We start from the raw sequence: 47,181 nt of genomic DNA on the forward strand, positions 1-47,181 counted from the left end.
GCCTGCGACGACTCCTCGTTCGTCACCGGCTCGGAGCTGGTGGTCGACGGCGGGCTCACCGCGCACTGAACAAACCCAGCCGTACGACGTCCACGTGGGCCTGCCGTGAACGCCGCGCCCCCGTGAGCGCGTCAACGGTTTCGCCCACCTGGCCCGTTCACCGCGCCATGCACAGCACTGCCCGCACCGGCGCCCGAATCCGCCGAGTTCGCCGGGAAGACCGCACTCGTCACCTACGCCGCGCGCGGCGTAGGCAGAGAGACCGTGGCGCTCCTCCACGCCCGCGGCGCCCGCGTCGTCGCCGTCGACCTACGCCCCGGCATCACGACTCTGCCGGGCGAGTTTCCCGGCGTACTCGCGATGCGCGGCGGCATCACGCAGGAAGAGACCGCCGTCCGCGCGGTGCGATCGGCCCTGGACACCTTTGAAGGGCTGGACATCCTGGTGAACCACGCCGGACGCACCCTGAACAAGCCCGTCACCGAAACCACCGCCGAGGACTGGGACGCCGTGAGGGCGGTCAACGCCCGCGGCGCCTTCTTCTGCACCCGCGAAGCCTTCCGGGCCATGAAGAACCGCGGCGGCGCCACCAGTACCGGCCGGTGAAGCTCCTCCCGGTTCAGTCAGTCCTCGGCGTGCACCACGTAGCGCGGATCAGCGTGCGTCCCCTGTCGTCGAAACGCTCAGCGGAGCCATCGACAGTTCGCCGCCGGTTTTCGCTTCGGCGACCCGGACGGCAGCGGCACCGTCACTCGAACCGTGTTCATCGCCATGATGAGAGGAGTCGGCTTCGACCTTCTGGACAGTCAAGCCCTCTTCGGTGCCTTCGGGCCCGATGAGGCCGATGAGGCCGGCCGGATCAGGGCCGATGTCCGGGAGGCCGAGATCAAGAACTCCTATGCCCCCGACAAGGGCGGCATCCCCGCAGACCTGCTGGCAGCTTCTGCGGTGGCTGGGCTCCTGGCCATGATTCGGTGCCGGGGCACCGCTTGTTCAGTCGCGGCTCGTGGCCTGTTTCCTGGACCAGGTGGTGGCGTCAGCTCCGTATCGGGCCAAGAGGCGTGCGAACTGGATCTGCTCCTCCGGCGACCAGGCGGCGGTGATCTCCAGGAATGCTTTTCGCTGTTCAGCGGCGAAGCGGTGGCGTTCGGCCTCGCCGTGCTCGGTGAGTTCGAGCACGGTGCGGCGTCCGTCGGACTGGGACGCTGTTCGGCGCAGCAGCCCGTCCTCCATGCAGGCGGCGACGGTCCGGCTGGCCACCGGCTGGGTCACGCCCATCTCGGCGGCGAGGCCGCCGACAGTCGTCTCGCCCGGCGCATCGGCGATCACATTGAGTACGAGGTTGCGGGAAAGGTCCTTACCCGACGCCGGTGCGCGTCGTCGCAGACGTGACAGCGCCGGGCCGATCTGGTCCAACGCCAGGTCGTCGGAAGGCTGCTCGGAGAAAGATGCGCTGCTCATGTGATCGAGTCTAGGCTCGGTCCGCACATTTGCATACCGGCAGGCATGTGCATAGCATCAGGTATGTAAATCTTTGACGAGCGAGGAAACGAGACGGACTGCTATGGCACTCACCGCGATCACAGGCGCGCAAATCTTCGACGGAGAGAAGACGGTGGGCGTGCGGACCGTGGTCATCGACGGCGGGAGGATCGCTCGTGTCGGTGGCGAGGCTCCCCGGGACAGCGAGATCGTCGACGGCAGCGGCGCCACGCTGCTGCCGGGGCTCATCGACGCCCATGTTCACTCCGCTCCGGGTTCCCTGGCGCTCGCCCTGCGGTTCGGGGTGACGACCGAACTGGAGATGCAAGGGATGAACACACGGGAGAACCGGGGGCTCATCACCGACGACGACACCCTGGCTGACGTGCGCTCTTCCGGCTTTGCCATCACACCGCCCGGTGGTCACCCGAGCGAGCTGATGCCGGAGGGCTTCCGGCCGAAGTGGGATCTGCCCCCGGTGATGCCCCTGATGCCGTTCTCCACCACTCCCGAGGAAGCGGCCGCCTTCGTGCCCCAGCTCCTCGCTCGGGGATCCGACTTCATCAAGTTCATGATCGACGACGGCAGCGTGGAGGGGCACCCTGGGCTGCCCTCGCTCGACCAGGCCACCGTGAACGCCGGTGTCGCCGAAGCCAAGAAGTACGGGGCCCTTACCGTGGCCCACGCGCTGACCGTGGAGGCCACCAGGATGGCAGCCGAAGCCGGCATCGACGGTGTGACCCACGTGTTCATGGACCAGCCGCACACCGCCGAGATCATCGATCTCATCAAGGATGCGGGCATGTTCGTCATTCCCTGCATCAGTCTCAACGCCTCGATGATGGGGATCACCGGCAGCGAACTCGCCGATGACCCCCGGGTCGCCGCACGCCTCGACAGCAAGTGGGACCAGACCCTGCGCTCCAGCTACAACCGTTACCCGCAGGGCAAGCTTGATGACGTGTACGACACCGTGCGCGCTCTGGACGCCGCCGGCGTCGACGTGCTGGCCGGCACCGACGTCTCCATGCCCGAGACGTTCTTCGGAGGCCTGGCACACGGAGCGAGCCTGCACCACGAACTGCAAAACCTCGTGGCTGCCGGCCTCACGCCCTCACGGGCCCTGCGCGCGGCCACAGCGACCACCGCCCGCCGCTTCCGTCTTGGTGACCGGGGCCGCATCGCCGAGGGACTCCGCGCCGACCTGCTGCTGGTCGACGGCGACCCGGTCAGCAACATCAGCGACACCCTCAACACCCGCGCCATCTGGCGCCGAGGTACCCGCCTGGCGGCATGAGCACAGTACTTCCCCTTGAGGAAAGGACTCGACTGTCCGGTTTCTTGCTCGCCTCGGTACAGCGTGAGTTCCCCTCGTAGCGTGGAGTTTCTGGCTGCATAGGAAGGACTCCACAGTTCGAGGGGATTGGCAGTGTCCGCTGACCCTGTGCCTGATGGCCTGTGGGAACGCGTAGCCCCGCTGCTGCCGGTGCGACCGCCTCGACGGCACCGGTATCCCGGGCGGCTGCCGGCCGATGACCGTGCTGCTCTGCGGGGCATCGTGTACGTGCTGCGCAAAAGCGTGAGCTGGCGGGAGGTTCCCGCAGAGCTGGTGGGCTGCAGCGGGGTGACGGCCTGGCGGCGCCTGCGGAACTGGACCGAGGCCGGAGTGTGGCCCCGTCTGCATGAGGTTCTCGTGGCGGAACCGCGTAAAGAGGGCCTGCTGGAGATGGACGACGCCGCGATCGACAGCTCGCCCGTCAGGGCCCTCGAAGGGGGGATCACGTCGGCCCTCGCCGGTGGACCGCGCCCGCCCTGGGTCCAAGCACCACCTGATGGTCGACCGGTACAGAACCCCGCTCGCCATCTCCCTCACCGGTGGCAACCGCCACGACGTCACACAGCTCCTGCCGCTGCTCGACGCGTCCCGCAGATCCGGGGGCTGCGAGGGCGACCTCGGCGCAGGCCGCGGTACTTGTGTGCCGACCGGGGCTGAGACTTCGACACGTACCGCCGCCTGCTGTGGAAGCGCGGCATCGCGCCGGTGATCGCCCGACGTGGCGTGGCCCCCGGCTCAGGGCTCGGCAAGGTCCGGTGGGTGGTAGAGCGGGCCTTTGCTTGGCTGCACCGGTCCAAACGGCTCCGGATCCGCTACGAACGACGCGCCGGCGGCCTCCCTCAGGGCCTGCTCGAACTGGCCTGCAGTCTTATCTGCCTCCGTCGCCTGCGCACCGTACGGTGAAACGAGTGGTCAGACGAGGATGATCGGATTGGTGAGTGCGGCGATGTCCCCGTTGAGGTGGCGGACCTCGACGCGGACGAACATTGACTCCTCCGCCGTCGTGTCCCACTGCACCACACCTGCCCCGTCGCCCGGGAGAGACGCCCGGTGAACCTTTCCTCCATCGGTGTGGAAGCTGACTGCCCCCACCGGCACACCTCGCACTGCTGCCTGCACTTCGACCTGCCCACCGGACGTTGTGAGCTCTTCTCCCGTCCCGGCAACGTGACCATCAGCGTTGGCAGTGAACGTCACGTCCACGTCCGCCGACTCGGCGATCCAAGTGCGGCCGGCGCGGATTCCCGCCAGGATCGCCTCAGTGCTCAGCTCCTCGGCAAAGACCACAGTGTGAGGGATGCCGAGCTGCCCCTCCAAGTGGGTGTCGCTGTTGCCCATCGCCGGCCGCCACGATCCTGCCTGAATGTCCGCTGCGAGGCTCCGCCCCCATTCCGCCAAGGCGGCCTCGTTGTCAGCGTTCCAAGGCCGGTCCGAAGTCCACAGCCCGTTCCAGACCTCCACCACGTCGAAGTCCCGGAAGGGGAACATGAAGTCGCCCGACGGATAGGGCGCATGCGGGTGTGCGGCCACGCACAGCCCTCCGACTCGATGGACCTGGTCCAGGCACTGATCGATCAATCCGTCCCCGACCTGGTGGTTCCAGTCGATGACCTCGCCGGGCTTGATGCCGAGCGCGAGCCAATGTCCGGTCTGCGTAGTCACTTCCTCACCGAGAATGATCAAAAAGTCATCGGCAGCCAGGTGACCCCACACACCGGATTCCGCAGCTGAGTTGTGCTCCGTCGTCGCCATGAAGTCGAGCCCGGCAGCGGGCGCACGAACGGCCAACTCTTCAGGAGTGAGTTCCCCGTCCGAGTGAACCGAGTGGACATGGCAGTCCCCGCGGTACCAGGCCGCCCCGCGTCCGACCGCCCGCGTCGGCGGGAAGCTCAGGTTCGACAAGGTTTTCCCCTCAGAGTCCTCTCGAGCCAACGCGCAACCAGACCTACCAGTTCCGTTGCACCACTGGGCGCCGTCTCAGCCGAGAAACGATCAGTAAGACGTTCGGCCTGGGTTCGTACGCGTCCCCTCACCGGCCTGATGAGGCCACGGGCCATCGACCTCGAACGCAGGAAATCACCGCCCCGCAGATCGAACGCCGATGTGACACTCCGCGACCGCTCCCCAAGATCTGTGCCGGAACCCAGAACTCATCGCGATTGATCATGCCGAGAGATGCCCGGTGACTCCGCGACACACCGCGAAGCGACTCCCGCTCAGACCTCCACAGCCACGGGGTGGATCATCAGATCCAGGTGGGCACGTGCCCCTCGGTGTAGCGGGCGCCGAAGCCGCCGTGAGGCAGGATCTCGTCGATGGCTTTGAGGTCGGTGCCGGTGAGGGTGAGGTCGGCGGCGCCGGCGTTTTCCTCGATGCGCTTCGGGCTGCGGGTGCCGGGGATGGGCACGATGTGCTCGCCCCGGGTCAGGAGCCAGGCCAGGGCCAGCTGGGTGACGGTGGCGTCCTTGGCCGCCGCGAGCTCGGCGAGCCGGTCGACGGCTTCGACGTTCTTCTCGAAGTTGCCCGGCTGCCAGCGCGGGTCGACGTTGCGCATGTCGGTGGCTTCGTACTGGCCGGCGGGCTTGGTGGTGCCGGTGATGAACCCGCGGCCGAGGGGGGAGTAGGCGACGAAGCCGATGCCGAGTTCGTCCAGGACGGGGAAGAGCTGCTCGACGTCCCGTTCGAACAGGGAGTACTCGGTCTGCAGGACGGAGACCGGCTGCACGGCGTGCGCCTTGCGGAGCGTCTCGGGTCCGGCCTCGCTGAGGCCGAAGTACTTCACCTTGCCCGCGTCGATCAGCTCCTTGACGGTGCCCGCGACCTCCTCGACGGGCACCTCGGGGTCGACGCGGTGCTGGTAGAAGACGTCGATGTGGTCCACGCCGAGGTAGTGCAGGCTGTTGTCGGCGACCTTGCGGATGTTGTCGGGCCGGCTGTTGAGGGCGCCGCCGATCTGCTCGGGAGGCACGGACATGTCGACACCGAACTTGGTGGCCAGAACCACGTCGTCGCGGAAGTCCCTGACCGCCTTGCCGACCAGGATCTCGTTGGATCCGGTGCCCCAGCCGTACATCTCGGCGGTGTCGAAGAAGGTGACGCCCAGGTCGTGGGCGCGGCGGAGGGCGGCGACGCCGGCCTCCTCGTCGGTGGGTCCGTAGGCCATCGTCAGGCCCATCGCGCCGTAGCCGATCGCCGAGACCTCAAGGCCCTGGCTTCCGAGTGTGCGGTGCTGCATGACTCACTCCTCTGAACGAAACTAGAAGGCAACTTCTGCCGGACCGTTGTGTCAGTGCGTTGCGGCGGTCAGTCCGGCGCGGTGGATACGGGTGTGCTCGGCGACGCGTCGGCCGAGGTGGCGTGCGGTGTTCAGGTCTGCGTCGTGGACGGCGGGGGTGTCGTTGAAGCTCTGTGCGCCGGCGCCGAGGTAGAAGCCGAGGCGGTTGTCGTCCTGGGGGCTGGATGTGGTGGTGTTCCAGCCCGGCAGGAGGTTCAGGCTCACCCAGAGCATTCCGTGCTGGGCCGCCAGGAGCGAGAGGTACTGCAGGGTGTGCAGCTTGTCGCCGCTCATGGAGCCGGAGTTGGTGAATCCCGCCGCGAGCTTGTCGCTCCAGGCGCGGGTCATCCACCGCTTGCTGCTGGCCTCGGCGAAGGCGTGGAACGCCCCCGAGGCGGTGCCCATGTAGGTGGGGGTGCCGAAGATGATGGCGTCCGCGGCGTCCATCAGTTCCCAGTCGGCGTCGCTGAGGGAGGCGACGTCCACACGGTGGACCTGCGTCCCGGCGACGGAGTGCGCGCCGTCCGCGACGGCCGTGGCGATCTGCGCGGTGTGGCCGTAGCCGGAATGCGACGCGATGACGATCGAGATGTCGGACACGGGTGTTCCTCTCCTGCCGCGAGATGGCGGCGTGTTCGGTGGTGATGCCGGCGGGCGACGAGCTGCCCGCTGCGGCGGTCGGCCGCACTGCCCCACGAGTGGGGGCTGGCGGCCCCGGCCGGGGTGCGGCGCATGCCCAGGTCTTGCGGGGCCGGCGCCGACCACCATCAGCATGGATCGTTGCTCCGCTTTAAACAGTAGCACTGATAAGGCGGCGATATGCAAACTGGGATATCGTTGTTCCATGAACGAGGGACGACGCGCCGCGCGGCGCCAGGTACTGCAGGTGGCCGCCAAGCTTTTGGAGGAGGGCGGCAGCGAAGCGGTCTCCACGCGCGCTGTCGCCGCAGCCGCGGGCATCACGGCCCCCGCGCTCTACCGGATGTTCGACGACAAGGACGGACTCCTGGCCGAGCTGGCCGCCTACGGGTTCGAGATGTACCTGGCCGAGAAACGGGAGGCGCTGGCGCTGACCCCCGACAACCCGGTGGCAGACCTCTACCGCGGCTGGGACCTGCACGTCGACTTCGGAGTACAGCACCCCGCGTTCTACATGCTCATGTACGGCACTGTGCAGCCCGGGCGGCGGCCCCCGGCCGCGGACGAGGCGCACGCCCTGCTGGTGAGACTGCTGGTCCGGGCCGCCGACGCCGGACGCCTTCGGGTTCCGGTGGAGCAGGCGACCCGCGTCATCCACGCAGCGACAACGGGTGCCACGCTGGCGCTGATCGGCGAAAAGTCCTCGGAGCGGGACCTGACCACTTCGGCGCGGCTGCGGGACACCGTCATCGCCTCGCTCACCACGGACCCGCCCGCCTCATCCGGGTCGGACCTGGCCTCGCGGGCACTCGCCCTCGACGCAGCACTTGAAACCGCGCTCACCACCGGGCCCCCGGCTGCGGGCGCCGGGGTACCTCTGCGAGACACGGAGACGGCTCTGCTGCGCGAATGGCTGCAGCAGCTGGCAGGCTGAACCGGCCGCCTGCTCGGCTGGAGCCGCCGGCCCCAGGACAGATCGCCCGGCCGGTGGGCAAGGCGGTCAGCACCTTCGAGGAGCGGTTCTGCGAGGCCACCGTGGGCCGGCTGTCGGCGGCGACCCGGTCCCGGCTGGACGACCTGATCGCCGCGGACGGCACGGACGCGGAGAGCGCGGGCGGCGGGGGCACCTTCTTCACCGAGCCGAAGGGCGGACCCGGGCGCACTTGGGACAGTTTGCCGGCGGAGATGAACAAGCTCCAGCGGGTGCGCGGGCTCCAACTGCCGCCGGAGCTGTTCGCGGACGTGTCGGAGAAGCTGGTGGCGGCCTGGCGGACGCGGGCGGCAAAGGAGTACCCCTCGGACCTGCGGGCGGCGGCCGGGCCGGGTGCGGTACACGCTGCTGTCGACGCTGTGGCACGTACGGGAGACGGAGATCACCGACTCGCTGGTGGAGCTGTTCATCCAGCTCGTGCAGAAGATCGACACGCGGGGCGGAGAAGAAGGTCGAGGGAGAGTTCAACAAGGAGCTCGAGCGGGTCCGCGGCAAGGCTGTGCTCGTCGTACTCCAACCACTGGCGGCGGATGCTCTCGCCGCTCTGAACGCGCTGGAGCTGAAGTGCAACAACACTGCTTACCGGCCGGTGACGGACGCCATCGACCTGCTCAAGCGGTATCTGGACCAGCCATCGCCAAGGAGGGTGCGTTCTTCGACGAGGCGGAGAAGATCCCGCTGGGCGGGGTGGTGCGCGAGGAGTGGCGCAAGGCGGTGGTGGATGAGCGCGGCCGGGTCGAGCGCATCCCGTACGAGCTGTGCGTGCTCGTCTCGCTGCGGCGGCGGGAGATATGGGTACCGGGCGCGAACCGGTGGCGGAACCCGGAGGACGATCTGCCGCCGGACTTCGAGGACAACCGCGATGTGCACTACGACGCGATCCGCCAGCCGCAGGACCCGGAGAAGTTCATCGAGGCCCATCAGAAGCGGCTGCGCGAGGCGCTGACCCGCTTCGACGCCGCGCTGGAGCCGGGCACCACGGGCGGGGTGGACATCGTCAGGAAGCACGCGAGCCGTGGATCAAGGTCTCGCCGCTGGGCAAGCAGGAGGAACCGGAGAACCTCGTCGCCCTGAAGGCGGAGATCGAACGCCGCTGGGGCACCATCGCAGCAGCTCTACGACGCCCGCGAAAAGACTGTTCGAGCCCAGCGCAAACAGCACCAGCAGCACCCGCGAAGCCCTGAAAGCGACCGGCGAGTCACCCGCTCCCTGGTGCCCGAGCGGACTACAGGGCCTGATGCCCATGATCTGATCGACATCTGTCGAGCGGGGCGGGTACGCGGTGGGGGGCGAGCGCCTCGATGAGGACGTGGCCGTACCGGATCTTGCGCCCCTTCTTCGTGCCGAGGAAGCGCCGCAACTGCTGCTGTGGTGCGCGGCCCTGCTGTGCGGGCTGGTTCAGGAAAGTCTGCAGGGGGCGCAGGTCCCCTTCCTCCCGGACGAGCTCCTTCACCCGAGTCACGCCGAGTGCGCGGATGAGCTCGTCCTCCAGATCCGCCGCGCAGATGAAGAAGCCCTGCTGCGCCGCGCCGGCTCGCTCCAGACCACGGACGAAGTAGCGCCATTCGTTCTCGTCGCACAGCCCCGTGAGGCCGGGGCCCAGGCCGGGCGGCCCGAGGAGGTGGCTGTAGCGTCCGATGTTCATCGCGCCGCCCATCGGCAGGACGCAGACCCCTTCGGCCGCCAGGTCCCGGCCGCGGCCAGGGCGTCGACCGCCGCGACGTCGCTCGGGCCTTCGAGCAGGACGCGGCTGTCCGGACGGACAGTCGCGCGGCCAGTTCGCGCGCGGGGGCACCGGGCCCACCGGCCGCCCACGCCGCGACCGCCTCCCGGAACGTACCCATGTTCAGACCCGGGACGAGTCTCCGCGCTTCCCGGCCGCCACGCCAGAGAATATCCGCGGCCCCCGGGGCGAGGCCCCCGCGGCCTGATGGCCCGTCCGGTCAGGAAACGCCGCGGGGAGCGGCGGCGGTGGACTCGCGCCACACGACGGACGTGATCCTCCCGGGTTCCAGCGGGGCGGGCTCGCCCCGCAAGGTGGGCAGCAGGTGCCGGATGGCCCGGTGGCCGAGCCCCTCGTGCTCGACCGAGCCTTCCGCGTCCCGGCCCGGCATTTCGGACAGCGGAGGTGCACGCACAAGATCCACACGTTGTTGTGATGCCTCAAATCCCTTTGTTTCGGGGCCAATTACCGACCAGTTGCACCCTTGTGGTGTACGTCACACGGCGAGACCATGGTTCGCGCAACCCCACGTCCTGGCACCATGCACGACCGTACTTGTCCGTAACACAGGTCAACGAAAGGTCAGGTGCACGGGATGAGTGTCACTGCCCGTCGCATGGGAGCGCTGATATCCGCGCTCGCCGTTGCGGCCGGTCTCCAGTTCGCCGTCTCTCCCACCGCGCAAGGCGCGATCATCGGCGATCTCCGTCTCGCCCCCTCCAAAACCGCTGTGCAGAACAGCTGGATCGTCGTGCTGAAGGACGGCACCACCGACGCCGCAGATCTCGGCGTCACACCCGGGCACACCTACCGCAACGTCCTCCAGGGCTTCTCCGCCTCCTTGTCGGAGGTGAAGGCCAAGGCGCTCGCCGCCGATCCCCGCGTGGCGTACGTCGAGCAGAACTCGATCGTGCGGCTCAACGACACCCAGAACAAAGCGACCTGGGGTCTCGACAGGGTCGACCAGCGGAGTCTGCCGCTCTCGACGACGTACACGCACAGCACGTCCGCTTCGAACGTGAACGCGTACGTCATCGACACCGGAATCCGCACCTCCCACAGCGAGTTCGGCGGCCGGGCGGCTATCGGCAAGGACCTGGTGGGCGACGGCCGCAACGGCCAGGACTGCCAAGGCCACGGAACCCATGTGGCAGGCACGATCGGCGGCAGGACGTACGGCGTCGCCAAGGGCGCCAAGCTGATCGCCGTACGCGTGCTGGACTGCGACGGGTCCGGCACCACCGCAGGCGTCATCGCGGGCGTCGACTGGGTGACGGCCCACGCCGGCAAGCCGGCCGTCGCCAACATGAGCCTCGGCGGAAGCGCCAGCGCCTCGCTCGACGACGCGGTGAAGAAGTCGATCGCCTCCGGCGTCAGCTACTCGATCGCCGCGGGCAACGGCCTCCCGATCCTGGGCATCCCCGCGAACGCGTGCAACTACTCGCCCGCCCGTGTCCCCGAGGCGATCACGGTCGGCGCGACGGACAAGGCGGACAGCCGCGCATCGTTCTCCAACTACGGAACGTGCTTGGACCTGTTCGCGCCGGGCGTGGACATCACGTCGGCGTGGAAGGACAGCGACACCGCCACGAACACCATCTCGGGCACGTCCATGGCCACCCCGCACACAGCAGGCGTGGCAGCGCTCTACCTCGCCACCCACCCGACCGCGACCCCGGCCCAGGTCCGGAACGCGCTGGTGAACAACGCGACGAGCGGCAAGGTCCAGAACCCTCTCACAGGATCGCCGAACAAGCTGCTGCACTCGCTGTTCTAGGCGGGCCGGGCAGAAGGTGCCCGAGGAGCTCCCACCCGGCAGGGTGCGGCCGCTCCTCGGGCAACATCCGTGCGGCACCAGCCGGATGCCTGGCATGCGAGCCCGTGAACCTCGCAGACTGCCCAGAACCAACAGGCGACATCCGGCACCTCCGATGGCAAGATCAGCGCACTCACTGACGAAGTGAGCTCGTTGGCCGACCGAACTTTGGAGATGTCGTGTCCGATCGTTCCGTGCTGCCCCTCCTAGCCACAGCGACCGCCACCGTCACCGCCGTTGCCGTCCTCACGGGCTGCACAAGCACCAAGCCCTCGGCTTCGGGCGGAACAGAACTGGAGTTGGTGAAGCCCGGCAAGCTCACGACCTGCACACACCTGCCGTACGAACCCTTCCAGATAAGAAAGGGCAACGCCATCGTCGGCTTCGACGTGGACCTCGTGGATCTGGTCGCCGAAAAACTCGAGGTCACCCAGGAGATCGTCGACACGCCCTTCGAGGGCATCCAGAGCGGTGAGGATCTCAACGCCCGCAAATGCGACCTGGCCGCGGCGGGCATGACGATCACGCCGGTGCGGGCGAAGAACCTGGACTTCTCCGCCCCCTACTTCGACGCCACACAGGCCCTGGTCGCCAAGAAGGGCTCCTCCTTCACCTCGCTGGCGAGTCTCAAGGGAAAGAAGCTCGGAGTCCAGCAGGGCACCACGGGGGAGACGTACGCGCAGAAGAACGCCCAGGGGGTGACGACCGTGCAGTTCGAGGACCTGGCTCTGCTGCTCACGGCCGTGAAGACCGGACAGGTCGACGCCGCGGTCAACGACAACGGCGTGCTCTTCGAATACGTGCGGAAGAACCCGGGCACCCAGGTCACCGCAGAGTTCGACACGGGCGAGCAGTACGGCATCGGGGTGCGTGCCGGAAACGACGCCTTGCGCAAGGAAATCGACAAGGTGATCAGTGAGGCCAAATCCGACGGCAGTTATGACCGCATCTACAAGAAGTGGTTCCCCGCCGCTCCCAAGAAGTGAGGAATCCACCACCGATGCCCATATCCCGCCGACAACGGACCCGCGCCATCCGGGGCGTTCAGTACGCTGTTCTCGCCGTCGTTCTGCTCGTGGTCGCCCTGGCCGCCGACTGGGGTGAGATCAGACGGGCGTTCTTCGATGTGGGCGTGGCCAAGGCGCAGTTCCCCGACATCATCACCACCGCCCTCGTCAACACCGTCGTCTACACCCTGCTCGGCTTCAGTTTCGGGCTGGCCACGGGGCTCCTCCTCGCGCTGATGAGGCTGTCGCGCGTGCCTCCGTACCGCTGGCTGGCCATTGCCTATATCGAGTTCTTCCGTGGCATCCCGGCCCTGCTGGTCTTCATCGCCCTCGGATTCGGCGTCCCGCTCGCCTTCCAGGTGGCACTCAACCAGTATGTGACGGTGATGCTGGCGCTGGGGCTCGTCGGCGCCGCCTACATGGCGGAGACGATACGGGCCGGCATCCAGGCGGTCCCCAAGGGGCAGATGGAAGCGGCGCGTTCGCTCGGGATGTCGCAGGCCAGGGCCATGGTGTCCATCATCATTCCGCAGGCTCTGCGCATCGTTCTGCCACCGCTCACCAACGAACTGATCCTGCTGACCAAGGACTCGTCCCTGGTGTATCTGCTGGGCCTGTCACTCGCCCAGTACGAGTTGGCCAAGTTCGGCCGGGACGCCCTGAACCAGAATCGCAGCCTGACCCCGATCCTCATCGCCGGACTCTGCTATCTGATCATCACCCTGCCGCTCGGCCATCTGGTCCGGCGGCTCGAAGCACGTACGGCGAAGGCGAGGTGAACGCGATGAAGGCGGTTTCTACGGCGGACGGCGCGGCGCCGGTGAACACAACGGCGATCGACGTGCGCAGCCTGCACAAGTCGTTCGGCACGCTGGAAGTGCTCGCGGGCATCGACTTCACGGTCGCCCGGGGCGAAGTCGTGTGCGTCATCGGCCCGTCCGGCTCGGGCAAGTCCACGCTGCTCCGCTGCGTGAACCTGCTGGAGGAGCCGACCTCCGGGACGGTCATGGTGGCGGGCACCGAAGTGACTGACCCCGATGTGGACATCGACAGGGTGCGCCGGCGGATCGGCATGGTGTTCCAGTCGTTCAACCTCTTCCCGCACCTCACCGTGCTGGAGAACCTGACGCTCCCGCAGCGACGGGTGCTCGGGCGCGACAAGGCCGAGGCGGCACGGATCGCCCGGGAACGGCTGGCCCGGGTGGGCCTGACCGACAAGGAGTCCGCCTACCCGGCGCAGTTGTCCGGCGGTCAGCAGCAGCGGGTGGCCATCGCGCGGGCGCTGGCCATGGACCCGGAACTGATGCTCTTCGACGAGCCCACCTCCGCCCTCGACCCGGAACTGGTGGGGGACGTCCTCGCCGTGATGCGCTCCCTGGCCGACGAGGGAATGACGATGCTCGTCGTCACGCATGAGATGAGTTTCGCCCAGGAGGTGGCCGACCGCGTCGTCTTCATGGACGGCGGGGTCATCGTCGAGGAAGGCACCCCGGCTCGGGTGATCGGCGCGCCGAGTCATGTCCGTACCCGGTCCTTCCTCGCACGCCTGCTGACCCCGGCCGCCGCCGGCCTGCGCGAGGACCCGGCCGCGGATGCCGACGCGCCGGGGAAACAGGCCGGCCCGCCTTACTGATCGTTTTCAGATTGCCGTCCTGCGGACACGCTGGAGCAATCCCTTCAGCCACGGACTCAGGGGGATGACGCCGTATGGAACGGGTTGGGGCGGCGCGAGACCTCGTGCTCGGTTACGTCCACGCTCTAAACGCGATTGACGAGTCTATGAGGTTGGCGATCCCCTCACTCGAGCGACTGGCAGATTTCCTCGGACTGGTAGTTCGATGGCGGGCTGGTCCGGTGCCGGGCTGGGGTGCGTGGCCCGGCGCCAGGGCGAGCCTCGTCGGAGTCGTCTTCGGGGAGTTCTTCGACCTCCTGGATGCGTCCCAGCTCCATACGGCTTCCAGTGGCGTGACTTCAAGCCCGGGCGGGGCGAGTACGGCGAAGGGCGAAAGCATCCACTCGATCGAGTCAAAGTTCGGTGCAACCCGCCCGTCCTTGCCAACCCATTGCCTAGCGTCGTGCCGGTAGCAACCAGGACAGCGGCACCCCGAGGGGTGCCGCTGTCGCTGCATCTGAGTGAAGGGACCGGACTGCGATGGCGACAGCACTGGACATGACAACCGCATCGGAACTGGCCGTGCTGCGAGCTCTAGAGCGCGCGGGAAACCACAAGGTCCCACGCTCCGAGCGAGGCGGGCTCAAAGACGTCCCGTCGTGGGAGATCTACACCCACCTGCCGCCGGTGGACCCCAGCAGTCTCGCCAAGATGCTCACCCATGCCTGGGATCTACCCGCAGCAGTGGGGTTCTCGGAAGAGCTCATTGCTGCCCTGGACTCCTACACTCGGACTCTGCTCGCCTCCGGCCACGCGTTCGACCGAAACGACCTGCAGCGAGTCCTGGCACGGCTCCGATAGTGCTGGACGGGCAGGTCGGGTATGTGCCCCTGAACCGGTTCGAGACGCTCTTGGCCGCGCTCAGCACATCCTTCTGACACCCGCGCGGTGCTGGCGCAGAGCGGCGACTTCCGGGACGAGCGTCTGGGAGAGCGCTGGTGCTAGTGCTCGTCTTCACACGGGTGGTCTCCCCAGTCCAAGGAACCACAGGAGCGGTCGACCACGAGCTCTCCATGATTGAGGGTGTACGGGGGTGCTGCCACCTCCGGATCGGCCATGATGATCACTTGGACCCGCCCCAAGACGTTCATGTCGATGGCCTCCTCGGCGCCGAGGAGCACTTGGTCGTGGTAGGCGGCGTAGTGCCGGGCCGCGCCCGGGCGCCGGTCCAGAGCGAAGCGGGCTGCACGGAGTTCTGCTTCGGTGAGTTCACCGGCTTCCCGGCGACGCCGGCAGCTGCGGCACAAGTGGATCAGATGCCAGGGGTCGGGGGCCTCCGGCCTCAGGCTGGTCTTACGGAGGAACGCCGGGGTCCTCCCCGCAGCGGGGTCCTCCAGGGCGACGATGTCGTGGGGCTGAGGGAGCTGCCGGGTCGGGTGGGACATAGAGCACTCCGAGCTGAGCGCGAATAGCAGCCTCCGAGTGGCGTCGGACATGCGAGGCGGCTCCCCCTGGACGGCAAGCGCCTCCTCCTCGCGCTTGGCCAGGTACCACAGCCGTTCCAACCGACGGAGGGCCTTCTCGATACCAGCCGCCTGGCTGATGCCCACCCCCCAGTCGCGGACCCGCAACGTCAGCCAGTCGACGAGCACCATCGTCAGACGCTGTTCGGGCACCTTCGCCAGCCGGAACGCATTGTGGACCCCACTGGGGCTCTTGCCGATCGCCTCGGCCAACTCCCGGACACTGGGCAGCCCAGCCCGGCGGTGCAACAGGTGAAGTTCCTGGTTGAGATCTCGGCGAGCACCGGGTGGCAAAACCGGCCGTTCGATAACTCCGAGGCGCCCCATATCGCCCCTTTCCCTTCTCTCGTGCGGATTCGTCGTGTCAGCGGGCTGCAGGGTCACGTCGAGTGCGAGCGGTGCGACGACGGCGCCATTCGAGCCGGCCCCACCCGACACCCCAGACAGCCAGTGCGACGAGGAGCCCAGACGCGACGTTCTCAACGATGTTCATGGCGAAACCCTCCCAACACCTGTAGGGCTAATGGACAGATCTGAACAGCGAACTCGCTACTCCCCCGATCGACACAAGAGGCCCTGGGAGATCACACCCAGGGCCCCTCTGCGCTCTTCGCTTGACCGCCCAGCTCAACGACCGACGGCAACCGGTGTCACGCCCACTGCATACCGAGCTCCCGCAGCGCCTCCAGCTGTTCGGTGTCGAGTCGGTCGCGTCTGGTTTTGGTGTTGGAGAGCCATACGCCCAGCTTCACGATCACCGGCTCCGCCTCGCCGTCGACCGTGATCGTCTCGCTGTGCCCGCGCGGCACCGGTCGGTCAGCGCCTTCCCGTCCCACCCACTGCGCGAGGGCTGCCAGGCCCCGTTGGAACGCCTGCTGCGCCTTGCTCGGGCCCCTTCGCCGTGCCCCTGGCTGCCGGGGCTGGAGACGGCGCCTGCACGGGCTTCACCCCCAGCTTCGAAAGCCGCTGCTGCTCGGTCGACAGCTGTGCCCAGGTGCTCGGCTGCTTCTGCCGCTGGAGCCATTTGCCCACGTCGTCGCCCTCGAAGACGACGCCGGGTGCGATGTAGAGCAGGACGCCGTCGGCGTCGACCAGGTCCGCCAGGACGCGGTAGTGCCGCTGCCAGTCCAGCGGCCACGGGCAGTCCCAGTCCGGGTCGCTCGCGGTCAGCTGCGCCGCGCGCTGGCGGGCCCGCTCCGCGTCCTTTCCGAGGCCGCCCTTCCGCCGGAGGTTGGCCATGTGCTGCCCGACCGGCACCATCGACTCGCCCTCGCCCCACACCGCGTCCTGACGCGGCGCGAGGTGGCCGGTCGCCCGGCGGTACGAGCGCAGCGCGGCGAGCTTGTTCTCCCACGCTTCCTCGCCCGGCTCCCAGACCATCCCGGCCTCCGGCGCGTCCAGCAGGGTCTTGCGCCGCTCCTCCAGCTCACCCGCCCGCAGTGCCTTCCGCTGCTGGTGCACCCAGCGGCCAAGCGGAAACGCCTTGGTCGCCCCGACTTCGACCTCGACGTCGTAGGGAACGGCGTGGACGCCGGTGATCTCGTTCTCCTTCCGCCACCGCAGCAGGACCTGGTAGCCCTCCAGCCACACCAGCGACTCCGGCCGGTACACCCGCGTCCGGAGGAACGCCGCGATCGTCGCCGCGTCACGGGGAGAGGAGAAGTGCAGCAGCGCGGCTTGGGTGTCGTCCTGCTCCTCCTGGTCCTCGCCCTCACCCTCGCCGCCGGCCCCGACGATCCGGCCGTCGTCGTCCCGCTTGACGTGGACCTTGCGCTTGCCGCTGGTGAGTGCGCGGGAGGCTAGCTGCTCAACGAGTCGTTCGTCATGTGCGATCTCTCGGTTCGGTGACAGTGGAGTGAGAGACCGGGGGGATGCTGGGTGTGGTGTGTTTCGGGGCTGTGGGGTCGCTGTACTGAAGGTGAGAGATCCGCAGAGCATTGCTGTCGTGGAGCGTTATCGCGTGAGGGGTGATGCTGTCTCAGTTCTGTGAGTTCTGACGCACACGAGAAGGCTCGCGGTCGCCAGGACACCGGCGAGCACCGGAGGGTTCAAGCAGGCGAAATGGCAGTTCCGTGGGCCGTGGCCGCTCTGCTGCCCCCGGGCGCCTATGCCGGTCGGTCTATGGGAGGAGACGGCGATCTAGCGTCTACTCGCGCTCTTGCCGGGTGCGGTTGGCTGGCTGGTCCGGATTGCGTTCGGGCGTGGGCGCCTGCGTCTCGTTGGCCGGGCCTCGCATGGTGCGCCAGCTGGTGCGCGGCGCGGTGACGGCGTGGACAAGGATGCCGTACTGGGGGAAGGCGTTCGGGGCGGGCGCGAGATCAGGGCGCTCGGTCCGGAAGGGACGGCACAGGCCGACAGGGCTTTCTTCCGTGCACAGCTGGGAGTTTGGCGAGAACTGTCGGTGGGCGCACCTAGTCTTTCACCAACGCCACAGCGCGGATCCGATCCTGGCGGCCTCATGCGCTGTGGCGTGTGCCGAGTGGTGGAAACATTCTGCGAAATGAGATCGAAGATGAGATCGATGGAGCCCTTCCGCGATGGAGCCCGCAGCCATGGCATACCGGAGGACGAGGTTGAGCGGTGGCTCAGTGGCACCGTCCGCACCTGTGCGATGCTGGGCCGCTCTGGTCAAACACCCCTCGACGGACCGGTGGCCGGACGGGTCGGCGGGCTGCCGCCGATGCCCGAGGACGAGCCCGTTCCGAATCTGTCGTTCCTCGCATCGGTCGACCTCGCGGCCATCCCACCGGGCGCGACGGAGCTCCCGCTCCCGAAGGACGGCACGCTGCTCTTCTTCGCGGACACGGAGGACCCGTGGGGCGACGACACCGATTGGTCCCGGCTCGTCTATGTCCCGGCCGGCATGCCCGTCTCCGAACGCGGTCCGGGCGGCGAGCGGCCGCCGCAGGTCCAACCGGCCCGGGACCTGTATCTGAGTATCGATCCCTCGCTGCCCAACCGTGCTGACGACACCGAGGAATTCCCTCACGGCGAGGCGCTGGGCGATGTGTGGTGGGAGACCGGCGACGAGATGCAGAGTGGCGGACCGGTGCAGATCGGCGGCTACCCCTGGGTCTGGAACAACGATCCCATCACCGAACCTGGTTTCGGCCCGGGCGACTGGGTGCTGCTCGCGGAGATCGCGGGCGGGGACCTGGTCGAAGGAGATCTGGGCCACGTCTACTGGGTGATTCGCCGGGATGACCTGGCCGACGGCCACTTCGCCCGGGCCCGGGCGTGCTACGACATGGTCGGCTGACGGCACCTCGGGCGAGGGACACGCCTTCGCGCGACCGCACGGCCCGGCTCCCCACCCCCTGCGCGCCTGGAGCGATCGGCCCGAGTGCCCGGATCAGCTCCCGGTCCGCGGCCCGCGCAGCGTCGAGGCCTTTGGCCTGCCCGTCCGTGCGTTGCTACGCCCACTCCACGCCCAGCTTCCGCAGCGCGTCCAGCTGCTCCGCCGTGAGCTTGTCGCGCCTCGACTTGGTGTTCGATGTCCATACGCCCAGCTTCACGATCACCTTCTCCGTCTCGCCGTCGACCGTGATCGTCTCGCTGTGCCCGCGCGGCACCGGCCGGTCTGGGCCTTCCCGCTCCACCCACAGCGTGAGGGCCGCAAGACCCCGCTGGAACGCCGCCTGCGCTTTGCTCGGCCCCTTCGTCGCACGCGCCGCCGCCGGGGCGGAAGACGGAGCCTCAGAGGGCTGCATGCCCAGCTTGGTCAGCCGTTCCTGCTGCTCGATCGACAGCTGCGCCCAGGGGCCCGGGTTCTTCTGCCGCTGAAGCCACTTGCCCAGGTCGTCGCCCTCGAACAGCACCCCCGGTTCGATGGCTGGCAGGACTCCGTCGGCGTCGACCAGGTCCGCGAGGACGCGGTAGTGCCTCTGCCAGTCCAGGGGCCATGGGCAGTTCCAGTCCGGGTCGATCGCGGTCAGCTGCTTCGCGCGCTCCGCCGCCCGATCCGTGTCCTTGCCCAGGCCGTCCTTCCGGCGCAGGTTGGCCATGTGCTGTCCGACCGGCACCATCGCCTCGCCTTCGCCCCACACGGCGTCCTGCCGGGGTGCGAGGTGTCCGGTGGCCCGGCGGTAGGACCGGAGCGCGGCGAGCTTGTTTTCCCAGGCTTCCTCGCCTGGCTCCCAGACCATCCCGGCTTCCGGCGCGTCCAGCAGGGTTTTGCGCCGCTCCTCCAGCTCCCCGGCCCGCAGGGATTTCCGCTGCTGGTGCACCCAGCGGCCAAGCGGGAAATCCTTCGTGACTCCCACTTCGACCTCGACGTCGTAGGGCACGGCGTACAGGCCGGTGATCTCGTTCTCGGCTCGCCAGCGGATGAGGGCCTGGTAACCCTCCAGCCACACCAGCGACTCGGGCCGGTAGACCCGGGTGCGCAGGAAGGCCGCGATGGTCGCCGCGTCGCGCGGGCTGGAGAAGTGGAGCAGGGCGGTTTCGGCAGCTGCCTGCGTGTCGTCCTGCTCCTGGCCCTCGCCGCCGGCCCCGACGATCCGCCCGTCCTCGTCCCGCCGGACGTGGACCTTGCGCTTCCCGCTCGTGAGCGCCCGGGAGGCGAGCTGCTCGACCAGGCGCTCATCATGACTGCGCAGCCCCTGGAGGACGGCTACAAGGGGGCGGAACGAGGCGCTGGCGACCATGTCGGTCGGGTCCTCGTAGGGCTCCAGGAAGACCGGCACGATGATGCGCGCGATCTTTGTGCTGCCGTCCTTGTTGAGTCGGAGCGCGCGGCCGATGTTCTGCACGATCTCGACCTGGGAGCCGCGGGTGTCGGCGAAACAGACGGCCTCGACTCCCCGCTCGCCGGTGATGTCGACGCCTTCCCCGAGCACGCGAACGCTGGCGAGGAAGGCGCGATGCACCCTCCGCCCGGACGCGTCGATGCCGTTGGCGAACTGCCGCAGGACCTCCCGCCGCTCGGACACGAGGTGGTCGCCGCACAGCCACGCCGACCACACCCGGTCCGGCGGGACGTGGCGGCCGGCCTCGAGTTCGTAGAACTCCGCGTCGATCGAGGACTTCGGCAGCTTGTCCGCAGCGGCCAGGTCGTCGTCGGAGGCGTCGTTGACGTACAGCTCGGCAGCGGTCTCGGGCAGTTTCTCCGCGAACGCGGCTGCTTCCTCGACTTTCTGGTGTGCGATCTCTCGGTTTTGGGACAGTGGGGTGAGAGGCAGTGGGATCTGGGTGTGTTGTTGCTGGTCGGTAGCGGTTTCGAGGTGGGGGGCCACTGTCCTGGGTGTGAGAGAACCGCGGGGCATTGCTGTCTCGGGGCGTTATTGCATGTGGGGTGACGCTGTCTCAGTTTCGTGAGTTCTGATCCGCTGGCCGATGGGTGCTGGTGTGCTCGGGGGTGTGGATCAGGGAGAGCAGGAGCCGGCCCCGGAGGGGGTGGGTGGTTCGGGTGGGGATGTGCTGGCTGTGTCGGTTCGGGCGTTGCGTGGGCCTGTGGTGCGCCGGTTGCTGGCTCTGCGGCGGGAGGGGAAGCTCAGGACCGTGCATGTGCGGTCGATGGCGGAGGCGTTGGGGGTGCGGGAGCGTGCGGTGTGGCGGTGGGTGGCTGCCGCGGAGCGTGGTGGGGTCGCGGCTGCGGCGCCGGGGGAGCGGTCCGGGTATTGCGGGAGGTTCACGGTCACTGCGGAGGTCCGGGCCCTGCTTGCTTTGTGGAGGGGCAATGTTGCTGCTGTTCATCGTGAGCTGGCCGCTCGCGCGGCCAGAGGTGAGGGGGAGCCGCCTCCGTCGGTTCCGACGCTGCACCGGGCGATCCGCCGTGATCTGACGCCGGGGGAGCGGGCGGGGCTTGCGGGAGGGGAGCGGGCGGCGCGTAAGCATGATGTGTTCCTGGCTAGGCCGCGGGGCTGGCGTAATCAGGTGTGGGAGACCGACCACGTGCAGGCCCCGGTGCTCATCGACGTCGAGGGCAGGGCCCGCAGGCCGTGGATCACCTGGTTCACCGACTGCGCCACCAATGCGATCACCGGCGTGGCCGTCACCCCGGTGTATCCGTCGCGGGAGGCACGGTCGAGGGCCTGAACCGGGCGGTGGAGGGCATGTTCCTGGCCGCGCTGCCCGGCTACGCCCGCCAGCCGCGCCCCGGCAAACGCCCCTCCCGCCCAAAAGACGAAGTGCTGCTCAGTTTTGAGGACTTCACTTCCCGGTTGCTGGATTGGACGCTGTGGTGGAACACCGAGCACCGTCCAGCGCCGCTGCGGGGCAGGACGCCGCTTGAGGCGTGGAGGCAGGACCCCACCCCGCTGCGGGAGGTGCCGGCCGCGGATCTGTGGACGTTCACCCTGGAAGACGCCGGTACCCGCACGCTGACCACCCGTGGTGTCCGTTTTCGTAGACGTGATTACGTGGGAGCGTGGATGACCGGCCAGGCCGGGATCCGGGTCCAGGTCCGTTTCATGCCTCATCACGACCACCGCATCGAGGTCTACCACGCGGCCACCGGCCGCTACCTCGGCCCGGCAGACCTGGCGGACCGGGCCACCGAGGAGCAGATCAGCACGGTACGAAGAACGCGGGCCGCCCGTGCCCGCCGTCTGAAGAGGGACCTGGAAGCTTCCCAGCGCGAGCGCTACGCCGCCGCCACCCGCGCCGGGGCCCCGCAGCGGCTCGGCGCGCTGACCGCCGCACAGGCTGGGACCGAACTCGCTCAGGCCACCGAGAGTGACCTGGAGCAGATGTCGCTGCCGGACCTCATCCCGCCCGCCGCGCCGCCGGCCGGGTGGCGCACCCCTGCTTCCCTGGCCGCGCTGACCACACCAGGGTCACCGGCACCGCTCCCGTGCGGCGGTGATGCCGTTCCTGCCCCGGACGCCCCGGACGCCCCGGACGCCCCGGACGCCCCGGACGCCCCGGACGCCCCGGACGCCCCGGACGGGCGGGACGGGCGGGACGGGCCGGCCGCGCATCCCGCCAACGACGAGGACGGAGATGCCTGATGGCCGCGGTCAGCTACCAGTACGTCGATCTGCCCGATGCCTGTGTGGTCACCACCCGGGCGCTGCTGACCGCTCGGGAGAACATCGCCGACACCGTCGCAGCCCGCGCGATGATGTGCATCCACGGCGGGGCCGGATACGGCAAGACCCTCGCCGTCAACACGTGTCTGCGTGAACTGGAGGAGGTTGAGGGTGAGGAGGTCCGCCGGGTCACTTTCCGGGCGCGCCCGACGGCCCGTGCCGTGCGTTACGAGCTGTTCACCGCGCTCGATCTGGCCGGTGAGCCGCCGCGTCATCCCAGTGAGTTCGACCGCCTGCTGAAGACCGCGCTGGCCGAGCGGCCCCGTACGTTTTTGGTGGATGAGGCGCAGTGGCTGAACGGGGAGGCGTTCGAGTACTTCCGCTACCTGTGGGACGAGCCCGCGACGCAGCTCGCGATCGTCTTCGTCGGGGGTGCGGGCGCGCACACGGTGCTGCGCCGTGAGCCGATGCTGTCCTCCCGTGTCTTCATCTGGCAGCAGTTCTCCCGCCTGACCCCTGCCGAGGTTCTGGAGGTGATTCCGCTGTTCCACCCGGTCTGGGAGGGCGCCGATCCGGCCGATCTCGTCTTCGCTGATGAGCGGGCCGCGCACGGCAACTTCCGTGCCTGGGCGCAGCTGACCGCCCACCTGCGCACGGCTCTGGCCCGCAGCGGGCGTCCGCGGGTGGACCGGGAGCTGCTGCGGTGGGCGTTCAGCCGCCTGGCATGAGCGGTGCCGGGCTGCCGCCGTCCGGGCTGGCGGTGGTTCTGGACGCCGGCGATGACGCCGCGCATACCCACTGTGCGCTGGCTACCCATGATCTGGCCGCGGGCCGGGTCACTCTGCATCCGGGGCCGGGCACGAGCGGTGCGAGCGCTCTGGGGCACGACCTGCTGGCCGCTCTGGGCAAGCCTGCGCAGCTTCCGGGCCGTTTCCCCGCGGGCCGCCAGCCGGTCTGGGAGGCCGCGGCCGCCTGGATTGATGCGCTGCCCGTAACCCGTCTGACGGTGCTGCGCGCCCACCGTCTGGGCGAGGCCCGCCTGGGGGCCCTTCTCGGGCTGTGGCACGGCACCGGTGTCCATCTGACGCTGGTCGTCCACCGCCCCCGCCCCACAGCCGCCCTGCACCGCGCTCTGGCCCGCCGGCCGCACACCGTGACCACCACCCTGGCCGAGGCCCGCGCCCTCTACTACGGCGGCCCCCCACCCCCCACCCCGGCCGCACCCGGGACCGCACCCGGGGCCGTGGTGGTGCCGGGGGCCGCAGGGGTGCCCAGCCCCACGCCGGAGCGCTGGATGACTCTGCCCTGTCTGGACCGGCTCGTCTCCTTCGACAGCCCGGGCCCGTGCCCAGGCCCCTGCACACCAGGCCCCATCCGCTTCCGGCAGCGGCCCGCCCCCGTGCCGCTCACTCCCGCCCAGGCCGCCCAGGCCGCCCGGCGTATCCACGGGGCGACCGCGCACCCGCTACTGGCCGCGGCCCTGGCCACCGCCTTGTTCACCGGCGCCTCCTTCCAGCAGCTGACCACCGCCCGCCCCGGCGACTTCCAGGAGACCTGGGCCACGCTCGCCCTGCACGACCGCACCCGCTTCACCGACGGCTGCGCCACCCACCCCGTCCCGCCCTGGCCACCGTGTTCCTGCGCGCGGCCACCCGCTACGCCCACCTGACCCAGACCCCGCACCTGCTGGCCGCCCCCGGGCACAGACCCGCCCTGCTGCGCCTGGCCGAGAGCGCCCGGCTGCGCCCGCCCCAGCCGCCGCTGCCCGCACGTGCCACCAGGCGCTCGGCGGTGGTGTGGGACTGGCGCGAGACGCACCAGGCGCACGGGTAGGGCCAGGGGAGGGCCGTGCGCTGGCCAGGGGGCGGGGGAGAGTCCCGGTCAGGGGAGGGCGAAGTCGATGAAGTCGATGTCCTCCAGGACGACGTGCAGGTGGTGGGCGCGCTGCCCGCTGTCGCGGAAGTAGGCGTGTGACAACGCGCGGGAGAGGACCAGGAGGTGGCGCTCCTCGCCGGCGCCGGCGTCCAGGGCGGCGAACATCTCCCGTGTCACCGCCCCGGCCAGGTGCACGGTCAGGAGCCGCAGGCGGGGGTCGTCCGAGGTGCCCGCACCGGCGCGGAACCCGAAACGGGCCTGGGTGTGGACGATCACCCCGTGCTCCTCCGCCTGGGCCCGGCGGCGCGCGCGGATCCGGGGCTGCCACCGGGCCCGCACGAGGCCCGCGATCGCCTCCTGGTGACGGTTGCCGGGGTGGGTGCGGCGTGCCGGGTTGCGGGTCACCCAGCGCTGCACGGTCCGCTGTGAGACGTCCAGGAGGGCGGCCACCCGCCGGGTCGAGCCGTTCTCCCAGCGAAGCAGTGTCCTGAGCCGGCTCAGTGTCGTCGGGGGAAGCGGCTGCGTGTGCAGGAGCCGCTCCAGCCCCTGGCTTATCTCCTCCACGACCTGGACCTTTCGACGCCGCACCTTCTTTGAATTCCTGCCGGTCCATGACCCCACACCCCGCGGGCACGGGCGGCAGCAATCGGGGTATCCGGGACGCGGCGGCCTGAATGCGGTAGAGCGTCGCGGGCGCCCTCCGGACCACATGCGGCACGGCCGGGTCGCGGCGTCCTGACCTGGGTGGCTCATGCGTCTTGAGGCTCGAGCCCGTGTGACGCATGTCTGTGCGTGAGGCCTCCTGCCGGTGGTGAGGGCAGTCCTCAGTCGGCTGCCGCAGGCGCATGGTGTGCGGTCGTGGCATGGGAGAGGCGGGGACGGGGCCGCATCGCCTAAGCGCATCCAGGGCCGACACAGGACCCCAGGGCCGCACATCGCCGAACTGCGTAGGGCCCGGCGCTACGTCCACCGCATCGCATCACGATGACAAGAGTCGTTCGATCCATTCAGGTGTCAGCGTCCCGGCCCTGGACCGCTGATCCCCCTCCCGTCCCGCATTCGAGCGGAACGCCCCGCTCCTCGATGCGCTCAGGGACGGCTGCAGGGGTTCTGTGGTTCGGATCACCGGACGGTAGCGGCAAGGCCTGGAACAACACCGGGCTGTTGTCGGTTCAACTGGTCGTGGGTACGGAGGGGACAGTGTCCCCGGGCCTCACCTATAGCCCATGGGGAAGATCGTTCGGCTGAAGCCCCATGGAGCCCTCCGCCGAGAGGCGACCGCCCTCCGCACCCGCACCCCCTATCGGCCCCGGCTGGCCTCCCCCGACCAGCCGGGGCTTTTCCGCGCGTGCGCCGCACCGCCCGCCGGCCGGGCTGGACCCTCTATGAGTCTCTTCAGGCCGTGTGGCCGGAAGCGATCTTCTGGTGACGTGTTGTCAGTGGCGACTGCTTTTACGTGTGCAGGGGTGGAGAAGGGCCGTTCCCGGTCGCTTTGCGGGGGCGCGCCGGGAGATGGCCATCGTGCTTGCGATCCTTGTACTCCGAGGCGTCGGCACCCGGCGGGGATGACACCAGATCGCAGCACTCGTGCTCTCCTCCACCATCCATTAATGGTCACTGCGACTGCCCAGCACCATGAAGAGGTCTGATTGCCGAGGTAAGCCAATCGGTAGGTGTGGGGTCCTGAACCCGCCGGGAACGCCCGGTGCTGAGTGTCCTCCGGCGCTCACCTCTCGATGCCCCTGGTGTGCCCCGGTCGACCAGGCCCTACTTGGGCGGCGCGCTCTTCCCGATATTCCCTGGGGGCAGCAGGCGGTCGATGGTCCCCACCGTCACAGGGGGCAATACTCCCCGGCGCGCGCCGTGCAGCCAGTCAGCCGCTCGCCCGGGGCGGGCGATTGACCGGGGGACGACTATCCGGGGGTAGAGGCATTCGTAGTGTCGGCGCTGGGACAGGCAGGCATCCCATGCGAGCTGGGTTATGCCAACAGTGACCCCCTCAGGCGCGCTCTCCAGGACGATGTAGCGGCGGGCTTTCAAGCCGTTCCAGACCCCGTGCCTGTGCAGATCCTCAAACACGTCGGGACTGAACAGGACTGGCTGGGGGGACATGAGCGACAGCAAGGTGCGCCATTGCTGGCTGGTCATTGCTTCGGCGAGGAATCTGAGCTGGGTGGCTGCCGCGGCAAATGGCCTGACCCTTATGTCTTTGGTCAGGTCTGCGATCTCCCTAGTGAGCTTTTGGGCTGCTCGTGGGGTCTGCGCGTAAGCCTGGTTCACCTGGGCAACGGCGCGCCGCCGAAGAAGTTCGCGATAGCGCGTGAGGTCGTAGTTGACCAGGCGGCATACCACGGACGCTGGGCGGTGAAGGAGTTCCGCGATCTTCAGGAGCGGTTCCTCGTCCGGGCTTACCTGTGCTGCCTGATGCGGCGTATCTGCCCGCTGGAAGAGCTCGGAAAGCTGCTCCGCGATGGCGATGCGGCGTTCTGCGGCAGCCGGGTGGTTGTCCAGGGCTCGGTGGATCATGCCCAGTGGCAGCCCGAGCGCTTCGGAAAGCTTCAGGGGCAGAGTCCCGTCGTCTCGAGCGGGCAGTATCGCCAGGCGTTCGACGTCGCGGTAGGTGGTGCGGCTGACTCCGACCTGTGCAGCAAGCTCGGCCGCGGTCAGGCCTGCGTAGCAGCGCAGGTCGCGAATCTGGTCGGGTACGCCTTCGCTTGCTTGATAGAGCTCGCGGGGAGGAACAGCGAAAATCCGCGCCATCTGGACAACGCGTCCTGGTTCGGGCGTGGACGTCCCTTGCTCGTAGGCGAGAACTCGGGCCTTTGATGTCTTGAGCAGGCGGGCAAGTTCGGCGGCGCTGAGGAGACGCCCTTCAACTTCCCTACTCTCGCGTAGCTTGCGCAGGATGCTGGGAGCGAACTTGGCGGTCCCCCGTGCCACTGAGGTCTCTCCCCTCGGGTCGTTCCATCGCACAACAAGGTACCGTCTAGGGGCAACTGCGTGTCTAGCGATCCACTCGGATGAGCTACAAGCGGTGTTTTCCCTGTTCACTGCTCGCCCGTGGTACCGCTTAGGGTCAAAATGTGTTTCGCTGGTTGTGTTGCAGAACGCAGGCTTTAAGAGGTCGGCGCGATGCTGGCAGGTAGCTACCCGGTTCGCCGGGTGTCCATGAGCAGGTCGAAGATAGAGGGACCCGCGTCCCTGAGTGGAATCTAGAACGCGGGCCCCAGCCGGCTTCGGCATCAGGCGGCGGGTGAGGTTGCGATCCTCATCCGCCGTTGCCGTGGAGCATTCCGTAGACCACGCTGGCGATCGTCACGATCGCAAGGACCGTTTCCGCTCCCAGCTTGATCCACGTCAGCCACGACGTGACACCGTGATCCGGTTCCTCAAGGCCGCCGGTATCGAAAGCGACGACGCTCTGGTCCGCCGTGGCCGGGGAATCAACCCGGTCCCGCGAAACCGGAACCTCATCGTCCCGTTCCTTCGACCAATCGGATTCGGCCATCCGAATCATGCTCCCTTCCTTGGGTGAATCCGAGCCGGTGTGGCCCGTACGTCGCCCACCGACCGTTGATCGGAAGAGAGTGAGATAGAGACTACCGGGTCGCACATACGACCAGTCGGTGCTCAAGTGGGCGGCATCGCCCCGCGAAAGGCGCATTCCTGGCTGAATACCTGGCAGAGTGGGCGTACTTGCGGCCTTTGGCGAGGGATTCTTTGGCTGACCGGCCCTGTTGCTTTCCTTTCTGCCTTCCAGGGTGGTCTCTTCCGCGTGGAGAAGCCCGCAGATTTTCCTCTGGGCGGTGGACTCGATAGCTCATCGGACGCTGGGTTACGCGTGGCCGGCGAACTCGTGGAGCGGCTCGACCGGCTGCATGTCCGGGCGCGGACTCTCCATCAGCTGGTGTTGCCGGCAAGGAGACTGGGCGGATTCCAGGCGCCCAGTCAGATGTAGTCCTGGGCCGCCGCAGGAAGTTAAGGGCCGTACCGGCGAGGAGTGATCGCCGGTACGTCACCGTCGATGATGCCAAGGGTGCTCTGACCGACGCGTGCCGGGGGCGTGGTGGCCTGCCGTGGTGAGTGTCTCGGGTCCTCGCCACGGCAGGCGGTCCAGGGAGGGGTGTGCGGTGTGTCCGCCGCGCGGGCGAAGCTGTGGCTCCCCGGGTGTAGTGGGGTGCCGTCCCGGGGAGCAGCAGCGAGGGCTGGCGCAGTCCAGTGGCCGGGCCTGACTGAGCGCGCTCCGCGAGCATCTTCCCGCCCCGGCCCGCCGCCTCGGCGCAGACGTGCGGAACGCTGGTGCACGCGTCACCGCACCAGCCCCCCGGCACCCGCTGCTCACCAAGGCCCCCGAAGAGACCCGCTGCGGGGGCGGGGGAGCGGAGCCAGAGCTACCCGACACCCAACAACCCTTCCAGCAGGCGACCAAACTAAGCTCAACTGCCGTCCAAATCTTGTAGAGTCGCGGTATGGGTGAAGTGAACGGTGTGGAAGCGCTCCTCGAGGAAGCCCGGCTGACCGCCTCGATTCCGCTGCCGGCCGAGCGGCAGCGGCTGCGGGAGGCGGCCAGCCTGTCCCGCGCCCAGGTCGCCGAGGCGGTGGGTGTCGGGCGCTCCACCGTCGCGAACTGGGAGACCGGCGTCTCCGAGCCGGCCCCGCCCGGGCGCCTGCAGTACCTGCGCCTGCTGAAGGGCCTCGCCGAGATCTACCCGGCCACCCCCGCGCCCACCCCCAGCGCCCCGCACCCCACCTCCGGGCCCAAGGCTCAGGAACCCGCCCTACCGCCGGCCGTGTTCACGCCCGTCCACGAGACGCTGCGCGGCCCGGACGGGCGCGCCGTCCAGGGTGATCCGGGTCCTTGTATCCGCTGTGGTGTCACCACCACCTACCAGTCGACCGACGGGCGCCCCCTGCACTCCGGGGCCCTGTGCCAGCCCTCCGGCCCGGCCGCCGTGACCTCGCCGGCACCCGCACCGCCGGCTGCTCCCGCTCCCGCTCCCGCTCCTGCTCCCGTTGCGCCGGCCCCGGTGCCCATGGCGGCGCGCCCGGAGCGCCGTGCTCGCGGTGCCGCCCGCGCCCAGGAGGACACCAGAGGCCTCATCAGCCGCGCGGTCCACGCGGAGCTCGAGCGCGCCGGCGGCGACATGGACGTCGCGCTGAAGGCTCTGATCAAGCGTGCGATCCCTGACGTGATGCACCTGTTCAACGAGACCAGGGCCACCGCCCGCTACGACTACACCGCCTACCCGGCACTGCCGGACATCCTGAAGAAGCCCTCGAAGAAGGACCCGGACCAGATCTGGGAGGCGAGGCCCCGCTTCCATCACCCCGGCTACTCCCTGAAGGCCCCCGGCGACGTCAAGGTCACCGCCCTTGACGTGAACGCCGCCTATCTGTCGGCTCTCAAGTGCTGGCTGCCGATCGGGAAGCTGGAGCACAGCACCGGCATGGACGGTGTCGAACCGAAGCGGTCCGGGGTGCACCTGATCACTCCCGCCCCCTGGTTGCACCCGCATCTGCCGGACCCGATCGGCGACCGCGACGAGCCCGGCGCCCTGTGGGTCACCAACGCCACCCTGCGCCTCCTGCAGCGCCTGGCCGGTCCGAAGTACGGGCTGGCAGAGGCCCCGGTGGTCCATGAGTCGTGGACGTCCGGTGCGACGGAGAACTTCCTCGATGCCCTGCGCAAGACACTGTCCGCCGCCCGGGAGACCTCCATCGACCAGGACGACACCCTGACCTTGGAGTACATCAAGGCGATGTACTCGAAGTTCATCTCGACGATGGGCGAGTCGATCCACAACCGGGAGATGGTGCGCCCGGACTGGATGCACATCATCCACTCCCAGGCGTACGCGAACCTGTGGGGCAAGGCCTACAAGGCCCACCAGGCCGGGCTGGAGATCATCAGCATGGCGGGCACCGACGAGCTCCACCTGACGGGCGACTGGCGCACGGTCTTTCCCGAGGGCCGCGGTGTCGCACAGATGAAGATCAAGCACGGTGACGCCAAGGCGTCCGGCGAGTACACCGTCGGCAAGGTGGCCAGCTGATGGCGGGTCGTTGGATGGACCTCGGCATGTTCAACGCCCACGGGGTCCCGGGCGCCGACGCGTTGGGTGCGGCGATCGAGAACATGGTCACCGGCATCGCCTCCCCCGTGGACAGCGACCGCGGGCTTTCCGCTCGCCTGCGCTACCTCACCAAGACCGATGCCGGATACGAGGCCATGGACCGCGCCGGCATCCACGTCTCCCCGCGCACCCTGATGGCCTGGCTCGCGGAGGAGCGCACCCCGAACAAGGCGAACCGGACCCGGCTGGACGCGGCGTACTGGGATCTGCGGCGCCGCAATGTCGCCACCGACCTCAAGCACCGCCTCAACAACGAGGGCCGTGGCACCAGGGTGGAGATCAACCCGGTCGATCAGTCCGGGGTCGAGCGCAGGCACCAGCGCGACGTGGCCAGCCGCAGCATCAACGTCCGCGGCGTGTGGGACCGCGCAGTCGATGCCTGGCTCGAGGAGGACCTGGCCGGGCTCGACGCGATCTGGGATCAGATCATCGAAGACATCGGCTCCGAGTACGACGCGTACAGCAACGTCTCCTCCATCGGCTGGGCCGCTTGAGCACCGAAACGGTCCCACCGCTACGCCTCAGGGCTGCTGTTCCGCTTCATCCGTTTGGGCCGATGGCGGATCGCCCTTGAACCGCCTGTCCAATGGGGTTGAGTTGGAAGGCGACGACCACGAGTTCGGCGCTCAGCGGGCGTACAGCGGATCCTGAGTCGGCTGACGCGGATCGGGCGGGACCTTGCTCTACCGGTTGGAGTGCTGTCGTGTCCAGTGCGGTCACGGGCCTACCGCTCAGCTCTCCTCGATGCTTTCTGCGGTCTTCTTCCTCGTCACGCGGATGACGCGGCGCGCCTTGATCTCGGCCGTCTCGTTGAGGCGGTCGAGATGGAGGTAGTGCACGTTACGCATGTGGAGTGCGTCTGCCTCGAAGTCCGTTTCGTTCACGGGCCGTCGCTTCGTGGTGATCAGCCCGGCCGCCGCCAGTTCCCGCAGTCCTTTGCTCCGTGTGTCCTCGCTGAGCGCGAACCGGGTGTCTGCCTCTCGCGGGCTGAACCACAGCGCCCTCTCCTGCAGTCCTCCGTTCTCGGCCAGGAGGGCGAGGAACATGGCGATGCCGGCCCCGGAGAGGACCGCGATGTGGCCGCGGGTCCAGAACGTCTGCGGGATCTGCAGGTACCGGTGGACGACGGCTCCCAGACCGAGGAGGCCTTCCTCTTTCTCCTTCTTCGCGGCGGCTCCGGGCGCGATCCACGGGTCGCCGTTCCCGGTCTCGGACAGCACGGTCACCAGGTTCTGGCGGCCTGTCCTGGCGAGGCTGATGAAGTTGTTTTCCTCCAGCCACGCCTGGGCGTCACTGATGCGCCTCGCACCTGCGGTCTGGGGGTCCTTCAGGTCGAACAGGGTGGCCCAGGCCCCGTTCCTGATGGACAGTTCGCGAGCCTGGTCGTCGCGTTGAACCCAGAGGTAGCTGAGGTAGAGCTTGAGCCGTACCTGGCCGCCGCGGCCGCCGCCCCGGAGCATCCGGGCCAGGGGCGGGGCCTCGTCCTCGAGTGAGACGCGTTCAACGAAGCTGTAGCGAACCTGCGCCCGTCGTCGCCCACTTCGCCCGGCGTTCTCGGCCATCCTCAACGCCTGGGCGCTGGGCGCCGCCAGCGTCCGGCCCGCCGACCTGGCGGGCGGAACTTCCGGTGCTTGCATCGGGTCACCCGCAGTCATAGTTAGTAGGAGAATTAGTTAGTTAATTGAGTACTGTAGTGCCGGGTTCTGGAGTAGAACCGCCCCGGCGCTAGCGTAGGTAGTAAACCGGGCTGGATACGTGTTCGACCGGCGCTAGGGTAGGGCATCAACTGGGTGCAAACAATAAGGGACTTGGCAACAGATCGCGTGCCGTGCTCTACTCATCTCAGGACGAGCCGAGAGGCGTCAGGGAGAGGTTGTTCCCCTCACCTCTGCAGCTTCAGGGGCTCGCCCAGGACCAGGTGGTAGACCGCGATCGTTGTCCCATGGAGAACGGTTTCGATCGCCGGGCGCAGGGTGAGGGCAGACGAGATCGTGATCCTCGTTCCTTCCTGCCACATGATCCGTACGGAGGCCCGGGCAATTGCCTGGGCCTCCGTCGTGCATCGCTGAAGTGTGGGCCACGTCCACCAATAGCCCCTCTTCGAACGGCTCCAGACAAGCCTTCACCCGTCTGGAGCCGTCGCGCTGTCCAGCACCCGCTCCGCCTTTCCGGGGCCCTCCGGGGTGCGGGGCGCTGCTGTATGCCCACCAGCCTGATCACCAGAGGGCGGAGCAACCGGTTGCTCCGCCCTGACCCGTCGACCGGGTAGGCGGACTTTCCTCCCGCACCGTCACTGCCCTACCCCCGCACGTCCTCAACCCCAGGAGAATGCCCGTGGACTACCTCGCTCTGCTAGCTACCGCCGTACCGATCGCGCTCATTGTTGCCCTGCTCTGCGCCACGCTGGTCTGCATCGTCGCCATCTGTCGCGCCCACCGTGGCGACGTCGTCTCGGTGCTCCGGGCGCTCCCCGGTCTCGTGGCCGCCCTGCTCCGCCGGAAGCCGTGACCGCGCCCAGGGAGGCCACCCTCCTGCTCCTGCTCACGACATCGAGTCCGTATGGCAAGCGGCCTCAGGACCGGGTCCCTGGTAGCCACCCTGGACCCCAATGGCAAGGGAGACAGGCGGAACAGGCCTCTCCTCGAGGCCCATGACTCGTCCGAGCCTCGTTCGTGAAACGCATGCGCACGTGCCCACGAGAGAACCGCTCTCGTGGGCACGTGCGCGCAGGACGGCCCGGCCGCGCCGACCATCGACCCGGAGCTCACGGCGCGGCCGGGACCTACCTGGGTGCGGCAACCGTCACGGCAGCGGATACAAGGATTCAGATCCTGGCAACGGACATCGCCCGTCGGCCATGCCCGTCCCCGACGGGCGGGACGTCACCGATGCACAGCGCGGCAGAGTCAGCTGTCGTCGTGCGCGGCCGTGCTGCGGGATTCGTGCCCCTTCGGACTGGTCGTGTCAGGCGGGTTGACCTGTGGTGATGCGCTGGGAGTGGGCCCGCCTGGCGCAGGCTGGATGGGTGTGCGCATGACCACGGGCGGGATGGGCCTAGATCCGGGGATGTTGATGTGGATTCGAGTGGTCAGGGTCGTTTCCGTCCGGGCGGCTTGGCTGTCCGGCTGATGGCCTTCGGCGTGCACGGGGCAGTCGGCCCCCATCGTGCAGACCTCTGGCGGAAGGGAAGGCATCGGGGGAGGCCGTTTGGTGAAGGTAAGGGTCAGGGCAGGCGCGCGCGGGTGGGGCGCTGCCGGTTCGCCCCGCGGCGCCATCCAGTCGCCGTTCAGCGGTGGTGCGGATGGCGGCGCTGCGGGACGGGGCCACGCCCCGGAGGCCCGCCTTGGCAGAGGAGGCCGTGGGTCGAGGCCGGGTACCCGCAGAGACAAGGTGGGGGTGTCCGCTGCGGGGACGGGCGGGGGACTAGTGGCGGGCGGGTCCGGCTCCAGCGGGGGAGCACCGGTGCGGGTGTCCGACGAAGCGGCACCGTGCTGCCCGGGCGCGGGGGCCGTGGGGGCGCAGCTTGAGCACAGTTGCGGTACCCAGCCCTGTCCGTCGTCGTATCCGAACGAGGGCCGGCGGCACTGGGGGCAGGCGAGTTCCCCGCGGCGCTGCGCCTGGTCGATGAGGAGTTCGCGGCTCATCCGCGCGGCGGCGTCCTCGTCGGCGGTGGACGGGTCGGGCACGTGGACCAGGATCTTGAGAGCGGGCTCCTTGCGCGCGGTGGACTCCAGTTCACTCATCAGCAGCTGCAGGTCTCTGGGAGTGACACGGTCGTGGACGGTCAGCAGCTGCTGCGCGGTCGGGCGCCGGCGTGAGCGCAGCCGGCTGCTGCGCCGGTCGGCGTCCGCCCGGTCCCAGGCCTTCGTCCACTCGGGCAGCTCGCTCCTGCGGACGTTGCATGCCTCGGCGAAGGCCGCCACGAACGTGCGGCTGGGCGTGGAGCTGCCCTTGAGGACCCGTCCGACCGTGCTGTGCGGCAGCCGCCCCACACCCCCCAGGCGGGCGTCCAGGGAGCGCAGGGGCGGCCTGCCGTCGTCGTGGTGGAGGTCGACGATCGCCGCGTGCAGATCGGCGAAGTCCTTGACGACGCTGATGTGCACGCCGGACCGGTGGCCGCTGAACACGCCCTGCGTGCGGGCCTCGTCGCGCCGGGCGTGCTTCCACAACCGCTCGGCATCCTTCGTGCTGAGACCGCAGGCCGCGGCGTAGGCGAGGACCACGGTCAAGTTCTGCGGCACACTGCGCCCCGAAGCGGCGCGCGCGAGAGTGTCCGCGCTGTACTCGGTACGAGCGGAGAGCTGCTCGTAAGTCACAGCGGCAGCATCCCTGCCACTGCGCAGCCAGGTCACCAAAGCCAGCAGCGACCGGCTGCATGGGGGTACCGGATTCTCGCGGCGCGCCATCAGACAGTCAGGCCTGCGCGGGCCGCACCGCCGCGGCGCCGTCGCGCCGCAGCCTCACCAGGAGACGGCGCCCCAGGGAGAGGGCCTCCAGGACCAGGACGAGCACGCTGACAGCCGGCAGACCGGCGGCGGCCAGTACAGCGGCGACGATGATGATCACGATGAGGACGACCGCCTCGGGCGCCGTCAGAGGACGCGAGGTGCCGCACATTGCCTTATTCAACTCATTGCCTAACTTTGCGTCGTGGACTCAACTACACGTACTGCGGGCTCAACTGCAGCTACTGCGGGCTGTGCTGATGGTGCGCCGGACCGGTTGCCGCCGCCCCGGGGTGGTTAGCGATGTTGCAGCATCCCGGCCCGCAGCACTAACCCCCAGGCGCACAATCCGCAGGTGTGTCCCTTGGTCGGTCCAGGCCCACGTCGGCCCCTTCTTGAGGAACATGCCTGGTCAAGGACGATGGGGCGGGATCCTTTCCGCAGTTCCGTCCCACCTTTCAACGGGCACGACGGTGACTGAGAGTGATAATCCGCAGGGCTGTTCCACGATCCACCACCGCTTTCGGACACGCCGGAACCCACATCACCGCAGCTCAGGACCACACTTGCCACCCCAGTTCCCGCGACCGCGTCCCACCCTTGACCTACGGGCCCTCATGCCTGATCTTTATGCGTGCCTGACCGCACGCCTCACGGCCGCCGACGGGCTCTCCGAAGTACTGCGGGCAACACAGTCACCCAGGAGATGGAGCAGCCCCGTTGCCGCGGGAGATGTTCACTGTTCTGGCGCCGCCCCTCGCGGCGCCAGAACATCATCGAACCGCCAGCCCGGCGCCTGGAGGCACTCACGCCCCGGCGCCGCGCCGCGTGGGTCGACTGAACCCGAGCCAGGTAAAGGCCTGCCGAAGCCGTTGCCCGTGTAGATCCACGCATGCGCGCCGCAGCTCGCGGCCCACATGCGCAGACGGTGCAACTCGGCGTGAACAAGGGGGGTGTGGGCGCACCCCACAGGTGCTCCTTCGCCTGAACAATCCGACGGGGCACACCCGGGCCCCTCCGGGCGGAGGCAGCGACTCCTCGCGGGAACGCCCCGAAGAGGCGGCGCTCATGACGGACGCCGCTCCTTCGGGGCGCCAATCCGGCGAAGCCGTGGTCCGGCACGGGAGAGCCGTCGCCGGCATCGGTGCGCACACGCCCCCGGCCTATATCTCACCTGTGCGTGAAGAAGGAATTCCGCTTTCTTTCGCGTGGGCTGTGAAATCGAAAATGCCCGTATTGAAGGTATGGCAAGGCGTGGCGCAGGGTGGCTAATTCTGTCGATGTCATATGTGTGGTGAAACTTCGGTAAGACTCGTTGGTGGCAAAGCGTGAGCCCTCCGCGCCCGCACGGCACCGATGCTTCGCGCTGGAAGAAAGGCACCTGAGTGAAGTGGCCGTTGGCCGTGGTCCGAGCTGCACGAGCCGGGCAGCACCCACCCAAGCCCCTGTAGACCAGTGAGGAGAGCGACGCACGGCCACCGGCTCACAACGTGCGTCCTACCTGCATGCTTTCCATCCTTCGTGATGCAGGCGCCCAGTTCCTCGGAGCTGCGGCCTTCACCGCGGCCGTCGCACTCCTGGCAGGTGCTCGCGCGGCCTGGAGGCGGCGGCGGCCGCCCCGCGGCGGGGCCGACATCGACACCGGCGAATAAAACGACCCTTGAATTCGGAGATACAAAGATGCCCGTACCTCATTTCGTCATCCGGAAGACGACACAAAGAGTCGTCCAGAAGGCGACATCACCTGTTCGCCCGCAGGCCGAGAGAAACCGGCTGCACGCCTGGCAACACCTGACCACCCCTCAAGCTCCCACCGGCTGGGCGGGAGAGATGGCAAACGTGAGCGGCCCCCTCCCCCCGACCGGCACACTGAGCGAAGTCGCCGACAAATACGACGAGATCGCAAAACTCGTCGAACTGGACGCTGCCGACGAGCTCCCCGAGACCGACCTGCTCGCCAGCATCCTGGTCATCAGAGCGCTGCGCGAGAAGCTGGCCGAGGACGAACGCCGCCTCATCGCCGCCGCCCGCCGCAAGAAGGTCACCTGGGCACGCCTGGCAGAAGCACTGGAACTGCGCAGCAGACAGGCAGCCGAACGCCGCTACCTCCAGCTGCGCACCGACATGGATGAACTGCACGGCTCCACGCTGACGCAGCAGGAACGCATCGGGTACGCCCGAGACCAACGCGACCGGCGCGCCGAACGCGCATGGGCGGTCAGCAACGCCACAGCGATCCGGGAACTCGCCCAACGGCTGCTGAACGTGACCGACCTTCAGGTCAGGGCGGACCGCTCGATCACCGCGCAGAAGACGCACGACACCGCACTGCGCAGCGCCATACAGACCGGCACGCCGCTGCCGGAAGCGGCTCTCAGCATGCCCTGGCCCAAGCGGCTCCGGGAGGCCTACGAGGCCGACATAGCCCTCCAGGACGCGCCGGCGGCCCAAGGCGCTTCCGACCTCAACCCCGACAGGCTGAAGGCGACGCGGGTGGCCAACTCGATCCACCAGCTCTCCGGGCTCCTGGCAAACGCCGCCAACCCCGAGAACGTCGACCTCGCTGACCAAGGGGACCTCCAGCCCGCCGTGACCGCCCTCTTCGCCCACCAGGACCGCTTCACCCTCCCCACATAGACAGCTCAGAACGAGTAGAGCGGGTGCCGGACTGTTCGGCGGCGCCCGGGCGGCGAGCCTGTCAGTGGAATCAGCAACCGCGGACTCCAGAGGCATCGGGACGGACACCGCATGTCCGGCCCAAGGCGCACATCGGACCGCAGCACCGCGCTTGCCGTGTCCGCAGTGTCAGCCCTGTTCTTGCTGGTTTGCCTCAAGCGCTGGGCTGGTGGGGGACGATAGCCATCGGCAGTCGTCAACCGAGGCGCTCTGCCCCGTACGCGAGGAGGTCTGGATGCGGTTAGAGGTGCGTTTGGAGTCGGGTGCGAGGGAGCTGCGGTCGTTGCAGGGGTGGCTGCGCTCGGATCCGGATGTGCGCAGGTCCGCAGAGACTGAGGTGCGGGGGAGCACGCCGCAGCCGGGGGAGATGGGCACGGCACTCGACGTGCTGCAGTTGGTGACGGGGAACGGGTGGAGCGCGGCATCGTTCGTACTGGCGCTGGCGGCGTGGCGGCAAACCCGGCCGCAGCGACCGCGGGTGGAGATCCGCCACGGGGACACGGTCATCATCCTTACCGACTGCTCGCCCGAGGAGATCGAGCGGGCGACCGCAGCACTGAACGCGGCTGCCGGCGAGGACCGTGACGCGTGAGCGTCCTGCCTGACCCCGGGGCCTCAAGGGCAGTCCTCATCGGCACGAGCCGCTACGAGCACCTCGAGCAGCTACCGGCCGCCTCGAACAACCTGACCGCCCTCGCCGACCTCCTGAGCGGCCCGCTGTCCCTGCGCATGCCCACCCCGCACGTGACCGTCGTCGAGAACCCGCCCGACCACGCCACCGTGTTGGAGCCACTGCGCCAGGCGGCGGCGGAGGCCACCGACACCCTGATCGTCTACTACGCCGGCCACGGGCTCATCGACCCCCACGACGCGCTCACACTGGCCATGCCGCACACACAGCCGGACCGGATCGAAACCAGCTTGGACTACGACTGGCTGCGCCAGATTCTCCTGAACTCCCGAGCGCAGCGGCACATCGTCCTCCTCGACTGCTGCTACAGCGGTCTTGCCCTCGGCAGGATGAGCGCCCCGCAGGGACTCGCCGACCACGCCGCAGTGGAAGGCACCTTCCTGCTCGCAGCCTCCGCCGAGACCCGCACCGCCCTGGCCCCGATCGGCGACTCCCACACCGCCTTCACCGGCGCCCTCCTCGAGACGCTGCGTAACGGCATCCCCGGCGGCCCACCTGTGCTCGACCTGGAGACCGTCTACCACCACCTGCGCCTGACCCTGGAAGCGCGCGGGCATCCCGTTCCCCAGGCCAGGAACCGCAACAGCGGTGCCCGAGTGGCGCTCGTGCGCAACCACGCGGACCTTCCTGCCGGGGGCCCCGCCCCCGTTGGAGCAAACCCCGAGCCCGCCCACCGACTATGGCCTGACCCAACCTCGATCCGCACCGTCACAGGCTTCTTCACGAGCCTCGCGGGTGCACGAGAGATAAGCGGACTGACTCAGCAGGAGGTCAGCCGCCGCTCAGACGGACGCCTCTCCACGGGAACCATCAGCAAACTGGTCAACCGCGACACGCTCCCCGCCACCTGGAGCACCACAGCCGCCTACCTGTCAGCCTGCGGCGTCCCTGACGACCAGATCCAGCAATGGCACAGCACCTGGCGGGAACTGCGCCGCAACGCAGCCACAATCCAGGAGACGGGCACCCAGGCGCCCGGCGAAGACAAAGCTGCGTCCGGGAAGGCACGGCGTCGGCTTTCCGGATTTTGGCGCGGCCGGGGTCACTGACCGGGGCTAGCCGAAGCCGAAGCGCTAGAGGGGTGGGGCAGAGGGGCCTTCTGTGTGCCGGCGGAGTCGTTTCCGACCAGGGTGTTCCACCCGGCGATGGCCACGAAGCCGACCACCAGGACCGCGCCTGTGGACGGCTTCTTCCATCGGCTCGAGGACGAGGAGGGCTTCACGTAGTGAGCTGCCCGGTAGTACCCCTTGCGCTCCCTTGCCACAGCTCCACATCCCCCGAATCGACTAGCTGACTGACGCAGCAACTCTTTCAGCAGCGCTCCAGTTTCGGTTCAGAACAGCCGAGCACGTCCGAATCCCGATGCTTACCCAGATGCTTCATGTCTGACCTCCGAAGCGCCGTAGGGCGCTGACCGGAACATCGACGACTCCACCGGCCCTGACGATGAAAACGCCTGGTCACTGGGCTGCGATCGAGTTCCAGTACTCCGAAGGCCTCGCAACAGCTTTCTCCTGAGCGGTTCCAGGCAGGCCTTCCCCGAGGCTGCAATCAGGCCTGCCTCTCGCAGGGACTTGGCAAGAGCGCCTTCTCGGCCAATGCGGGTGAGGAACCGGGCGGGCACGGCGCTTACCGGGTGCCGCACGACTGGTTTGTCCCATGATCTGGCCTGGGGCCACATCGGTCCGGGGACGGCGAGGAGTAGCGGTATGGGCGTGAGTAGCAGCTATCTGACCAGGCTGGAAGTGCAGCACCTGCTGGGCGTGAACACGTTCGGCATGTGGCGGCTGGCACGGAAGTACGACAAGTTCCCCAAGCCGACGGAGAAGCCCTCCAGGTCATTCGACCGGCAGGAACCCCAGGAAGTGTTCGACGGAACCCAGGTCTACTCCTGGGCGGCCGGTACGCAGGAGTTCGCTCACCGCGGGGCCGTCCTGCTGCGCCCGCTGCCCCAGAACCCGACCCCGGGCCGCTGGCTCGGATACAAGGACACCGTGCGGGGGCCGGCACTGGACTGGCACACCGACCTCGGCGTCATCCGCCTCGTGCACAGCACCACCTCCAAGGCCGCGACCGACGTCGCCTCCGCCATCACCAGTGGCGGAGGCAAGGACGGTGTGGTCACCGTCTGCTCTCTGTACGGCGACATGGGCTTCAGAGGGCCGGCGCTGGTGGCCGCCGACCTCGCGCACCCGGGCATCGAATACGAGGCCAGCTGGGGCGACCTGGCGGCTCTCGTCGGTCAAGTGCTGCCCTGGTGGCCAGACCTGCTGCGCCATCCGAAGGTCATCCGGGAGTGGAGGCCCGGCGCCCGGGCGGCCGTGGTCGAAGTGCCGGCCAACGACAACGAGAAGATCCTGCGCAGGGCGGCGGCCAACGACGTCTTCGACGTCACCTCGCGGGCCGCGGCAACGGATATGGCCAACGGCATCCGCAACAGCCGGATCGATCACACGAACAACGACATCAGAATCTTCTGCAAGGACGGGTACGGCGAGACACCGAACCAGGTCACCGCCGGCGCCGTGCCTGACACCAGCCACCACCCTCTGCCGTGCGACGGGAACCGACAGGCCCTCCAGGCCGGCTGGCACAAGCTTGCCCTCAGTGTTCACCCCGACGCCGTTGCCGCGCTCGAGGTTGCCCTCGGCCGTGAACCGGAGCTGCTGCCCTTCGGAGCCGTCACCGAGATCCCCCTCCAGCCGGGCACCGTCAGCGACCGCTGGACTCGCCGGCTGACGATGTGCGACCCGACCGCAGCCCATGCCGTCCTCGCCCAGGACGCCAAGGCGGAGGCGTTCTTCACCGACCCGCTGACCGACATGCCTGTCCTGCGCACCCCTCATGTCAATGGCAAGCAGGCATGGCGGTTCTACGCGCCGCTCTCCCTTCCGGCCGGCGGGTCGGAACTCGCCTCGGTCGTCCTGGACCACACCCTGTGGGTGATCACCAGCGACGGCCACGTCCACCCCGCGCCGTGCACGCCGACCGAGCACCCGTGGTGGGGCGACGGCTGGGGCGACCGGGCCAGCGAGGCCGCGACCGTCACCGACCAGCTGCTGGACGACCTCGGCGCCACCGTCGACCTGCACCAGCACTACAACGCCTCCAAGGGCCTGACAGCCTTGTTCAACGAGGAGCACAAGAGGGGCGCCGAACTCACCCGCGCCGCCCTGCTGCACGCCCGTATGACCCCGCCTCGCACACGCTGAACCGTCGTTCGTGTGCCCCCGGCCCCGTGTGCGCCCCGGGGCACACCCGCGGAGTGCGGCTCGATCTCTTTTGCTGCCACGCTGCCGTGCCCAAGCGCTGCACGGGGTTTCCGGCCCGAAGTAGAGCGCCTGGAGCATGTGGCAACTGCCCACGCCAGGGGCACGGGGATGGCCTGGATAGTGACGGCTCGACGGAAGCGCACAGGGTGCCTATAGCAGTTTGCTGTGGGACTGATCTACAATCGCCGTCATCTGACGGTTACGCCCTCCGTCCACACGGTGGAGGGCCAGGTGCTCAGACCGCCCCGTGTCACTTTCCGGCCCAACCGTCCGCAATCTACAAGGGCTTGACGGGGCGTCGTTGATGCCGGATAGTGGAACCCGTCCCCAGCGTGCCTGCAGGGGTTTAAGAAACTGCACCACCTCTGTGTTCGCAGGGGTTAACGCAACTGCACCACAGGTCTGTCCGCAGACAACGAGCTCTCGTCTTTTCATCTGACGGGGGCTTTTTTTATGCCCGCATCAATGAGTAGGCCCTGGTTTCCCGCCAGGGCCTCTTTTCGTTTCCGCAGTTCTCATAGCCCAAGGGGTGCAGCAGCAGCTGCATGCCCGTGGTCCTGTCCCGAGGGGGAATCTATGTCTACGACCGTTCCGCAGCCGCCTGCTCCCGCGCCCGTTCCGCCTGCCTCGCCCGCTGTGCCGGCTACGCCTTCTACCGCTACGTGGGTGGTGGCGGTCCTTGCCGTGCTTGGCGCGGTGGTTTTCATGGGGCTGAGCGGCGGTGTTGCCGTCATCGCCTGGCTGCGGCCCGGTGCCGCGACCCCCATTACGGTGATGGCGACCGTGATGGGCTCCATGGGCACGTTGGTCACTCCGTTCATCACGATGGCGCTGATGAGCCGTCGGCGGTGAGCGTCAGTCCGCAGCCGCGGTGGTCAGTTCGACACCAGCTGACGCAGTACCTGGACGACGGAGAGCGGCAGCCACGCCGGGTGCCGCCCTCCGCTACGTCTGCCTTAACGGCGGTGCATGGCCAGGCCGCCGCCGACGGTGCATACCGCCGCAGCCGTGGAGCCGAGGGCTGTAGCGGCCTCGGCTTGGTTGGCCAGGGCCAGGGCGACAACGCTGCCCATGGACACCACGCCCACGGCGAGTGTCGCCCAGCCCATCCGGCTCGACTGACAGTGCTCTCGGGTACGGTCGGAAGCAGTTTCGGGAAGCGATACCCCGGTATCGCTTCCAGGAACGGGGACATCAGGGACTGCCATGGGCCTCTGCTCTCTCGATCGGGATCGGACGGACCATCGGCAGACGTGAGGGAGATCGCCGTACGGCGGCCGGGAAGCAGGCCGTGCGGTGGTCTCCCTCAGTCATTGCCGGGCCGTTTCGAACCCTATGGCCCACCCCCGACAATCCAGACTGGCCGACAGGTTGTGTCCCGCATCTGGCAGTTGAGCCTTGTCCGCAGGTCACGAGCGCATTGGCGCAGGTCAACCCATGTGCGAAACCGCCTGCGCTGGCAGCACCACGCGACGGCGACCTCGTGCCGGTAGAACGACGTCGCAGTACTGAATACGTGCCCTTCTCACCACACCGGGGCGTTCTCCCAGCTCTCAGGCTGTTTCCGCAAGCAGGCGAACTAGTTCGGGAAGGCGGTCTCCGCGAGGAAGATGTGTCGAACTTGATGTGGACCAAATCGGTCGGTGCTGGCGTACATCGCCTTCATCTGCGAGATGGAGCGGGACGCCTTCGCTGAACTTGCCAGCGACGTCCACCTTGATCACCTTGCGAAAGGGGTCGCCTTCGTCCATCCCCTTCTTGGTCTCGATGGCCTCGCAGGCGAAGTCGACGACCTCGATCGCGTACACCGCCCTCTCAGCCCCGCCGCCACCACCGGCGCCGCTCCACGCCTCCCGCCGGCTCTTCCTCGAGGGCCCCCGCGGATCCACCCTCCGGCTGCGCCTGCCCCGGCACCGACGGCTGCGCGAGCACCGGCCGCTCCGGCGCCGGCATCAACGCCTTCAGCGCCCGCTGGAGGTCCGCGATGTGCTCGCCTCGCACCGCCACGCTGCTCCCGCAGGTGCTGCGCCTCGGCCACGGCCAGGGCGTGCTCGTGCCGTACACGCTCCAGCTCGGCCCGCAGAGCCGCTGCGCCCTGCTCCTCGGCCACAGGACGTTCCTGGGCGCCAGCAGGCGCCTCCTCGTCCGGCAGGGAGGGTGCGTGCAGCCGGAACCCGGCGGCGAGTAGGTCGTCGACCGGGATCAACCAGCCCTGCCGACGTCGTCGTGTCGCCCGGAGCGCCGCAGCAGGTACTCGATCGACTCCTCCTGGGTCATCACCCGCTCGGTCATGGCCTCGCTCCCTCCGTCAGCACCCCGACGGTGCCCCCGGGAAGAGGATGCCCTCGACCATGCGCTCCCGCCGAACGCCGCCCGTTGGTCCCGCACATCCTCCTCACCGGCGCCGGAGGAAGTGTGAGACCCAAGACAACCTAGAACCCCCGGATAGGACCGTATGGGCCAAAACGGCAGGTCATTGAGCAGCAACGCTGAACCCGTTCGTTTTTCCGGCCCCTAAGGTTGCGGTCTGAGAACCCATTGACTGCGTAGATCCGCCTCGGAGAGTGAACCGGAAACGCATCGGCTCTCACCGAGCACCCCGGTCGGCGAAACCACCCAACAGCGGCGATTCCGCCGACCCTCCGGGCTTGGTCTCGCCCGGAGACCCGCAACGCGCTCGCCCCGCACCACCAGTTGCTCCCGCAGGTGCTGCGCCACGGCCACGGCCAAGGCGTGTGCGTGCCGCAGGCGCTCCAGTTCGGCCCGTAGCGCAGCCACGTTCCGGCTCCGCGGCCACCGGCCGATCCTCCGGTCCGGAAGGCTGGGGGACCCGCCTCGCCGGGGCGGGGAGGGTGCGTGGAGCCGGAGCCTGCGGCAAGCAGGTCGTCGGCCGGGATCACCCAGCCGCGTACCCAGTCCTGCGCCGCGCCTGGCAAGCCTGCTCGTTGCCGCTGCTCCTGGTCGTCGTCACCGTCCAGACGGCGGTCGCGCGCGCCTACCTCGCGCACCGTCATCCCGGAGCCATCCAGGCCCCCGCCTTCACCGTCGTGGTCACCGCGATCGACACGATGCGGGCCGGGAAGCCGCCCGTACATCGCTCCGCGAGACCGAGGCGCGCGTCGCCAAGGCCGCTACGAGACGGGCATCAACACCGCCCGAGTCCGCCGGAGGTCCACGATGTGCTCTCCCCGTGCCGCCAGCTGCTCCCGCAGGTGCTGCGCCTCGGCCTGGGCCAGGAGGCGGCCGTGCTCGGCCTGGGCGACGGCCAGGGCGTGCTCGTGCCGTACACGCTTCAGTTCGGCCCGTAGAGCCGCCGCGCTCCGCTCCTCGGCCACCCCGGGGCCACTGGGCGCTCCTGCGTGCCAGCAGGCGCCACCTTGTCGGGCGGGGAGGGGGCGTGGAGGCGGAGGCCTGCGGAGAGCAGGTCGTCGACCGGGATCACCCAGCCCCGTACGGGATCCTGCACGGCGCCCGGCAGGTCGCCGGCCTCGCGGCGGCGGCGGATGGTGCTGAGGCTGACACCGCACGCGGCGGCAGCCTCCCGCTGGGTCAGCATCGGACGCGAGCTCATACCCACATCCTCCCCGCCCGCGAGAGGAGCACCGGGTCGACCACCTGTCGGCCTTCGCGTCTCTTCGCCAGCGGGACCGTCCTGATGTGCGCAGCGCGGGGGCGCCGTGCTGCGGCTGTCCCGGTGGAGAGCCAGGATTCCTAGAAAACACGGAGGGCCCCACCGACCGGTGGGGCCCTCCGTGACGTATTTCCATCGGGCCCCAGAAGGGGGCCACCCTCCCGGGAGGCCCGATGATGCTGAAGTCCGGGCGAGTTCAAGGCCCATGTCCAACGCGTCTATGTAACCGCGACTACCGGTGAGTTATGCCGTAAACCGAGGCGATTCCTTGCCGTGCCGACCCGAGAACCGTACTTGTACGGCATAAGTGCGGCCGAAACACCCGTTCCAATATGGCGCACGTCACATCCGTCAAGTTGCCCCGCTCAGAGGGATGTTCCTCTAAGTGATCAAGCGATTCCCCTACGCGTAGGGGAAGTTATGACGGTTCGCCTGATGTCTGTAAAGTCCTTCGCTACCGGTCGCAGGAGACCTCCCCCCTTCGGGGGCGTGCCCTTCGGCTAGTGCTGCAGGTCCGAAGAGTTCATCTGGCGGTCTCCGGTCTTTGACCGGGCTCGGCTGAGCATCCCCTCGCCAGGGATGGACAGCCGAGCAGTCGACCGCCCCTTCCCCCGAGGGGGCTTCCATGTCCATAGCTGTTCTCGTGATCGTCGCGGTGTTATTCCTGATCGTCTTCGGGACCGTCTGCTTTACGATCTTCCACCTCAAGATGACGCCGGTGCGCATCGCGGCCGTCATCCTCGCCATGGGCACGCTCATCGGCGCCATGGTGCCCGTCGTACGCCTCCTCACCGAACCGCAGCCACCGACCGCTGCTGCTGTTGCTGTCGTGGCTACCGGGCCCCCCGCCTCCTCTCGATCGACTGAGGAGGGAATCCGACATGGCGTCTAGCGAGACGTACCCGGAACGCCACCCGCGCCGCAACAGCGTCCGGGTGCGCCTGACGCAGTACTTCCAGTCCAAGGGCGTCGGCATAGAAGCTGCCGCGGCTCTCGCGGCCGGCAGCACGCTGTACCGGCATTCCCGCGAGGAGATACCGATCGAGCGTAACTTCGTAGAGATCGTCGTGACTGGCGTTGTGGCTGACAGCGGCCGGCTGTGGGGGTCCGAACGATGGCTCGGCGACCTCGACGTGTTCTCGGGGCAGACGTTCGTGCGCCCGTGGGTCGATTTCTTGTGCACCACATGGACGATCCGGATCTCCCGCGACGTCCTGCGCAGCTGGGCCCTGCGGGACCTGAGCGTGCAACGGATGCTGAACCAGGCCCTGCTCCTTCAGCTCCATGTCCACAACGTCGTATACGGGCTGGATCCTCGTCCGGCAGCTGCTCGCCTTGCCCAGCTCATTCACTACCTCGCTCACCAGGCCACCGACCTGGAGGACGCCCGCCTCTTGCCGATCGGGGAGGGCCAGCTGCACGGACCGACACAGAAGCACCTCGCTGATGCCCTTGGTGTGAGCCTGGCCTCGATCGAGAAGAGCATGCGCTACCTGCGCAAGACGGGTGTGCTCGCTTCCACAGGCAACGGACGGGCGAACCGCGCCTACACGATTCTCGACCGCGACCATCTGCATGCCGTGGCCAATGGAGCCGTGGCGAAGGCTGCTTAAGTGCGGAGCCAGCGGCTCTCGGATGGTCCATCCGAGAGCCGCTTCGGCCGTTCACGCACCAGTGTCGCTGGTGACACGGCAGCGCGCTGTGGTGGGAGGGACTGATTCCAGTCTTTAGCTACCACCAAAAAAGAGGCACGCGGTTTACGGCCCGGGCCCGGGCGACCGACCCTCTCTTGTTGGTGCGTAGTCGTCTGTGCCGTTACCACGAGCCGTGTTGACAGGGATGATTCGGCATCAGGTCTGCCCGCATTGCGGAGCCGTGCGGGCAGACCGCCCAGCCGTTTGACCTACTGTCACCCCCGGGGCCTGCTGCCGCCGGAGACGCCGCATCACCTCCCGTGCCGCATGCGGGAATTCCGGAGGGATTCCCCAAACCCATTCCGGAGGAATGGGTTTGAAGACCCGTAGGGTCTTGTGTCTTGACGGTCCGTAGGACCGTGCGTCGTTCCTCCGGAGGAGGACGCGCG

Annotated in this window: 42 protein-coding genes and 5 pseudogenes; 29 read left to right on the forward strand and 18 right to left on the reverse strand. The window is 68.4% G+C overall.

Going from position 1 to position 47,181, the window contains the following annotated elements:
* Positions 1-177: 177 nt before the first annotated feature.
* Positions 178-600, forward strand: a pseudogene (locus ACIBCU_RS37720) (SDR family NAD(P)-dependent oxidoreductase); the annotation flags it as partial.
* A 393-nt stretch (positions 601-993) separates the two neighbouring features.
* Here the strand turns inward: ACIBCU_RS37720 and ACIBCU_RS37725 are convergent.
* A complete protein-coding gene (locus ACIBCU_RS37725) occupies positions 994-1,461 on the reverse strand; it encodes a MarR family winged helix-turn-helix transcriptional regulator (protein ID WP_362943578.1) in 468 nt (155 codons plus the stop codon).
* A 103-nt stretch (positions 1,462-1,564) separates the two neighbouring features.
* Between ACIBCU_RS37725 and ACIBCU_RS37730 the strand changes: the two genes are divergently transcribed.
* A complete protein-coding gene (locus tag ACIBCU_RS37730; protein WP_399237142.1) occupies positions 1,565-2,779 on the forward strand; it encodes an amidohydrolase family protein in 1,215 nt (404 codons plus the stop codon).
* Positions 2,780-2,911: 132 nt separating this feature from the next.
* Positions 2,912-3,721: pseudogene (locus ACIBCU_RS37735) on the forward strand (IS5 family transposase).
* A gap of 9 nt (positions 3,722-3,730) precedes the next feature.
* On the opposite strand, the gene ACIBCU_RS37740 reads toward ACIBCU_RS37735, so the two are convergent.
* The 3 genes from ACIBCU_RS37740 to ACIBCU_RS37750 form a co-directional block, all read right to left on the reverse strand.
* The gene (locus ACIBCU_RS37740) at positions 3,731-4,720 is read right to left on the reverse strand and encodes a CehA/McbA family metallohydrolase (RefSeq protein ID WP_362943572.1); all 990 of its coding nucleotides are present in this window, start codon (positions 4,718-4,720) and stop codon (positions 3,731-3,733) included.
* Between the two features lie 343 nt (positions 4,721-5,063).
* Entirely contained in the window at positions 5,064-6,053 is a 990-nt protein-coding gene (locus ACIBCU_RS37745; protein ID WP_399237145.1) for an aldo/keto reductase, read from the reverse strand.
* Between the two features lie 51 nt (positions 6,054-6,104).
* Entirely contained in the window at positions 6,105-6,692 is a 588-nt protein-coding gene (locus ACIBCU_RS37750) for a flavodoxin family protein (RefSeq protein WP_399237147.1), read from the reverse strand.
* A 244-nt stretch (positions 6,693-6,936) separates the two neighbouring features.
* Here ACIBCU_RS37750 and ACIBCU_RS37755 point away from each other — a divergent pair, with 244 nt between their 5' ends.
* The 3 genes from ACIBCU_RS37755 to ACIBCU_RS37765 are packed head-to-tail and all read left to right on the forward strand — an operon-like array spanning position 6,937 to position 8,796.
* On the forward strand, positions 6,937-7,665 hold the full coding sequence (locus ACIBCU_RS37755) for a TetR/AcrR family transcriptional regulator (RefSeq protein ID WP_362942587.1): 729 nt from the start codon (positions 6,937-6,939) through the stop codon (positions 7,663-7,665).
* Positions 7,641-8,270, forward strand: a complete 630-nt coding sequence (locus tag ACIBCU_RS37760) for a hypothetical protein (protein ID WP_399237150.1) — start codon at positions 7,641-7,643, stop codon at positions 8,268-8,270. Before ACIBCU_RS37755 ends, ACIBCU_RS37760 begins: the two co-directional genes overlap by 25 nt.
* Positions 8,271-8,286: 16 nt before the next feature.
* Positions 8,287-8,796: a hypothetical protein gene (locus tag ACIBCU_RS37765; protein WP_362942585.1), complete on the forward strand. Its 510-nt coding sequence runs from the start codon at positions 8,287-8,289 to the stop codon at positions 8,794-8,796.
* Between the two features lie 151 nt (positions 8,797-8,947).
* Here the strand turns inward: ACIBCU_RS37765 and ACIBCU_RS37770 are convergent.
* Positions 8,948-9,566: pseudogene (locus ACIBCU_RS37770) on the reverse strand (TOPRIM nucleotidyl transferase/hydrolase domain-containing protein).
* A gap of 99 nt (positions 9,567-9,665) precedes the next feature.
* On the reverse strand, positions 9,666-9,836 hold the full coding sequence (locus tag ACIBCU_RS37775) for a hypothetical protein (RefSeq protein ID WP_362942582.1): 171 nt from the start codon (positions 9,834-9,836) through the stop codon (positions 9,666-9,668).
* A 204-nt stretch (positions 9,837-10,040) separates the two neighbouring features.
* Between ACIBCU_RS37775 and ACIBCU_RS37780 the strand changes: the two genes are divergently transcribed.
* The 5 genes from ACIBCU_RS37780 (at position 10,041) to ACIBCU_RS37800 (ending at position 14,741) form a co-directional block, all read left to right on the forward strand.
* A complete protein-coding gene (locus tag ACIBCU_RS37780) occupies positions 10,041-11,222 on the forward strand; it encodes a S8 family peptidase (RefSeq protein ID WP_362942580.1) in 1,182 nt (393 codons plus the stop codon).
* Between the two features lie 218 nt (positions 11,223-11,440).
* A complete protein-coding gene (locus tag ACIBCU_RS37785) occupies positions 11,441-12,247 on the forward strand; it encodes an ABC transporter substrate-binding protein (protein ID WP_362942577.1) in 807 nt (268 codons plus the stop codon).
* Between the two features lie 14 nt (positions 12,248-12,261).
* Positions 12,262-13,047, forward strand: coding sequence for an amino acid ABC transporter permease (locus tag ACIBCU_RS37790; protein ID WP_362942575.1), 786 nt, complete (start codon positions 12,262-12,264; stop codon positions 13,045-13,047).
* 5 nt (positions 13,048-13,052) lie between these two features.
* Positions 13,053-13,901, forward strand: a complete 849-nt coding sequence (locus ACIBCU_RS37795; protein ID WP_362942572.1) for an amino acid ABC transporter ATP-binding protein — start codon at positions 13,053-13,055, stop codon at positions 13,899-13,901.
* A gap of 537 nt (positions 13,902-14,438) precedes the next feature.
* Positions 14,439-14,741, forward strand: coding sequence for a hypothetical protein (locus ACIBCU_RS37800; RefSeq protein WP_362942570.1), 303 nt, complete (start codon positions 14,439-14,441; stop codon positions 14,739-14,741).
* A gap of 140 nt (positions 14,742-14,881) precedes the next feature.
* Here the strand turns inward: ACIBCU_RS37800 and ACIBCU_RS37805 are convergent, their stop codons facing one another.
* The gene (locus ACIBCU_RS37805; protein WP_399237155.1) at positions 14,882-15,616 is read right to left on the reverse strand and encodes a hypothetical protein; all 735 of its coding nucleotides are present in this window, start codon (positions 15,614-15,616) and stop codon (positions 14,882-14,884) included.
* A 437-nt stretch (positions 15,617-16,053) separates the two neighbouring features.
* A pseudogene (locus ACIBCU_RS37810) lies at positions 16,054-17,233 on the reverse strand (helicase associated domain-containing protein); the annotation flags it as partial.
* 682 nt (positions 17,234-17,915) lie between these two features.
* On the opposite strand from ACIBCU_RS37810, the gene ACIBCU_RS37815 reads away from it, so the two are divergent.
* Positions 17,916-18,662 carry a DUF1963 domain-containing protein gene (locus ACIBCU_RS37815; protein ID WP_399237157.1) on the forward strand — a complete coding sequence of 249 codons (747 nt, stop codon included), beginning with the start codon at positions 17,916-17,918 and terminating at the stop codon, positions 18,660-18,662.
* Positions 18,663-18,816: 154 nt separating this feature from the next.
* On the opposite strand, the pseudogene ACIBCU_RS37820 reads toward ACIBCU_RS37815, so the two are convergent.
* Positions 18,817-20,544, reverse strand: a pseudogene (locus tag ACIBCU_RS37820) (Helicase associated domain protein); the annotation flags it as partial.
* A 733-nt stretch (positions 20,545-21,277) separates the two neighbouring features.
* Here ACIBCU_RS37820 and ACIBCU_RS37825 point away from each other — a divergent pair.
* From ACIBCU_RS37825 to ACIBCU_RS37845, 5 genes are read left to right on the forward strand one after another with little or no spacing between them, the layout of a single operon-like run.
* Positions 21,278-21,439, forward strand: a complete 162-nt coding sequence (locus tag ACIBCU_RS37825) for a hypothetical protein (RefSeq protein ID WP_399237159.1) — start codon at positions 21,278-21,280, stop codon at positions 21,437-21,439.
* A 17-nt stretch (positions 21,440-21,456) separates the two neighbouring features.
* Positions 21,457-22,353, forward strand: a complete 897-nt coding sequence (locus ACIBCU_RS37830; protein WP_399237161.1) for a Mu transposase C-terminal domain-containing protein — start codon at positions 21,457-21,459, stop codon at positions 22,351-22,353.
* Entirely contained in the window at positions 22,353-23,102 is a 750-nt protein-coding gene (locus ACIBCU_RS37835) for an AAA family ATPase (protein ID WP_399237163.1), read from the forward strand. The genes ACIBCU_RS37830 and ACIBCU_RS37835 overlap by 1 nt, the downstream gene beginning before the upstream one ends.
* Positions 23,099-24,043, forward strand: coding sequence for a hypothetical protein (locus ACIBCU_RS37840; RefSeq protein ID WP_399237165.1), 945 nt, complete (start codon positions 23,099-23,101; stop codon positions 24,041-24,043). Before ACIBCU_RS37835 ends, ACIBCU_RS37840 begins: the two co-directional genes overlap by 4 nt.
* Positions 24,007-24,207 (forward strand): hypothetical protein, encoded by a 201-nt coding sequence (locus tag ACIBCU_RS37845; RefSeq protein WP_399237167.1) that lies wholly within the window; start codon positions 24,007-24,009, stop codon positions 24,205-24,207. The genes ACIBCU_RS37840 and ACIBCU_RS37845 overlap by 37 nt, the downstream gene beginning before the upstream one ends.
* Before the next feature lie 48 nt (positions 24,208-24,255).
* Here ACIBCU_RS37845 and tpg read toward each other — a convergent pair whose 3' ends face one another.
* From tpg to ACIBCU_RS37860, 3 genes are all read right to left on the reverse strand, one after another.
* Positions 24,256-24,837, reverse strand: a complete 582-nt coding sequence (gene tpg, locus ACIBCU_RS37850) for a telomere-protecting terminal protein Tpg (RefSeq protein WP_399237169.1) — start codon at positions 24,835-24,837, stop codon at positions 24,256-24,258.
* A gap of 1,179 nt (positions 24,838-26,016) precedes the next feature.
* Entirely contained in the window at positions 26,017-27,492 is a 1,476-nt protein-coding gene (locus tag ACIBCU_RS37855) for a helix-turn-helix domain-containing protein (protein ID WP_399237171.1), read from the reverse strand.
* A 25-nt stretch (positions 27,493-27,517) separates the two neighbouring features.
* A complete protein-coding gene (locus tag ACIBCU_RS37860) occupies positions 27,518-27,757 on the reverse strand; it encodes a hypothetical protein (protein ID WP_399237173.1) in 240 nt (79 codons plus the stop codon).
* A 961-nt stretch (positions 27,758-28,718) separates the two neighbouring features.
* Between ACIBCU_RS37860 and ACIBCU_RS37865 the strand changes: the two genes are divergently transcribed.
* On the forward strand, positions 28,719-30,302 hold the full coding sequence (locus ACIBCU_RS37865) for a helix-turn-helix domain-containing protein (protein WP_399237175.1): 1,584 nt from the start codon (positions 28,719-28,721) through the stop codon (positions 30,300-30,302).
* Positions 30,302-30,877, forward strand: a complete 576-nt coding sequence (locus ACIBCU_RS37870; protein ID WP_399237177.1) for a transcriptional regulator — start codon at positions 30,302-30,304, stop codon at positions 30,875-30,877. Before ACIBCU_RS37865 ends, ACIBCU_RS37870 begins: the two co-directional genes overlap by 1 nt.
* A gap of 237 nt (positions 30,878-31,114) precedes the next feature.
* Here the strand turns inward: ACIBCU_RS37870 and ACIBCU_RS37875 are convergent, their stop codons facing one another.
* A complete protein-coding gene (locus ACIBCU_RS37875; RefSeq protein ID WP_399237179.1) occupies positions 31,115-32,020 on the reverse strand; it encodes a hypothetical protein in 906 nt (301 codons plus the stop codon).
* Between the two features lie 697 nt (positions 32,021-32,717).
* On the opposite strand from ACIBCU_RS37875, the gene ACIBCU_RS37880 reads away from it, so the two are divergent.
* Positions 32,718-32,891 (forward strand): hypothetical protein, encoded by a 174-nt coding sequence (locus ACIBCU_RS37880; RefSeq protein WP_399237181.1) that lies wholly within the window; start codon positions 32,718-32,720, stop codon positions 32,889-32,891.
* 398 nt (positions 32,892-33,289) lie between these two features.
* Here ACIBCU_RS37880 and ACIBCU_RS37885 read toward each other — a convergent pair whose 3' ends face one another.
* Both ACIBCU_RS37885 and ACIBCU_RS37890 read right to left on the reverse strand, forming a co-directional pair.
* The gene (locus ACIBCU_RS37885) at positions 33,290-34,789 is read right to left on the reverse strand and encodes a helix-turn-helix domain-containing protein (protein WP_399237183.1); all 1,500 of its coding nucleotides are present in this window, start codon (positions 34,787-34,789) and stop codon (positions 33,290-33,292) included.
* Positions 34,790-34,796: 7 nt separating this feature from the next.
* A complete protein-coding gene (locus ACIBCU_RS37890; protein WP_399237185.1) occupies positions 34,797-35,000 on the reverse strand; it encodes a hypothetical protein in 204 nt (67 codons plus the stop codon).
* Between the two features lie 1,667 nt (positions 35,001-36,667).
* Here ACIBCU_RS37890 and ACIBCU_RS37895 point away from each other — a divergent pair.
* From ACIBCU_RS37895 to ACIBCU_RS37915, 5 genes are all read left to right on the forward strand, one after another.
* Entirely contained in the window at positions 36,668-37,465 is a 798-nt protein-coding gene (locus ACIBCU_RS37895) for a hypothetical protein (protein ID WP_399237187.1), read from the forward strand.
* A 274-nt stretch (positions 37,466-37,739) separates the two neighbouring features.
* The gene (locus ACIBCU_RS37900) at positions 37,740-38,096 is read left to right on the forward strand and encodes a hypothetical protein (protein WP_399237189.1); all 357 of its coding nucleotides are present in this window, start codon (positions 37,740-37,742) and stop codon (positions 38,094-38,096) included.
* Positions 38,093-39,244: a caspase family protein gene (locus ACIBCU_RS37905; RefSeq protein WP_399237191.1), complete on the forward strand. Its 1,152-nt coding sequence runs from the start codon at positions 38,093-38,095 to the stop codon at positions 39,242-39,244. The genes ACIBCU_RS37900 and ACIBCU_RS37905 overlap by 4 nt, the downstream gene beginning before the upstream one ends.
* A 660-nt stretch (positions 39,245-39,904) precedes the next feature.
* Positions 39,905-41,407, forward strand: a complete 1,503-nt coding sequence (locus ACIBCU_RS37910) for a hypothetical protein (RefSeq protein ID WP_399237193.1) — start codon at positions 39,905-39,907, stop codon at positions 41,405-41,407.
* Positions 41,408-42,133: 726 nt separating this feature from the next.
* Positions 42,134-42,319: a hypothetical protein gene (locus tag ACIBCU_RS37915; protein WP_399237195.1), complete on the forward strand. Its 186-nt coding sequence runs from the start codon at positions 42,134-42,136 to the stop codon at positions 42,317-42,319.
* Between the two features lie 104 nt (positions 42,320-42,423).
* On the opposite strand, the gene ACIBCU_RS37920 is transcribed toward ACIBCU_RS37915, so the two are convergent.
* Both ACIBCU_RS37920 and ACIBCU_RS37925 read right to left on the reverse strand, forming a co-directional pair.
* A complete protein-coding gene (locus tag ACIBCU_RS37920; protein ID WP_399237197.1) occupies positions 42,424-42,576 on the reverse strand; it encodes a hypothetical protein in 153 nt (50 codons plus the stop codon).
* A gap of 444 nt (positions 42,577-43,020) precedes the next feature.
* Entirely contained in the window at positions 43,021-43,275 is a 255-nt protein-coding gene (locus tag ACIBCU_RS37925; protein WP_399237199.1) for a hypothetical protein, read from the reverse strand.
* 176 nt (positions 43,276-43,451) lie between these two features.
* On the opposite strand from ACIBCU_RS37925, the gene ACIBCU_RS37930 reads away from it, so the two are divergent.
* Together ACIBCU_RS37930 and ACIBCU_RS37935 are read left to right on the forward strand one after the other, a co-directional pair.
* Positions 43,452-43,655 carry a hypothetical protein gene (locus tag ACIBCU_RS37930; protein WP_399237201.1) on the forward strand — a complete coding sequence of 68 codons (204 nt, stop codon included), beginning with the start codon at positions 43,452-43,454 and terminating at the stop codon, positions 43,653-43,655.
* 664 nt (positions 43,656-44,319) lie between these two features.
* Positions 44,320-44,775, forward strand: coding sequence for a hypothetical protein (locus ACIBCU_RS37935; protein ID WP_399237203.1), 456 nt, complete (start codon positions 44,320-44,322; stop codon positions 44,773-44,775).
* Here ACIBCU_RS37935 and ACIBCU_RS37940 read toward each other — a convergent pair.
* Positions 44,760-45,038 (reverse strand): helix-turn-helix transcriptional regulator, encoded by a 279-nt coding sequence (locus tag ACIBCU_RS37940; protein ID WP_399237205.1) that lies wholly within the window; start codon positions 45,036-45,038, stop codon positions 44,760-44,762. The genes ACIBCU_RS37935 and ACIBCU_RS37940 overlap by 16 nt on opposite strands.
* 685 nt (positions 45,039-45,723) lie before the next feature.
* Between ACIBCU_RS37940 and ACIBCU_RS37945 the strand changes: the two genes are divergently transcribed.
* Positions 45,724-45,990, forward strand: a complete 267-nt coding sequence (locus ACIBCU_RS37945; RefSeq protein WP_399237207.1) for a hypothetical protein — start codon at positions 45,724-45,726, stop codon at positions 45,988-45,990.
* Positions 45,980-46,711, forward strand: coding sequence for a Crp/Fnr family transcriptional regulator (locus ACIBCU_RS37950; RefSeq protein WP_399237209.1), 732 nt, complete (start codon positions 45,980-45,982; stop codon positions 46,709-46,711). Before ACIBCU_RS37945 ends, ACIBCU_RS37950 begins: the two co-directional genes overlap by 11 nt.
* Positions 46,712-47,181 lie beyond the last annotated feature (470 nt).

This window comes from Streptomyces sp. NPDC051064 (assembly GCF_044455985.1).
Taxonomy (GTDB): Bacteria; Actinomycetota; Actinomycetes; order Streptomycetales; family Streptomycetaceae; genus Streptomyces.

Excerpts from the sequence above, each read along its gene's own strand:
- ACIBCU_RS37755 (WP_362942587.1), top strand. The coding sequence starts at position 6,937 with ATGAACGAGGGACGACGCGCCGCGCGGCGCCAGGTACTGCAGGTGGCC.
- ACIBCU_RS37930 (WP_399237201.1), top strand. The coding sequence starts at position 43,452 with ATGTGCTCGCCTCGCACCGCCACGCTGCTCCCGCAGGTGCTGCGCCTC.
- ACIBCU_RS37940 (WP_399237205.1), bottom strand. The coding sequence starts at position 45,038 with ATGAGCTCGCGTCCGATGCTGACCCAGCGGGAGGCTGCCGCCGCGTGC.
- ACIBCU_RS37860 (WP_399237173.1), bottom strand. The coding sequence starts at position 27,757 with ATGGCCGAATCCGATTGGTCGAAGGAACGGGACGATGAGGTTCCGGTT.
- ACIBCU_RS37840 (WP_399237165.1), top strand. The coding sequence starts at position 23,099 with ATGAGCGGTGCCGGGCTGCCGCCGTCCGGGCTGGCGGTGGTTCTGGAC.
- ACIBCU_RS37865 (WP_399237175.1), top strand. The coding sequence starts at position 28,719 with ATGGGTGAAGTGAACGGTGTGGAAGCGCTCCTCGAGGAAGCCCGGCTG.
- ACIBCU_RS37790 (WP_362942575.1), top strand. The coding sequence starts at position 12,262 with ATGCCCATATCCCGCCGACAACGGACCCGCGCCATCCGGGGCGTTCAG.
- ACIBCU_RS37855 (WP_399237171.1), bottom strand. The coding sequence starts at position 27,492 with ATGCCGAAGCCGGCTGGGGCCCGCGTTCTAGATTCCACTCAGGGACGC.
- ACIBCU_RS37730 (WP_399237142.1), top strand. The coding sequence starts at position 1,565 with ATGGCACTCACCGCGATCACAGGCGCGCAAATCTTCGACGGAGAGAAG.
- ACIBCU_RS37725 (WP_362943578.1), bottom strand. The coding sequence starts at position 1,461 with ATGAGCAGCGCATCTTTCTCCGAGCAGCCTTCCGACGACCTGGCGTTG.
- ACIBCU_RS37910 (WP_399237193.1), top strand. The coding sequence starts at position 39,905 with ATGGGCGTGAGTAGCAGCTATCTGACCAGGCTGGAAGTGCAGCACCTG.
- ACIBCU_RS37815 (WP_399237157.1), top strand. The coding sequence starts at position 17,916 with ATGAGATCGATGGAGCCCTTCCGCGATGGAGCCCGCAGCCATGGCATA.
- ACIBCU_RS37745 (WP_399237145.1), bottom strand. The coding sequence starts at position 6,053 with ATGCAGCACCGCACACTCGGAAGCCAGGGCCTTGAGGTCTCGGCGATC.
- ACIBCU_RS37780 (WP_362942580.1), top strand. The coding sequence starts at position 10,041 with ATGAGTGTCACTGCCCGTCGCATGGGAGCGCTGATATCCGCGCTCGCC.
- ACIBCU_RS37800 (WP_362942570.1), top strand. The coding sequence starts at position 14,439 with ATGACAACCGCATCGGAACTGGCCGTGCTGCGAGCTCTAGAGCGCGCG.
- ACIBCU_RS37900 (WP_399237189.1), top strand. The coding sequence starts at position 37,740 with ATGCGGTTAGAGGTGCGTTTGGAGTCGGGTGCGAGGGAGCTGCGGTCG.
- ACIBCU_RS37890 (WP_399237185.1), bottom strand. The coding sequence starts at position 35,000 with ATGTGCGGCACCTCGCGTCCTCTGACGGCGCCCGAGGCGGTCGTCCTC.
- ACIBCU_RS37920 (WP_399237197.1), bottom strand. The coding sequence starts at position 42,576 with ATGGGCTGGGCGACACTCGCCGTGGGCGTGGTGTCCATGGGCAGCGTT.
- ACIBCU_RS37870 (WP_399237177.1), top strand. The coding sequence starts at position 30,302 with ATGGCGGGTCGTTGGATGGACCTCGGCATGTTCAACGCCCACGGGGTC.
- ACIBCU_RS37795 (WP_362942572.1), top strand. The coding sequence starts at position 13,053 with ATGAAGGCGGTTTCTACGGCGGACGGCGCGGCGCCGGTGAACACAACG.
- ACIBCU_RS37885 (WP_399237183.1), bottom strand. The coding sequence starts at position 34,789 with ATGGCGCGCCGCGAGAATCCGGTACCCCCATGCAGCCGGTCGCTGCTG.
- ACIBCU_RS37950 (WP_399237209.1), top strand. The coding sequence starts at position 45,980 with ATGGCGTCTAGCGAGACGTACCCGGAACGCCACCCGCGCCGCAACAGC.
- ACIBCU_RS37760 (WP_399237150.1), top strand. The coding sequence starts at position 7,641 with ATGGCTGCAGCAGCTGGCAGGCTGAACCGGCCGCCTGCTCGGCTGGAG.
- ACIBCU_RS37830 (WP_399237161.1), top strand. The coding sequence starts at position 21,457 with ATGTTCCTGGCCGCGCTGCCCGGCTACGCCCGCCAGCCGCGCCCCGGC.
- ACIBCU_RS37835 (WP_399237163.1), top strand. The coding sequence starts at position 22,353 with ATGGCCGCGGTCAGCTACCAGTACGTCGATCTGCCCGATGCCTGTGTG.
- ACIBCU_RS37945 (WP_399237207.1), top strand. The coding sequence starts at position 45,724 with ATGTCCATAGCTGTTCTCGTGATCGTCGCGGTGTTATTCCTGATCGTC.
- ACIBCU_RS37775 (WP_362942582.1), bottom strand. The coding sequence starts at position 9,836 with ATGCCGGGCCGGGACGCGGAAGGCTCGGTCGAGCACGAGGGGCTCGGC.
- ACIBCU_RS37875 (WP_399237179.1), bottom strand. The coding sequence starts at position 32,020 with ATGCAAGCACCGGAAGTTCCGCCCGCCAGGTCGGCGGGCCGGACGCTG.